Source organism: Burkholderiales bacterium (assembly GCA_035518095.1).
Lineage (GTDB): Bacteria > Pseudomonadota > Gammaproteobacteria > Burkholderiales > JAHFRG01 > JAHFRG01.
Window position 1 is genome coordinate 1 of sequence record DATIXX010000016.1, and the last position, 52,728, is coordinate 52,728.

Genomic DNA, 52,728 nt, shown 5'->3' on the forward strand with positions numbered 1-52,728 from the left:
GCGCGGCGGAATTGCAATTGACGGAAGAAATGTGCATGGTAATTGCCGCCCAGGCCTGCTTGTTGATTCTCAATCTGGGCCTTGATTACTACCGGGACTGGGTCGAAGTCATCGTTTACCCCGGCGACTTTATGCCGCGGCACGAATACACGGATGAAGACGGCGTAGTGCATGTCGAGCGCGAACCGATGCAGGGAGAAGCCTGGCTGCAAGGCCCGGTGATTTTATCCTGGGAAGCCGTGCAGTCAGGCGCGGAAGATGGCGTCAACGTGGTGCTCCACGAATTTGCGCACAAGCTCGATATGCTGAATGGCGACACCGACGGATTCCCTCCTTTGCATGAAGACATGAGCCGCGAAGCCTGGATGCTGGATTTCTCTAAGGCCTACCGGGATTTCTGTGCCCGGATTGAAAGGGGAGAGCGCACTGCGATCGATCCTTACGCTGCGGAAAGCCCGGCGGAATTCTTTGCGGTATTGAGCGAAGTTTTCTTTGAAACTCCCCAAGTACTCAAGCGCATTTACGCTGATGTATACTTTCAGCTCAGCCGGTTTTACCGTCAGGACCCTGCGCTGCGAATGATGCACTGATCTCGTGGTGTATTGTTTCAAGTGAGCCCGTAAGTACTACCCGCCTTTGCCCGCAATATACAGAGCGCAAATTCAGCTAGTTCTTTTGGTGGCGCCAGAAGGGGGTGTATCCGCTTCGAATCCGGTCAGCTCTTCCGGCGTGTTGATATTGCTGAAAGCTTCCTCCTGATCGTCAAAGGCGACTTCCGCGACCTCAAGCGTGGCGTACCAAGCGTCTATTTTGCGCCCGCCGGATGCGAGGAACTCATTCAGATGCGCGAGCACCGCACGCCGGCACAGGCAAAACACAGGATGCGGTTGCGCAAACGTTTTGGCTACCGCCAACTGAGCTTTCTCCGCAGCAAGTCCCGCATAGAGTCGCTCTACCAGGTCACGTGGCAAAAACGGCGAATCGCACGGGACTGTAGCAACAAGTCCATGCCGGGCCTCAGCAAGTGCGCGGTGTAATCCGGCAAGGGGACCGGCAAAACCGCCGATTTCGTCCGGAATGACGCGGTAACCGAAGCGCGCGTAATGCTTGAGATTCTGGTTGGCATTAATCAGAACTTCATTTACTTGCGGGCTAAAGCGCTCTAACACCCACTCGATAAATGGCTTGCCTTGCAGCAAAGTTAATCCCTTGTCCACTCCGCCCATGCGCCGGCCCTGGCCGCCCGCGAGTATCACGCCAGTGATTTTTTCCATGAACGAACTCAGGTGAGTGAGGCTTGCCTGGATTTGATGAAACGCGACTCGCCGGTGAACAGCAAATAATGCTTGCCTGCGGCGCGGCCAATCATGGTGAGACCGATTTGTTTCGCGATTTCATAGCCCATCTGGGTAAGCCCGGAGCGGGACACCAGGAAAGGGATTTCCATCTGTGCGCATTTAATCACCATCTCCGAAGTAAGGCGCCCGGTGGTATAGAAAATCTTGTCGCGGCCCTCGATGCGGTCCAGCCACATTTGGCCGGCAATCGCATCAACCGCATTGTGTCGCCCCACGTCTTCGACAAACATCAGAATCTCGCTGCCTTTGCACAGCGCGCAGCCGTGCACAGCGCCAGCGGTTTTGTAGACCGTGTCATGCCGGCGCACGTTGTCCATCAATGCATAAAAGGTTTCCTCGCCCAGGAAAACATCTGTGGGTAAATTGAGTTTATCGATTTCATCCATCAATTCGCCGAACACCGTGCCCTGGCCGCAGCCGGTCGTGACTGTGCGTTTTTCCATGCGCCCGTCGAGGTCCTGAATGCCATGCCTTGTGATTATAGCGACTGCTTCGGTTTCCCAATCCACCTGTACCGACTTGATCTCGTCAATATTGTTCACCAGTCGCTGATTACGCAGGTAACCAATAGCGAGCGCTTCCGGCGCCGCACCCAGAGTCATGAGGGTTACGATTTCCCGCTTGTCCACATATAAAGTGAGTGGATGTTCGCCGGCGATCTGCGTATTCGACCATTCGCCATGTTCGTTCATCGAGCGCACGGCAAATGTGAGCGGGCGGCTTGCGTGGGTGATTTTCGGACGATAAGGGGTACCCATACCGGATCCTTAGAAAGTGATTACAAGATATAACCATAAGTAGAGATGAAAGAAAATACACTGAATACCCATAATTTGACAGTGGCTTTTTGTTGTATCTTTTTTCACCCCGGCGCAGAATCATGGTTGAATGGGGGGAAGGCGATGAAGCATCCTAGCATGTCGGTAGCCGTAATCATGGAGCGCCTGGTTTTGGATAATGAGTGGTGTACTGAGAAGTGGGAAGCGATAGGAATTGTTCCCGACCTCAGCGGCGGGAATAAACAGTGGTGTGTCATATTTGAAGATGCGCGTCAGAAGCACATATTATTCCCGGGTTTCGATGTGACCCTTCATAGGGACGAGGCGGAGGGCTATTATTTAAACTTGAGTTCCCCCCAACCCAAAGTTTTTGTCTCGTGGCGTTCCCAGGAAGATTTGGCCGTGCCCTACATCGTCACCGTAAGCTATAACGAAGCGGCACGCTGGATGGATTCTAATGAGCAAGTCGACGGCGTACCGATGCCGTCGGACATTGCCGATTGGCTGAGTGATTACGTGAACCGAAACTACAAGCCAGAACCCAAAAAACGGCAGCGCCCGCAATCTTTTGTGTCACCTGCGCGCAGGATCGACAAAACCACCGGCTGAGTCATGCAACGCAAGGAATCCTTTCTAAGCAGATGGTCCCGTCTCAAAAAACAGGCGGAAAATCTCGTCAAGACCGAGTCGGCGAAGCCTTTGGCCAATGAGCCAAAACTACCGGCTGTTGAACAACTCAATATGGAATCGGATTACACCGCTTTCTTTCATCCGAAAGTGGAAGAAAAGCTGCGTCGCGAAGCGCTGCGCAAACTATTCAGCGACCCGCACTTCAACGTAATGGATGGTCTTGACGTATATATAGACGATTACGGCAAGCCCGACCCAATCCCTGCAGAAATGCTGGCACGACTGATGGAATCGAATCCGTTGCATTTTCCTCCCGCCAAGGAGCAGTCTGCAGATAAATCACAAGCGCAAAAGAGCCCGGAAGCATTGCCGCAACAGCAGCCTCAAACCATTGCGGAGCCCAAACTGGATAGCGTCAAAACCAAACAGCAAACTGTCGCCATGCCGGAAAAACATATCGCAAAAGCAGATCCGGAGTAGCTTAATGGCGGCGCAGCATAACTGCATCATGATTTTTATACCGAAAGCGTTGATCGAAATCTAATATCTGGCTTATGGCTATAGATAGCAAAAACATATTGGTGTGCAACTGCAACAAGACAATGCCGCTGGATGCTAAGCGGCTAACGCGCGCCTTGCAGCTCAAAACACCGGTAATGATTCACCACGAACTGTGTCGTCATCAGGTATCGGTATTTGAGTCGAGCCTCAAGCAGGGCGGTGAAGTGCTGGTCGCCTGTACGCAGGAGGTGCGGCTGTTCGAGGAGGTCGCCGGGCAGACTGATCCCAACGCCGAGGTCGCTTTTGTCAATATCCGCGAACAGGCGGGCTGGTCGGCTGAAGCCGATAAAGCCACGCCGAAAATCGCCGCGCTGCTTGCCGCGGCGGCGCTTCCCGAGCCTGAGCCGGTACCCAGCGTCAGCTACAAATCCGCAGGGCAACTGCTGATCATTGGTCCGGCATCAGCTGCATTGGAGTGGGCGGAACAGCTTACCGAGCAGATGGATGTGAGCGTGCTCTTGACCGACGTCAAAGGCGCGAATGAATTGCCGACACAACGGCGTTACCCTGTGTTATCGGGGAAAATTGTTAGCGTGAAAGGTTATCTGGGCGCTTTTGAGGTCTTGTGGAACCAGGTTAACCCGATTGACCTGGAAACCTGTACTCGCTGCAACGCGTGTATTGAGGTTTGTCCCGAGCAGGCGATTGACTACAGCTACCAGATTGACCTCGATAAATGCAAGGCGCACCGCAAATGCGTGGCCGCGTGTGGCGATATCAAGGCCATTGATTTTGAGCGGCGCGATACTGAGCGTTCCGAACATTATGATTTGATTCTCGACCTATCCGATAAGCCTCTGCTGAACATGCATCAGCCGCCGCAGGGGTATTTCGCTCCGGGCCATGATTCTCTGGCGCTGGCTCGCGCAGTCAATCAGCTGGCGCAGATGACCGGCGAATTCGAAAAGCCCAAATTTTTTACCTACAAAGAATCCATTTGCGCTCACAGCCGCTCGGAAATTACCGGATGCTCGAGATGCATAGATATCTGCTCGACCCGCGCTATTTCCCCGGATGGCGACCACGTTAAAGTAGAACCGCATTTGTGCATGGGTTGTGGCGCCTGCGCCAGCGTTTGTCCCTCGGGAGCGATGGGCTACGCCTATCCGCGAGTGGCCGATCTCGGCGCACGCGTCAAAACCCTGCTGCAAACCTATCTCAGTGCAGGTGGCGAGGATCCCTGTTTGCTCCTGCATAACTCCAGCGACGGAAGGCAACTGGTTGCCAGTCTCGGCCGCCGCGGCAAAGGCCTGCCGGCTAATGTCATTCCGCTCGAGACTTTCCACATTGCCTCGCTGGGCATGGATGTAATGCTTGGTGCGATTGCGCTTGGTGCGTCAAACCTGCTGGTGCTCGCTACCGGCAGAGAAGCTCAAGATTACTTGGTTTCATTGCGCGCCCAAATGGGCTTCGCCGAAGAAATCCTGCAAGGGCTGGGTTATAAGGGGAGCCATTTCCGACTTAGTGAAGCGCAGGATTTGGCTGCCCTTGAAAAGGCGGTCTGGGGGATCGAACCCGCCCAACCGGTCAAGCCCGCGAGTTTCAATCTGTTTAACGAAAAGCGCGCCACGCTTGATTTTGCTTTTGACCATTTCGCTAAGAATGCCCCCACTCTCGTAGATGAAATCCAGCTGTCGCCGGGGGCTCCTTACGGAAAAATAGACGTTAATAAAGATACATGTACTCTGTGCATGGCTTGTGTCGGCGCCTGTCCTGAAAACGCCCTGCTGGATGCCAAGGAATTGCCACAGCTTAAGTTCATCGAGCGCAATTGTGTGCAGTGCGGCATATGCGAAAAAACCTGCCCTGAAAAGGCCATTAGCCTTACCCCCAGATTGTTATTGACTAAGGAAGCGCTGAGTCCGAGAATAGCTAACGAGGCCGAGATTTTCGCCTGCATCCGCTGTGGTAAGCCTTTTGCGACCAAGCAGATGATAAATAACATGCTGGGCAAACTCGGTACTCATTCAATGTTCAGCGGAAGCAACGCTCTTACGCGGCTGCAGATGTGCGCGGATTGCCGTGTCGTTGACATGATGAAAAACAAAGACGAATTGACCATTTTTGATGTGAGGAACCGATGAGCGCAGCAGTCGCTCAGGTCAAGCGTAATCCCTCTCCCGTAGCCCAGGAAGACTTGGCACGCGCGCACATGTATGCGCTGATTGCACGCCTGTTGTATTCCCCTGATGGACAATTGCTGCGAGCCATAGCCACTGCTGACGAAATTATTGCGGAAACGGCGCCTTTGACTGAAGCGTGGCATGCGCTCGCTTCCACTGCGCAGGCCTGTAATGCAGAAGCGGTGGAAGAGGAGTACGAGAAACTGTTTATCGGAGTTGGGCGGCCCGAAGTAATGCTTTTCGGCTCATATTACCTTGCAGGCTTTATGATGGAAAAACCACTCGCCTTGTTGCGCGATGATCTGGCAAAGCTGGGACTTGCGCGCCATGAATCAGTGAATGAGCCTGAAGACCATCTTTCCGCGCTGTGCGATGTGATGCGTTATTTGATTACAGGCGATGAAGAACGATATCCGGCGAGCCTGGAACAGCAAAAGCAATTTTTCGCCCGCCATATCCAAACCTGGCACGAGCGTTTTTGCAATGCCGTGATTGGGTCCGAATCGGCAAATTTCTATCGGCATGTAGCACAATTTATAAGGGCTTTTTTCAACATTGAGGTCGAATCTTTCGAAATGTTATAGGCGGCGGCAGCAACAACTTTATTTAGCAAGGAGACAAAAATGGCAAAGACCAAGAGCAGATTGAGCAGGAGAAACTTCCTGCTTGCGGTTGGCGCAGGAGGCGCCGGCGTAGCGGCAGCCATGGTTGCCAAGAGCGTGCCTCAGACGAAATCCAATGCTGAGACGGTGGATCAAACCAAGAGCAATGGCTATCGTGTCTCCGAGCACATTCACAATTACTATCGAACAACTAAAGTCTGATACAGGAGAATTAAAATGCTGCTTACCAGAAAATCCAGCGCGGTTGCAGAAATGCCCAGCCGCCTAAGCCGCAGCTTGTCAGGCGCGATCGGCAAAACGATGGACAGGCGGACATTCCTCAAACGGTCCGGTCTCACTGTGGGCGCTGGCGCATTTGCCAGCCAGTTGCCGTTCAACATGATTGGCAAAGCCGGCGCAGCAGCCGAAACCCAGGGTACCGGTAATATCCAGGTCAAGCGTTCGGTCTGTACGCACTGTTCAGTAGGCTGTGCAATTGATGCGGTTGTGCAAAATGGAGTGTGGATTCGCCAGGAGCCGGTTTTCGATTCACCGCTCAATCTCGGCGCGCACTGCGCCAAAGGTGCTTCGGTACGCGAACACGGCCACGGCGAGTACCGCCTTAAATACCCCATGAAGCTGGAAGGAGGGAAATGGAAGAAAATTAGCTGGGATCAGGCAATAAACGAAGTCGGGGACAAAATTCTGCAAATTAAAAAGGAAAGCGGTCCGGATGCCACTTATTGGATCGGTTCCTCGAAGCACAGCAATGAGCAGTCTTATCTGCTGTGCAAGTATGTTCGGCTGTTCGGCACCAACAACACCGATCACCAAGCGCGTATCTGCCACTCTACTACCGTTGCGGGTGTCGCCAACACCTGGGGTTACGGCGCGATGACCAATTCCTATAATGACGAGAGCAACTCCAAGTGCATTTTATTTCTCGGCAGCAATGCCTGTGAGGCACATCCGGTTTCGATGCTTCACACCCTGCACGCCAAGGAAACCGGCGCCAAGGTCATCGTCGTAGACCCGCGCTTTACCCGTACCGCTGCTAAGGCGAATTACTTTGTCCGCCATCGCTCGGGCAGCGACGTAGCCTTTATTTATGGGATGCTTTACCACATCTTCGGCAACGGCTGGGAAGACAAGCAGTACATTCACGACCGCGTTTATGGCATGGAAAAAGTTCGCGAGGAAGTGATGAAATGGACTCCTGACAAAGTTCAGGATGTCACAGGAGTCCCACAGGAGCAGGTATACAAGGTTGCTGAAATGATGGCCAAAAATAAGCCAAGTACGATCGTTTGGGCGATGGGGCAGACACAGCACACCACCGGCAATGCCGTGGTACGCGCAAGCTGCATTCTGCAGTTGGCTCTGGGCAATGTCGGCGTCTCGGGTGGAGGCACCAATATTTACCGCGGCCATGACAACGTTCAAGGAGCAACCGACCTCGGTCCCAACCCGGATTCTCTGCCGGCCTACTACGGCCTGGCGCCGGGTTCGTTCAAACACTGGTGCCGCGTCTGGAATGTGGATTACGAGTGGCTGCGCAAACAGTACGTAAATGACGGGATGATGGGCAAACCGGGCATTACTGTGTCACGGTGGATTGATGGCGTCTTGGAGAAAAATGAGAACATCGATCAAGACCCTAACATCCGCGCAGTAATTTACTGGGGCCATGCGCCAAACAGCCAGACCCGAGGCGCGGATATGGTTGAGGCGATGAAGAAGCTTGATCTTTTGGTGGTCATCGATCCTTATCCTTCTGCCACAGCATCGATGGCGGCGATGGTGAGAAAAGACGGCGTTTATCTCCTGCCTGCGGCAACTCAGTTTGAGACCACAGGCTCGGTAACCGCGTCAAACCGCTCCGTTCAATGGCGCGAGAAAGTCATTGAGCCGCTTTTCGAGTCCAAGCCCGACGAGACCATTATGTATCTGTTCGCGAAGAAATTCGGCTTCGCAGACCAGTTGTTGGGCAAGAAGGATGGCAAGCAGAACATTCGCGTAGAGAAGGACCAGCCAAACATCGAGGACATCACTCGCGAATTCAACCGCGGCGCATGGACCATTGGTTACACCGGCCAGTCGCCTGAGCGTATGCAGGCACATATGCGAAATATGCAGGTGTTCGATGTGAAAACTCTTCGCGCCAAAGGCGGCAAAGACGCCAAGACCGGTTATGTGCTGGACGGTGATTACTTTGGCATGCCTTGGCCGTGTTACGGTAATGCGGCGTTAAAACATCCGGGGACGCCTAATCTTTACGATACCTCGAAAAATGTGATGGACGGCGGCGGCAACTTCCGTGCTAACTTTGGTGTCGAGAGGGATGGAGTCAGTCTGTTGGCTGAAGACGGTTCGCACTCCAAAGGCTCGGAAATCACTACCGGCTATCCCGAATTCGATCATGTATTCCTGAAGAAACTTGGCTGGTGGGATGATCTGACTGACGAGGAGAAAAAAGAGGCGGAAGGCAAAAACTGGAAGACCGACCTGTCAGGAGGCATCCAGCGCGTCGTCATGAAGCATGGCTGCCATCCGTTCGGGAACGCCAAGGCGCGCGCCTTGGTGTGGAACTTCCCGGATCCAGTGCCGCAGCATCGGGAGCCTTTGTATTCGCCCCGGCCGGATTTGGTGGAAAAATATCCGACTCACGACGACAAGAAGGCCTTTTGGCGTCTGCCGACACTGTTCAAAACGATACAGCAAGCCAATAAGGATATCTCAAAGCAATTTCCGCTGATAATGACCAGCGGTCGCATGGTGGAGTACGAAGGCGGCGGAGAGGAAACCCGCTCCAACCCGTGGCTCGCCGAACTGCAGCAGGAAATGTATGTGGAGATCAGTACCAAGGACGCCAACGATCGCGGCATCCGCAACAATGAGTATGTGTGGGTCGAATCACCGACCAAGGCGCGGCTGAAGGTTAAATCCTGGGTGACTGAGCGCGTGGCTTCGGGAACGGTGTTCCTGCCGTTCCACTTCTCGGGATGGTGGATGGGCCAGGACATGCTCGAATATTATCCTGAAGGCGCGCATCCCATAGTACGCGGCGAGGCGATTAATACTGCGACCACTTACGGATATGATGCTGTGACCATGATGCAGGAAAGCAAGACCACCCTGTGTCAGATTACTAAAGCATGATGCAAACCGTCATACACATATAAGGAGCAGACAAATGGCTAGAATGAAATTTCTGTGTGATGCGGAGCGCTGCATTGTATGCAACGGCTGCGTGACGGCGTGCAAGAATGAAAACGAGGTGCCTTGGGGCGTGAACCGGCGCCGGGTAGTTACCGTAAACCAGGGGGTACCGGGTGAAAAAGCAATTTCCGTTGCGTGCATGCATTGTTCTGACGCGCCATGCATGGCAGTTTGCCCAGTGGATTGCTTCTACAAGACTGATGAAGGCATAGTGCTCCACGACAAGGATTTGTGCATCGGCTGCGGCTACTGTTTCTATGCGTGTCCGTTTGGCGCTCCGCAGTTCCCGCAGGATGGCGCGTTCGGGCTGCGCGGCAAAATGGACAAGTGCACTTACTGCGCCGGTGGGCCGGAGCCAGATTTCTCCGAAGCCGAGTTCAAGAAATACGGCCGCAACCGCATTGCTGAAGGCAAACTCCCACTTTGTGCGGAGATGTGCTCGACCAAAGCACTGCTTGCAGGTGATGCGGACGTGATTTCGGATATCTACAGGGCCCGGGTAACGACGCGCGGTACGGGCGCTGAAGTCTGGGGCTGGGGCACCGCTTACGGCAGACCCGAAAAAGCTCCGACACAAGCTCCTGAAGGAAAATAAAACATGAAGACGACCATATTGGCAATGTTAATCGGCGTGCTTGCCATGGGCTTGTCAGCTTGTGGCGAAAGACCAGCCGTGATCTACAAGCAGGGCAAGTATCAAGGGAAGCCCGATACCCAACCTTGGAATAATGCGTACTTCAAGGGCGATCGGACGGCTTGGGAAAATGCTCTGAAAGCGCGCGCCGAGCTCGAAAACGAATACCGAAGGATGAATACCGGAGACCAATTATGAAGTCAGTGCATGTTGCAGACTTCCTGTGCATGTATGTTTTTGCAGCGATGTTTATGCTCTCGGGTATAGCGTGGGCGGCTGAACCGGTGCAGATAAATGAAGGGCAGGTCGCTGCCGCGAACAAGGGTACTGAAGCCCAGCGGGAAGTGACACAACCGTATAACAACGCACCCGTCTGGCGCCAAGTGCGCTCCGGTCAGGAGAACTATACAAATATAAAAGGAATTGAAACGGGTGTGCTGGTTCAATCGGCGGGCGAAACCTGGCGTGCTTTCCACAACGGTCCGGTTACTTTCTACAGCGGCATTTTCTTGATTGCTGTACCGCTGCTGATCTTACTTTTTTACCGCATATACGGGCCGCTAAAACTCCATGACAAACCCACAGGAAGAATAATACTGCGCTTCAGTGATTGGGAGCGCGTAGTACATTGGTCCACCGCCATCAGTTTTGTGATATTGGCCATCACGGGCATCATTATTTTATTCGGTAAGCACATTCTTCTGCCGATTTTCGGTTACACTTTGTTTTCCTGGCTTGCCATTCTTTCGAAAAATCTGCATAACTTCGTCGGACCGTTGTTCATTTTCTGCGTAGCGGCGACCTTCGTGACTTTCCTCAAAGACAATTTTTGGAAAGTGCATGATTTGCTGTGGTTCAAGAAGTTAGGAGGCATGCTTAGTAAAGAGCATGTTCCTTCGGATCGCTTTAATGCCGGAGAAAAATCCTGGTTCTGGGGCGGCGTTTTTCTGCTGAGCATAATCGTTGCTGTGACCGGCCTAATACTCGATTTCCCTAACTTTGATCAGGGGCGTTCCATCATGCAGCAGGCGAACGTGATCCATGCGATCGCCGCAGTCTTGTTTGTTGCCGCCTCGCTTGGGCATATCTATATGGGCACAATAGGAGTGGAGGGAGCCTATGAGTCTATGCGCAATGGAACGGTGGACGAAACCTGGGCGAAGGAACATCACGAACTCTGGTACAACGACATCAAATCGGGCAAGATTGCCCAAAGGCCGCTAAACACAGCGGGCACCGCGCAGGCGAGACCGTAGATATTATATCGGGGGATAGGATGAAAAAGCTTGCTAATGCAGTTATGAGCGGATTGGTGCTGGCGATTTTCGCTTCAGGTTTGGCATACGCCAAACTGCCGCCGCCTACCGAAGCGCAAAAAATGGCAGCTGAACAGAAAAAAGAGCAGGCCACAGCGGCCGCCAAAAAAGAGGCGGAAACGCTAGCCAAGGTCGAGGATAGGATTGCAGCGAATTACATCAAAGAAATGAAAGCGAAGGGGATTACTGTAAATCCTACTATACCTCCCTCCACACCAGCAGCAGCAACGGAAAAACACAAAAAATAAATCGTGGTGGCCGATTTAAGCCCGGCTGGTGCCGGGCTTTTTATTTGGTTCCTATACTAGGCCTTCGAGCACCTGCACATCCACCACGCTGCCGGGCGCTACATTGCCCTGTGAATCTTGCAGGATTATGAAGCAATTTGCTTCGGACATGGAACGCAAAATTCCAGAGCCTTGTGCCCCGGTAACGCGCACACTCCAATTGCCGTTGGCGTCTTTGCTCAATATGCCACGCTGGAATTCGGTTCGCCCCGGAGCTTTCTTCAGCGCGCTGAGGCACGGCGCCTTAAGTACCGGGACGGCAATATTCTCGTTGCGTCCCATCAGTACCCAGAGGGCGTCGCGAACGAATTGATAAAAAGTCACCATCACTGATACCGGATTTCCGGGCAATCCAAAAAAATGACTTTTGCCCATTTTACCGTACGCAAGCGGCCGCCCCGGTTTCATGGCAATTTTCCAGAACACCACTTCGCCGAGCCGGCTGAGCAGCTCTTTGATGTAATCGGCTTCTCCAACAGACACACCACCGCTGGTAATCACTACATCCGCCGTCGTAGCCGCTTCCATGAGCGCCTGCTCCAGGCTGGCCGGATCGTCTTTTACCACGCCCATGTCCAGTACTTCCGCTCCCAAGCTCACCAACATGCCGTAAAGGGTATAGCGGTTACTGTCGTAGATCTGGCCTTCTTCCAACGGGCTACCAATTGAGCGCAGTTCATCACCCGTGGAAAAGAATGCTACACGCAGCCTTCGGCGTACTTCGACCTCCGCAATACCCAGTGAAGCAATCAAACCAAGTTCGGCAGGGCGAACACGTTTTCCAGACTTGAGCACCACTTGGCCGATGGCGAGGTCTTCGCCGGCCTGGCGTACATTCTGGCCCTGTTTGTGCGCTCCGTAGACGCAAATATTTTGGCCGTCAGGGTTCGTTTGCTCCTGCATGATGACGGTGTCGGTTCCATTTGGAAGCACCGCGCCGGTCATAATGCGTACGCATTGTTTGTCGCTGACTTGGCCAACAAAGGGTTTTCCGGCGAGCGCAGTTCCTACCAGGCGCAAAGTAGTATCGCCTTGCGTGTGCAGGTCTTTGAAGCGCACCGCATAACCGTCCATTGCGGAATTGACATGGGCCGGCACGTTGATGCGCGAGCTGATATCTTCTGCCAACACGCGTCCAAGCGCGGCGCGGATATTCACTTTTTCTATCCCGGAAATCGGAGTGAGATAAGCCTGGATGAATTCTCGCGCCTTGGCAACGGGCATGGAATCCGGATCATAATCATCCGCGCAACTCAATTCACGCAGCGATTTGCTGGTCATGTAATAAGCTCGCTTGATCGGTTTGCTTCGGGTTCAACAGTGCGGAAATTGCGTGCTTCACGAATGCGCGGAATGGAAGGATCGTGAGTTTATCCCCCCGTAATTGACATAAAGCGCACGATTTTGGGTGTGGGAAGATAGACATTGAAGTCATGGCCTTTAGGTTTGATGCCCATTGCCTCGACGATACTTTCGCGCAGAGGTGCATCATCCTCCGGATGGGCGCGAAGTACCGGCAGTAAAGACACTGCATCATTTTGTCCCAAACACGGGTAAAGTTCCCCGGTACAGGTTATGCGTATACGATTACACGATTCGCAAAAGTTATGCGAATGCGGGGAGATAAAGCCGACCTTGGTCTTGCTGTTCGGAATGCGCCAGTAGCGCGCAGGTCCGCCGGTGGTTTCCGCTGAACTCACCAAATCAAAATGTGCTTGCAACAAGGGAAGCGCCTCGTCCTGACTAAAATAGGTGTTCGCTCGCACGTGATCCACTTCTCCTAAAGGCATTTCCTCGATAAACGAGATATCGAGCCCCTGATCAAGCGCGAACTGCACCAAATCCACCAGTTCGTCATCGTTGACCCCGCGCAGCATCACGCAATTAAGCTTGATACCCGCAAAACCGGCCGCTTGCGCGGCCTGAATCCCGCGCAAAACCCTGGACAGTTCACCAACCCGAGTCAGGTCCTTAAAGCGTTCGGGCCTTAGGGTATCGAGGCTGATATTGACGCGTTTAACGCCCGCTGCGCGGATTTCTTTGGCCATTTTTTCGAGCTGCGAGCCGTTCGTGGTCAAAACCAGCTCTTTCAGGCCTCCCAATCCTCCAAGTTGCTGAAGTAACCACAGTACATTTTTGCGTACTAAAGGCTCACCCCCGGTGATCCTTATTTTGGTAACCCCAAGCCCAATAAAAGTACGAGCCAAGCGCAAGCACTCCTCCAAAGATAATATTTGTTCGCGGGGCAGAAATGTCATCTCTTCGGCCATGCAGTAGCTGCATCGAAAATCACAGCGATCGGTGACCGAGAGCCGGATGTAACTTATGGCGCGACCGTATTTGTCAACTAATTGCGCAGAGGAGGATGGCATCGGAATGGGACTCGAAATAATAATTAATTCTAAGCGATATCCTTCCTCGGTGCCACACCAAAATCGCGAACCGGCCGAGGTCTAAACAACGCTTCGAATGCCGACATTAAACCCCTCGATGCTTATGGTTTATGGTGATTTATTGCTTTAATTATGCATTATATGATACTGATTATTAATGAAGTGTATAGTGCATTTTCAGCTTAATCACAGTCGTCGACCTGCTCATAAGGAATTTATTTGGCTTCGTAAACAGGCGCGGGCCCATTATGCAGCCGATTTTAAAGATGCTAGGATGCTAATTGAAAGATCATAGGCTTCATGTTTTTCGAAACCTCACCAGAGATCAGAGATACCAATGCAGAAATCATTGCTAATAAACCCCGACAAATGCACAGGCTGCCTGCAGTGTGAAATGGCCTGTTCCTTCGAACACTTCGGGATGATCAATCCCTCGAAGTCTGTAATCAAAGTTTTTGATTTCCATCATGAGGGCAGGAAAGTACCGTACACCTGCACTCAGTGCGATGAAGCGTGGTGTCTGCACGCATGTCCCGTGGAAGCGATAAAGGTCGATACAAATACGGGCGCGAAAGTCGTATTTGACGCAGTATGCGTGGGGTGCAAGGTGTGCACTATTGCCTGTCCGTTTGGAACCGTGAATTACAACCATGACACGGGCAAGGTCATGAAATGCGACTTGTGCGGAGGTGACCCCGCGTGCGCGCAGGCCTGCCCCACCGGTGCGATTACCTACGTGGATTCTGACTGGACCGGCTTGGAAAGAATGCGTCAGTGGGCGGCAAAAACCGACTCACGCCCAGAAGCGCAAGCCTAACGTTGAGGAGAAATGGACTATGGCATGGCAAAAGCAAGTTCTACGGGTAAACCTGAGCGCGGGTACTTGCAAGGCTGAACCGCTCAATATGAAGTGGGCGCAGGATTATCTGGGCCAGCGAGGTTTGGCCACAAAATATCTAGTCGAAGAAATCAATCCCAGGGTGGACCCGTTATCTGCCGACAACAAAATGATTTATGCCACCGGCCCGTTGACCGGAACCATGGCTTCCACCGGCGCTCGCTATTCAGTGATTACCAAAGGACCGCTTACCGGGGCCATCGCCTGTTCCAACTCGGGCGGCTATTTCGGTGCGGAACTCAAGATGGCCGGCTGGGACATGATCATTTTCGAAGGCAAATCGCCCAAGCCGGTCTACTTGCTTATCCAAGATGAAAAAGCCGAATTGTTGCCTGCAGAAAATTTCATTTGGGGCAAATCGGTATGGGACACCGAAGAACTCATCAAGAAAAGACATCAGGACCCGCTGATTCGCGTTTCATCCATCGGTCGCGCAGGAGAAAATAAGGTTCTTTTCGCTGCGATTGTGAATGACCTGCACCGCGCGGCCGGGCGCTCCGGGGTAGGCGCAGTGATGGGATCGAAAAACCTCAAAGCAGTTGCTGTGCGTGGCACCAAGGGCGTGACTGTCGCCAATCCGAAAGAGTTCATGAAAGCGACGCGGGCCGCAAAGAAGGTATTGGCTGATAACGCGGTGACAGGACAAGGTTTGCCGAAATTCGGAACTCAGGTGTTGATGAATGTCATCAACGAAATTGGCGCCTCACCGACTCGCAACCATCGCGATGTGCAGTTTGAAGGCGCGGCCAAAATATCCGCTGAGGCGATGCATGAGAAGCGTCCAACCGACGGCAAAGCAAATCTGGTAACCAACCAGGCTTGTTTCGGTTGCACCATCGCTTGCGGGCGCATCTCGAAGATCGACGAGACTCACTGGACGGTGAAGAATAAGCCTGAATACTGGGGCGCATCAGGAGGGCTGGAATACGAAGCAGCTTGGGCTTTGGGCAACGACAACGGTGTTGACGACTTGGAAGCGCTGACCTACGCCAACTTCATCTGTAATGAGGACGGTATGGATCCAATTACTTTCGGTGCCACTGTGGCTGCCGCAATGGAGTTGTACGAAATGGGCGTGATTACCGAAAAAGATACCGGCATTAAAGCGCCGTTCGGCTCCGCCGAAGCGTTGTGCAGGTTCACCGAGTGGACTGCACTTGGGGAAGGCTTCGGAAAAATTCTGGGTCTCGGTTCCAAACGTATGTGCGAAAAATATGGCCACCCTGAACTCTCGATGACGGTGAAAGGACAGGAGTTCCCGGCTTATGATTCTCGCGGCATCCAGGGCATTGGTTTGGCTTACGCCACTTCCAACCGAGGTGCGTGCCACCTGCGTGGCTACACTGTGGCTTCCGAAGTGATGGGTATCCCGGTTAAGACCGATCCGCTTACTACCGAGGGCAAGGCAGGACTCGTGAAGGCTTTTCAGGACGCAACGGCTGTAGTGGATTCTACCGGACTTTGCGTATTTACCACGTTCGCTTGGACCTTGAATGACATTCAGCCGCAGGTTCAGGCGGCATGCGAAGGCGACTGGTCCTTGGAGAAGTTAAATCTGATGGGCGAACGCATCTGGAACATGGAGCGGGATTTCAACAACGCTGCCGGATTTACTGCCAAAGACGACACGCTGCCGAAACGGCTGCTGACTGAAGCTGCCAAGACCGGACCCGCTAAAGGCAAGGTAAATGAACTTGGTAAGATGCTGCCGGAATACTACAAAGTGCGCGGCTGGACGCCGGAGGGTATCCCAACCAAAGAAACGAGGCAAAGATTGGGGCTGTAGGTTTCGCAGCACGAAAGGCAACGCAAAGGGGGAAAATGAAATTTATTTTCCCCCTTAATTTGGAGGACAGAATTGACATGAACTACGTGATTATAGGCAATGGACCTGCCGGAGTCATTGCCGCCGAAACCCTGCGCAAATGCGATCCTCACGGCGGAATTACTCTCATCGGGGACGAGCCGGAGCCACCGTACTCACGCATGGCGATACCCTATTTACTTATTGGTGATATCCAGGAAGCCGGAACCTATCTACGCAAAGGCGCGAATCATTTCAAGAACCTCAAAATTGAACTGCTCGTCGCAAGAGCGGAGAAAGTTGACAGCAAAAATAAGAAAGTATTTTTGAACAACGGGAAAACCGTCAGTTACGGCAAGCTGCTGATCGCCAGTGGTTCCAGGCCGATTTCTCCGCCGATTAACGGCATAAACCTACCCGGAATTTATCCCTGCTGGACACTGGAGGACTCGCGCCACATCATGAAGCTTGCCAAAAAGGGCGCTCGCGTGTTGCAAATGGGAGCGGGCTTTATCGGCTGTATCATTCTGGAGGCGTTGGCGTCACGCGGCGTTGAGCTTACTGTGGTGGAAATGGGGAACCGCATGGTGCCGCGCATGATGACTGAAGCGGCTGGCGGGCTCATCAAGAAATGGTGCGAAAAAAAGGGGGTCAAAGTATTTACCTCCACCAAAGTCGAGTCGATCGAGAAATCCACCGATCGCATCAACCCGCTTAAAGTCAATTTGAGCAATGGTAAATCAATGGTTGTGGGCTTGGTGATCAGCGCAACCGGTGTGCGTCCCAACATCGAATTCCTAAAAGACAGCGGGGTCGTCACGGAGACCGGAATCAAGGTAGACGAAACGATGCAAACCAGTGTGCCAGGCGTTTACGCAGCGGGAGACGTGGCACAGGCTAAGGAGTTTTATACAGGCGCACAGCTAGTAAATGCGATTCAGCCAAATGCGGCAGATCAGGCGCGTATCGCCGCGCTCAACATGGCTGGCAAGGACGCAGCGTCGCAAGGTGCGATGGCGATCAACGTACTCAATACGTTGGGATTGATTTCATCCTCCTTTGGGCAATGGATGGGCGTAGCGGGAGGGGAGCATGCAGAGCTGCTTGACGCAGAGAACTATCGCTATCTGCACTTGGAATTCAAGGACGATATTCTCGTTGGCGCGACCAGCCTGGGGCTCACTCAGCATGTTGGAGTAATCCGCGGCTTGATTCAGGGAAAAATACGCCTGGAGCAATGGAAGGATCGTTTGCTTAAGGATCCTACGCGTATCATGGATGCGTATCTGGCCCGCACCCAAGGAACAAATTTCAAATTGGCTGCATGAAAATCAAATTCAAGTTGTTTGCCAATCTTGCAGATTTCTTGCCGCAACCTTCCAAAACGAATTCCGTGGAACTTGAAGTTGCAGCAGGTTCTACTATCCAGTCGGTTATTGAACAGTTCCGGCTTCCTAGCCAGTTAGTGCATCTGGTGCTGGTGAACGGACTTTATGTTTATCCGACCGCCCGCGTTAGCACGAAACTAAAAGAGGGCGACGTCCTGGCCATTTGGCCGCCTATCGCCGGCGGCTGACATGAAGCGCGAATTGAGCCTGAGGCGTGAAATGACTATTAGTCACGCCGATTTTCTGCGCACCCTGCCTTCCGCCTTGAAGAATAAGGAATACGCAGTAAACGGGGACGAAATACGGGTGGAATCGGAAGACCGACGGCTGCAGATTATATTATCTCCCGAGTCGTCGCGTAATTTGGGTTCGGTGTCATTGCCCGTGACCCGGGTAGAATTTATTTTTTCAGGTTATTCGGAGCACCGGGTACAGCGGTTTATGGAGCGTTTCGATATGGTTTACCGGCGGGGCGGAGGATAAGCTCTCAAGATCGATTTTGATTGCAGTTCCTCGAAGGCAAGCTAACTGGGGTCGGTCTTTAATCGGGGGAAAACCTTTGTAAGCGGCGTAATTTCACCCGCATGTGCCGCATCGTACCCGGGCAGGCCGGAGATCATGTTCTTAAACTCGCTGCTTTGTATCGCCGAAATTAGCCCTTTGAACGCGGGTAAATGTATTCTGTTTTGCCGGGTGATCAGAAAATAACGCTCGCTCGCAATCGGTACGAAATCCAGCTCGAATTGCCTGGCGACAGCTTCTATACCCACCCCTGCGTCGGCTTTGCCGCTCGCAACAGTCGCGGCTACCGCAGCATGCGTAAATTCTTCGTGGTGTATTCCTTGAATCTTATTCTTCTCGACTCCGGCCTCGTCTAACAGCATATCCAGGAGCAAACGTGTTCCTGAGCCCTGTTGACGATTAACAAAGCGCACACCTTGTTTGGCGAGGTCACTGATAGCGTAAATTTTTTTCGGGTTCCCGGTTGCCAGGATCAGTCCCTGCTGACGGGTAACAAATTCCACGAGTTTCTGACTCCGCGGTTTAAGCCATTTGCGATAGCGCAGCAGCACATTTTTACTGCCGATGGATTCGGGGATATGAAATCCCGCTACATCACACTGCGAGCGCGCCAATGATGCAAGACAATCAAGGCTGCCGCGGAATTGCAGCTCGATACGCGGGCCGTTTACGCGTTGGTTAAGCATCTCGCGTAATTCAGCCAACGCAAGGTCATGGCTCGCATGAACTCGGAGCACTGGCCGCCCGTCTACAAGTGTGTCATTCAGTTCCAACTCCAGCTCGGAAGCTAGGTTCTCAAGCTGCGGACCCAAACGGGCTCGTACTTTCTGGTCGGCCCAAAGCAATTTTTCCCCAAATGACGTGAGACGCGCGCCCCGTCCACGTTCCAAAACGGCAACAGGTTGACCCAGCAGTTCGGACCATTTACCGATGAGATTCCAAAGGTGCCGGTAAGATAAGCCTATGATGGGCGCCGCTTTATTGAGCGAACCGGTGCGGTGTATTGCCTCGAGCAGGCTAAAAATCTGCTGTCCGGTTGCTCCTTCGGAAGCATTTCCGATTGACCACTGACAATCCAACTTGACCTGAATCATTTATGAATGATAATTCATATTTGATTATCAAACAATAACTCCTAATATGTTAACGGTAATTTGCAATCAAATATGTAATTGCTCGCCAGACTAAATTAAAAAAATGCTCACGGGATTGCGATTTTTAGCTGCAATTGTCTTGCGAGTCGGAACTCCCGGTTAGCCTGGCGCGCTACGCATCTTTACGGCAGGTCATTGGTCTGCCATGGCCGAGCTAACGGAAACTTATACGGCCAAAGGAGGGGCATGATTTGAGCTAATTTACGGATCTTTGGGTGCCTTAAGGAAGCAATTCGAAAGCAATAATATTCCGGTTTGTGGGCTTTTCTATCCCTCGAGCACACCGGACCTATTACCGTCCGGGAATTCTGCGGAGGGCCTCAGTGTTTGCCGAGAACTCCCTATTTCTCAAGGCCGGATCCGGAACCCGCTTGGATCAGCAAAACATAATCGAACTTATCCTTGACCCAAAAATTCGCTTGGGCGCATCAGCGCCTAAAATCGAAACTGCGTGTGACCACACCCGGTATTTGCTTATGGCAATTGACACCAAGCGGCTTGATGCTTTCAAAATTCAATCGGAACCGGCGATTCAGCTAATGGAAATTGACGTCGACACAAAGCAAAAAACGCTCCCCCAGGCTATGATCTTCGAGCAAAAAAGTTGACGTTTTTATGTCGTGTTGCACCAACGCCGAAGCGATGGCAAAAGCGGTTGACAATTTGAGCTGGTCGCGTTCTTTAAATGCCGCGAATAAAAGAGGAACCTCGGCCATAAGCGTCGCGTTTACCGCAGAAGAAACTGCATCTCGCGAAATACGGTTTTAATAACTTGCCAATCAACTCATAAGAAAGGAGAGCAAAATGGAACGTATTCTTAAGGCGCTGACACTAGGCTTGCTTTGGCTATCACTTGCCGGCACTACCTACGCGGCAAAGGATATTCGGCTCGCGACAACCACCAGTACGGAAAATTCCGGGCTGCTTAAGTTTCTGCTCCCCAAATTCGAGGCTCAATACGGAGCCAAAGTGCGCGTCATTGCGGTGGGAACTGGAAACGCCCTCAAGCTCGGCGAAAACGGCGACGTGGACGTGGTAATGGTGCATGCCCGTCCTTCGGAAGATAAATTCGTTGCCGCGGGCTACGGCGTGAACCGCAGAGACATCATGTATAACGATTTCATCATCGTTGGGCCGGCCAACGACCCCGCTAAAATTGCAGGCACGAAAGATGCGGTAGCAGCGTTTAAGAAAATCGCCGAAACCCGATCTGAATTTATTTCTCGCGGTGATGATTCGGGTACCAACAAAAAAGAAAAGATTTTCTGGGAGGAAGCGGGAATCACGCCTAAGGGCGACTGGTACATTTCCGCAGGCCAAGGTATGGGGGCCGTGCTCACGATGGCCGGGGAGCGGCAGGCCTATACGCTCACCGACCGGGCAACGTATTCCACGTTTCGTGCTAAGACGGGACTAACAGCGCTGGTCGAAGGTGATCCAAAACTCTTTAACCCGTATGGCGTGATCGCGGTCAATCCCAAGAGATATCCGGACGTCAACTACTTGGGCGCGATGGCCTTCATCGCATGGCTGACTTCGCCGGAAGGCCAAAAGGAAATCGGTAGTTACACATTAAACGGCCTCCAACTTTTTCATCCGGATGCAAACAGCCAACCTGACAAAGAGTGTCAGTAACGAATTTGCTGCGAAGCTCAAACCGGATAGTCAGTGTGCATTTGGAAGGAGGGGCAGTTCTCTTGGTTTGGGTGGACAGGGCCGGTTTTATGCACATGATATGATTCAACCTCCGTTCGATAAACCTTAACCAGGAGGCAAACGTGAAAATCAGTGCACGCAATTCGCTTAAGGGCAGAGTGACCAAATTAGTGAAAGGTCCGGTCAGTACCGAAATAAGTGTTCTGGTCGCGCCAGACATCGAAATTGTTTCTTCGCTAACCACGGCTTCGGCGAAGAGGTTGCAATTGAAAAAGGGGTCCAAGGTATACGCCATCATCAAAGCCAGTAGCGTCATGATTGCGACGGATTGAAACCGCGTTAGTCCAGCTAAGAATGGATCTACTGGAGCCCACTCGCGAGGCATTTTACTTGCTGTTTACCGGCGACGCGGAGTTGTGGCGCATCATCTCTATCTCGTTGCGGGTTTCCTTGACAGCCATGCTCGTTGTATCCCCGGTTGCAATCGCGGCGGGTTTTATTCTTGCCACTGTTCCGTTTACAGGCCGGCGGACGCTGGTCATTTTGATCCAAGGGCTGTTGTCTTCACCGACCGTGGTCGTGGGCTTATTGTTGTATCTCTTACTTTCACGGCAGGGTCCGTTTGGCGAATGGCATTTGCTGTTCACGCAAAAAGCAATGATGATTGGCCAAGCCATCATCGCCTTGCCAGTATTAGTGGCATTCACATTGTCGGCGGTGCAGGGAGCCGACCCGCGCGCGCATGAAACCGCGTTAAGCCTTGGCGCGGGCACCGCGCGCGCGGCGCTGACCACCCTTCTTGAAGTGCGTTTTGGCGTCATGGCTGCCGTTTTCAACGCCTTCGGCCGAGTGTTTTCGGAAATCGGCTGTTCATTGATGGTTGGGGGCAATATAGCGGGGCTCACCCGCAATATCCCGACTGCGATTGCTCTTGAAACCAGCAAAGGCGGGTTTGCCGAGGGCATTGCCTTGGGATTTGTTTTGCTGGCGACGGCTTTTGGAGTGAATTACGCTTTAGCATTTCTGCAAGGGGAGGGCGGTCTCAAATGAGCGCGCCCTTGCTGCTCGTGGAAGGCGTGTTGAAAAGCTACGGCCCAAGATTGATTCTGGATATCGATAAACTGGAGTTGTACGCAGGAGAAAGTTATGTAATAACCGGCGACAATGGGGTAGGCAAAAGTACCTTGCTGAGAATCCTCTGCGGCTTGGAGAAGGCGCAGGTCAGAACATATGAGTTCGAAGGCAAATCGGTATCGATAGAAAATTTCCCGCCGGAACTGCGGCGCGAAATTATTTACGTGCACCAGCAGCCGTACCTATTTAAAACCAGTATTGACGGCAATATTGCCTACGGCCTTAAAGCCCGCGGAATTCCGAGGCTACAGCGCGAGGCGCTGGTAAAGGAGGCCATGGAATGGGCGGGCGTAGCCAATCTTGATCATGTGCCCCCGCAAAAACTTTCCGGCGGCGAAAAACAGCGCATTGCGCTGGCACGGGCCAAAGTGCTGAACCCGAAACTTTTTTTATTGGACGAACCGACTGCAAATCTGGATGCCGAAGCGCGGCGCCAGACCGTACAGCTAATTCAGCGAATGTGTCTGGATAACAATTGCGTCTTGATCGCGTGCCACGATTACGAACTGATTAATCTTCCGCGCATGCGCCGCATGACCTTGTCGGATTGCCGTCTTGCTCTGCAAGCCGCAACGGAACCGAGAAGGCGGACTGTCTAGGGCAAAATAAGCATTTGTTTCGAAACCGTTTGTGTCCGGATTCGGTTTGAGCAAAATATCTAACCATGTTTAAATGAGCGCATGCAACAGATCTACGAGTTCTGGGCAAGCGCAAGGTAAACTTGTGCCGTTTAAGGCGTCCAAACTGTGTTTATGATGAAAATTTTTGGGTTTGCAGGATACTCGGGCAGCGGCAAGACCACCCTCATAGAGCAATTGGTTCCGCAGTTCGTGATGCACGGCCTCAAAGTGTCGTTGATAAAACATGCTCACCATGACTTCGACATTGACCGTCCGGGAAAGGATTCGTACCGGCACCGGGAAGCAGGCTGCAGCGAGGTATTGATCACGTCTAGCCAGCGGTGGGTGCTTATGCACGAGTTGCGCGGAGAACTGGAGCAGAGCTTGCGGCACCAATTAAATCGGTTAGCGCCATGTGATCTGGTCCTGATAGAGGGATTTAAGAAAGAGCCTATTCCCAAAATGGAAATCCACCGCGCGGCGATGGGCCAGCCTTTGCTGTACCCTGATGACCCCTATATCATAGCCATTGCCTCTGATAAGCAGATTGAGGCCAGGGTGCCGCTGCTGGACCTGAATGACTCGCAGCAGATTTCAGACTTTATTTTGCGGCATCTACAGCTAAAATGACTGGAGAAAGATTTCGGCACGTGTATGGTGAATTTGGTGTATTTTGCCCGCTTGCGCGAGGCGCTTGGGGTCAATTCAGAGAAAGTGGAGCTGCCACAAGGCGTGCATGACGTGGCAAGCCTCACGCAATGGTTGCGCAGCCGCGGAAGCGTTTGGGATAATGAACTTGCGCCCGGGAAGAAGCTGCGCGTGGCCGTAAATCTGGAAATCGCCGAATTGGCGACGCGTGTTGCCGATGGCGATGAAGTAGCCTTCTTTCCGCCGGTAACCGGAGGTTAAATGGCGGTACGCATCCAGACCGAAGACTTCGATATTGCCGCGGAAGTGCTGAATTTGCGAGGTGGCAATGCAAAAATCGGCGCGATCGCGTGTTTCATTGGTTTAGTTCGGGACATTAATGACGATGCTACGGTTGCCGAAATGACTTTGGAACATTACCCCGCAATGACCCAAAAGGCGCTCAGCGGCATCGTTGAGGAAGCGAACCAACGCTGGGAACTCATCGATGTTTCAGTAGTGCATCGAGTGGGTACCCTGAAGCCTACCGATCAAATCGTTCTGGTGTTGGTGGCAAGCGCCCACCGCAGTGCGGCTTTCTCTGCCTGTGAATTCATCGTGGATTATTTGAAAACTCGAGCGCCTTTCTGGAAAAAAGAGCAGACCGATAAAGGCACACGTTGGGTCGAGGCGCGCGATAGCGATGACGATGCCGCACAGCGATGGCATTGATATGCGCAGACGTTCCAAGCAGAACCTGATCAAGTTCAATATGCGAGACAACTCCAGCGTTATGCGGCTGGGTTCCCCGACGCGGCTCCGTGCCGGCCCGACGCCGCACTGAATTTTCAATCTTCATACGGAGAACTAATGAAAGGCACGTACCTAAAGCTTTATGTGCCCGAATTCGAAAAGCACCCAAATGGCGAAGCTTTACACCTGTGGTTAATGAACAGCGCGAAAACCTTGGGCATTCAGGGCGGGACCGCCAGCCGTGCGGTTTCTGGCTTTGGCAGGCACGGCGACATCAGCGTGGACAATGTTTTCGGCGAATCGCCCATGGAGATGGTGTTCATGACAAGCGAGGAACTGGCCGACAAGTTCCTCGACCTTATCAAAATGGAGAAAATTCCACTTTTTTATATCAAAACGCCCGCCGAATATGGCTGGCTCGGAGAATTGAAAAAGACCAGTTAGTAGGGATCCAGCGAACTTCTGTTATTTTCGGCGTCGCTAGCAGGACGTCGCAGGCTTTCAAATTCACCAATTATCGATCGGCTGGTTCAATAAATTTCTCGCCGCTTCGGTGACTTCGGTTGCAGTCAAGCCGACCGGCCCGACTCCGACCTCAACCAGTTTGTCCGCTGCTGCGCCGTGCAAGAAAACTGCAAGCAGCATCGCGTCGCTCCCGCTCAAGCCTTGTGCGATTAGCGCCACAATAATTCCCGTGAGCACATCGCCCATCCCCGCGCTGGCCATGCCTGGATTGCCAGTGGAATTAATGTACCAGTTTCCATTGGGCAGCGCGCAAATGCTGCCTGCGCCTTTCAGCACAACATGGCAGCGAAAACGCTGCGCAATTTCCAGCGCTGCAGACAAACGATCGCGCTGGATTTGTTCCGTATTGCTCTTGAGCAAACGTCCCGCTTCTGCGGGGTGGGGCGTGAGTATGGTTGGTGCAGAGCGTTTCTTCAATAATTGCTGTAAGCGTCCTATGGAACCAATCAGATTCAGCGCATCCGCGTCCAGCACCAGTGGCAAATGGGTATCGAGCGCGGCGGCGATAAACCGTTGCGCGTCACTTGACTGCCCCAACCCCGGTCCGACCGCTATGCAATTTAGGTGATCAAGCTCAAGCAATTTGTTTGGCATGCGCAGCATGAGCTCAGGCTGTACTGGATCAACCAGAGGCGCATCTGCGGCGAGGAGAGCGACATATGTCCTGCCGGCACCCAGCTTCAGCGCCGCACGGCCTGCTAGCAGGGCGGCGCCCACCATTCCCGCCGCGCCGCCAATGATTCCCGCGTTGCCGAACATTCCTTTGTGACTGCTTGCAACACGCGGCCTGAGTCGCGGACGGTTTGCTGACGAAAGCAACCATCCTTTTGGAGGCAAGATAGCCGCAGCGTCAATATCGAGGTTGCGCAGGTAAACCTTGCCGCAACAGTCGACCCCGTGACCCGTGAGCAATCCAGGTTTCAGGGCGATAAAGGTGATTGTATGAGTTGCGCGCACCGCAGACCCAAGTTTGCAGCCGGTTTCGGCGTCAAGGCCGCTCGGTACATCCAACGAAAGCACCGGGACTTGGAACTGGTTGATCTGATCGACTAATTGCGCGTAGCGTCCTTCAAGCGGGCGCTTAAGCCCGATGCCGAACAAGCCGTCTACCACCAGATCCCATTGACCTGCCGGAATCTTGCTGATCAAATCGCCGCCTGCCTGTCGCCAAAGGCGTAAAGCGCGCCCGGCGTCGCGCGGCAATTTTTTTGCATCCCCGGTAAAAACCACGTCAACTTTGAACCACCACTGCTTGAGATGACGAGCAAGAACGAGGGCATCACCCCCGTTATTGCCAGGACCCGCAACCACCAAAATCCGGGTGCCAGACGCACCCAAGAGTTCGCGCGCCAGCTCCGCGCTGGCGAGGCCCGCGGCCTCCATCAGGCGTTGCACTGGTAAAAACTTAGCTTCGATTTTCCTGATTTCACGGGTCAGGAAAATCGGCTTCGATGTCGTCGCGTCCTCAATCACAGTGACGATAGTTTAGCCGTAAAGCGCTTGCGTGGTTAGGGTATAATTTAACTTTTGGGAGTCGCTCTGCAACGGATGCCCCAAATCCTCAAGCTGCGCGGGCGCAACGCCCTGTCCGATTTCCGCCTCAATAAACTGCTTTCGGCCCTGAAAAAATCCATACCTTCTATTGCCGCAGTGCAGGCGGAATTTTGGCATTTTGTGGCACCGTCGAGAAATTTAGCGGATCGCGAAGTTGCAATCTTGAAAAGGATTCTAACGTACGGCCCGGCTAACAAGGCAGACAAGACCCAGGGCGAAGTTTTATTGGTAGTACCGCGAATCGGCACAGTTTCCCCCTGGTCATCCAAGGCCACGGACATAGCCAGACATTGCGGACTGGAAGTCGTGGAACGAATCGAGCGCGGGATCGCTTTTTATTTCGAGAAACGCGAGAAGCTCTCAGCCGGCGAGAGGAATTTGCTGCTGCCGCTGATCCACGACCGAATGACTGAATCGGTGCTGGCGTCACTCGATGACGCGGATAAATTGTTTCTGCATTTTGCACCGGAACCCATGCAACCGGTGGATATTCTAAATCGCGGCGCAGCTGCACTTATACGCGCCAATCAGGAAATGGGGCTTGCCCTTTCGGAGGAGGAAATAGCGTATTTGCTCGAAAATTTTAGACGCCTCGGGCGCAACCCAACCGACGTCGAACTTATGATGTTCGCTCAGGTAAATTCCGAGCACTGCCGACACAAGATTTTCAATGCTGATTGGGTGATTGACGGAGTTAAACAACCGCTTTCGCTTTTCGCCATGATTAAAAACACGCATAAACAGCATCCTCAGGGCACGCTCGTGGCCTACGCCGACAACGCTGCAGTGATAGAAGGCGCGCGCATCGAGCGTTTTTTCCCCGCTCATAGCATGCCGGAATATGCTTATTCAGAAAAGTTGGCACACATTCTGATGAAAGTGGAAACGCATAATCACCCCACTGCAATCGCGCCCTTTCCCGGCGCCGCCACGGGATCGGGTGGTGAAATCCGAGATGAGGGCGCGACCGGCCGCGGTGCAAAGCCTAAGGCCGGATTGACCGGTTTTTCGGTTTCTAACCTGAATATTCCTGGCTTTCGGCAACCATGGGAGATTCTTGCTGGCACTACGGATGGCCAGTACGGCTCGGCTCCACGCATTGCTTCCGCACTGCAAATTATGGTGGATGCGCCGATAGGCGCGGCCTCGTTTAATAATGAATTTGGTCGACCGAATCTATGCGGTTACTTCCGTACCTACGAAGAACTGGTGGCAAACGCGATGCGAGGCTACCACAAACCTATAATGATCGCCGGTGGTGTGGGCAATATCGCAAGCGAGCAAGTAGTGAAATGCAAAGCTGATAATAGCTCGTCGCTGATTCAATTGGGCGGGCCGGGCATGCTAATCGGTCTGGGAGGTGGCGCTGCTTCCAGCATGGATTCGGGTTCCAATGTTGAGAGCCTGGATTTTGCGTCTGTGCAGCGCGGCAATGCGGAAATGCAGCGTCGCGCGCAGGAAGTGATAGACCGATGCTGGGCGTTGGGTGAAAGCAATCCAATCATTTCAATACACGACGTGGGTGCTGGCGGACTGTCCAACGCGCTTCCGGAACTCGTGCACAACGCGAGCTGTGGCGGCCGCATCAAATTGCGGGAAATCCCCAGCGAAGAGCCGGGTATGTCCCCTATGCAATTGTGGTGCAACGAGGCGCAGGAGCGCTATGTGCTGGCGGTCAACACCGACAAGTTTGCCATGTTCGCAAAAATATGCGAACGGGAGCGTTGCCCGTATGCGGTGATCGGTGAAGCGACCCGCGAGCTTCGGCTGCGGATTGAAGACGCCGTGTTCAATAATCTGCCTGTGGATTTGACGCTGGACGTATTGCTCGGCAGGTCCCCAAAGATAACTCGGCACGCTTCGCGCGTTGCTAATCCGTTACAGCTACTCTCGCTGAACGATATCGATTTACGGGAAGCGGTGAATCGTGTGCTGCGCTTGCCAGCGGTGGCGGACAAAACCTTTTTGATCAGTATCGGCGATCGCACTGTAGGCGGATTGAGCGCGCGCGACCAGATGGTCGGGCCGTGGCAAATTCCAGTGGCCGATGTCGCAGTGACCTTAATGGGCTACAAAACAGTGCGCGGCGAGGCCTTTGCCATGGGTGAACGCACACCCCTGGCGTTGATCGATCCCAAGGCGTCAGCACGCATGGCCTTGGGGGAGTCGCTCACTAATATCGCGGCGGCGCAGATTGCCGACCTTGGCGATGTGAAGCTGTCGTGCAACTGGATGGCGGCGGCGGGACATCCTGGAGAAGACGCGGCATTGTTTGAGGCGGTCAAGTCGCTAGCGATGGAGCTGTGTCCGCCACTGGGAGTAAGCATTCCGGTGGGCAAGGATTCGCTGTCAATGAAAACTGTCTGGGAGGACAACGGCGAAAAAAAAGAGGTCGTTGCCCCGCTGTCTCTGATCGTGTCGGCTTTCGCTCCGGTGTCGGACGCAACCAAAACGCTGACCCCGCAATTGCGCACCGATTGCGGTAAAACCGAACTTATTCTAATAGATCTTGGAAATGGCAGGAACCGATTGGGCGGCTCAGCGCTGGCCCAAGTCTACAAGCAGCTTGGAAATGACGCACCCAACGCGGATGATCCATGGCCGCTCAAGGCTTTTTTCGGCGCCGTGCAAACGCTGAACCGGGAAGGCAGGCTCCTTGCCTATCACGACAGATCTGACGGCGGCCTGTTTGTTACGCTTTGCGAAATGGCTTTTGCCGGGCATGTTGGCATTACACTGAATCTCGACGATCTTTGTCACGACCGGCTTAGCAACGACGTGGAAGGGCAGGAGCGGCGACCCGAAGCGTTATTTCCCGCCCGATACCGGGAAAGCATCCTGCGGGTGCTATTTAGTGAGGAACTGGGCGCGGTAGTACAGGTGCGGGCTGCAGATCGCAACGCCGTTTTACGCGCCCTGTCTCAAGCAGGTCTATCTGCGCACCTCCTCGGAGGCCTGAACGATAGTGATGAACTGCGCCTGGTGCGCGACGCGAAAGTGATTTTTTCCGAAACCCGGACCAGGCTACAGCGCATGTGGTCTGAAACCACTTATCACCTGCAGCGGATACGCGATAATCCGGAAGCCGCGCAGCAAGAATATGACCGCGTACTCGACGTCGCAGATCCTGGACTGCATGCGGTGCTTACTTTCGATTTGCGACATGATGTCGCTGCACCGTACATAGCCTCCGGCAAACGGCCGCGCATCGCTATTTTGCGTGAGCAAGGAGTGAACGGTCAGGTTGAAATGGCGGCCGCATTTGACCGTGCGGGGTTTTTGGCGGTCGACGTACACATGAGCGATATCATCGAAGGACGCGTCGCACTCACGGATTTCAAGGGATTCGCCGCGTGCGGCGGATTTTCCTACGGCGACGTTTTGGGCGCAGGAGAAGGATGGGCCAAGTCCATCTTGTTCAATTCCCGCGCCCGGGATGAGTTCTCTGCATTTTTTCAGCGCGCTGATAGTTTTGCCTTGGGAGTGTGCAACGGTTGCCAGATGATGAGCAACTTGCGCGAACTGATCCCCGGTTCCCAACATTGGCCGCGCTTTGTGCGCAATCGTTCGGAACAGTTTGAAGCACGATTGGTGATGGTTCGGGTCGAGAGCAGCCCATCGCTGTTTTTCTCGGAGATGGAGGGAAGCCGCATGCCGATTGCAGTGGCTCACGGCGAGGGATACGCTGAATTTGAAAACACGGGACAATTGCAGTCCGCGCTACCTCTGGTCGCCCTGCGCTTCGTGGACAATCGCGGGAATCCGACGGAAATTTACCCTTATAATGCCAATGGCTCGCCGGCCGGAATCACAGGACTCACTACTCATGACGGTCGATTTACCATACTTATGCCACACCCGGAACGGGCATTTCGCGCCGCGCAGTATTCGTGGCATCCGCGGGATTGGGGTGAAGACGCGCCGTGGCTGCGTGTCTTCAGAAACGCGCGCAAATGGGTGGGTTAGGGAAGTTGCTTCAAGATCATTCGATTTTGGCTTTAGCGCGCAGGTCGGCTAAAAACTTGTTGAATTGTTGCTGCTCATACTGCTGTTGTAGTTTAGCTTTCACGTCTTCATACTGCGGCACCTTGACGGGGCGGGTGTCCTCGAGCTTTATCACGTGCCAGCCGAACTGGGTTTCCACCGGCGTTTGCGTGTACTGGCCTTTCTTGAGCGTGAGCAGCGCATCACCAAAAGGCTTTACATAATTCGAAGGCAGGTTCCAGCCTAAATCTCCGCCTTTACTGCTGCTGCCCGGGTCCTTGGATTTTTCCGCCGCGAGCTTCTCGAATTTTGAGCCTTTTTTTAGTTGCGCAATGACCGCTTTCGCGTCCGACTCCTTATCCAGCAGTATGTGGCGCGCGTGGTATTCCTGTTTGTTGTCTAATTCCGCTTTGATCTTATCGTATTGTGTTCTCAGATCAGCATCGCTTACCGGATGGGTTCTTATATAATCCTGCAAGTACGCCTGCAACAGGAAATTCTCCCGCACGAAATCTGCTTGCGCGGCAACGGCCGGATTTTTATTAAAACCATCCTTGACCATCTCCTGATACAGTACTTCACGCGTAATTAAATCGTCGCGCAGTTTTTCCCGCAGTTCAGGGGTGTCCTTTTCGCCCCGTGCCATGTTCTCCTTTAACAGCACATCGAGCTGGGATTGCGGAATTGGTGTGCCATTGACCGTAGCGACAACGCCCGGTTTTTGAGGCGCAGCCTTGGAAGTTTCCTGAGCGTAGCAGGCCGTATATGTCAGCAAGCCAATAACTGCCGAAACCAAAAGTCCTGAAGGTCTGAAACTCATTTCAAAATCCTTTATAAAAAGACGGGTTAAAATTCTTCCGGGGTGTAGGCCCTGATGCTAATCGCATGAATTTCCTTGTGCATCATCCCGGATAACGCGGCGTACACCATGCGATGACGCGCGACGCTTGATTTCCCCTTAAATTTTTGGGAAACGATGGTGATTTGATAATGTCCACCCGTTTTGGCACCTTCGTGCCCAATATGTTCCCTGCTCTCATCCACGATTTCCAGGTTTTCGGCCCCGAGCGCGGCAAGCTCTTGTCTTATCCTGTCTGTTGTGCACATGCTTTTTTCCGGGACACAGTATATATGGAAAGTCATCTAATCACTATGTCGGGAGTACTTTTTTAAAAGGTTTGACAGAAATTTTGGCGTAAACACCGCCGGTAACATAGGGGTCAATGTCCACCCAGGCCTGGGCAGACTCCAATGAGGAAAATTCCGCGACGATTAAACTGCCGCTGAAACCGGCGGGTCCGGGGTCAGGACTGTCGATCGCGGGGAGCGGCCCGGCGAGGACAAGCCGGCCGGCCCGCTGCAGTTCAGTCAGCCTGCCGACATGGGCGGGACGAGCAGCCCGTCTTCTTGCTAGACTGCCGGGTAAATCTTCACCGACAATGGCGTATAACATTACTCGGGCTCCTTATCTTCCATATATTTCGCGAGCATTAAGCCCTGGAGCAGTACAAATACCAGCAGCAAACCGACGCTCCCGAAAAGCTTGAAATTCACCCAGTTTTCAGTGGAAAAGTGGAACGCAACATAGAGATTGGCGCCGCCCATGAATGCCAGGAAAAACACCCAGCTTAAATTCAATTTGCGCCACACGGCGTCCGGTAAGGAAATCTGGGTTTGCATCATAGCGCGCATTAAATTTCTACCGACGATAACATCCGCGCAAAACAGCACCAGCCCAGACAGCCAGTACAGAACCGTTGGCTTCCACTTGACGAAGGTTTCATCGTGCAACAGCAGCGTAGCACCTCCGAATACTACGATTATCGCCAGCGATGCCCACAACATCGGATCCACCTTTCCGTGTCTCGTCCACATCCAGCCAACCTGGCCAAAAGTCGCGGCAATCGCAACCGCGGTGGCGACATAGATCCCCTGGAATTTGAAAGCAGCGAAAAACAAAAGAACTGGAAAAAGGTCGAAAAGTAACTTCACCGGTCATTTAGCACAGAGTGGGGGCACAATTATGACGCTTCGACCGGGCGTTGTCTAATAGCGCACAATGTGCGAATGGCAGTAACTTGTTACCCTGAAAGCTTATTTTTTCTCGAGCTTCAAAGCTGCAGAATTGATGCAGTAACGCTGCCCGGTAGGCTGCGGTCCATCGGGAAACACATGGCCAAGATGCGCGTCGCAGGCGCCGCACAGCACTTCGGTGCGGCGCATGAAAAGCCTGTTGTCTTTTTCGGTTCTAATGTTCTCGGATTGCAACGGGGCCCAAAAGCTCGGCCAGCCGGTACCGGAGTCGAACTTGGTGCTGGAGCTGAATAATTCCATGCCGCAACAAGCGCAGCGGTACACGCCGTTTTCCTTGCAGTTCCAATATTCCCCGGTAAATGCCATCTCAGTTCCTTTTTTACGGCATATTTCGAATTGTTCCGGAGTGAGCTGCTGTTTCCATTCCTGTTCGGATTTGTTTACCTTCGTTTTCATTTCCTTGCCTCTCGAGTGCCAAGCGATGCGGCGACGCCGCACCCACGGTTAATTTAGCATGAGGACTACTTCAAGCGAATAATATCTGCGCGGCGATCATAATGCGGGTTGGACTGGCCCGCTGCAAAGTTTTTCTAACCAATGCCGATTCCTTGCAACGCCCTTTAAACCAATCGCATTATAGTGCCGCGACGAGTTGGCGCAGCACGTACGGCAGAATCCCGCCATGCCGGTAATAGTCGACCTCGACAGGCGTGTCAATGCGTAGCAGCAACTGTATTTCCTGCTTGCTGCCGTCCTTACGCTTAATCACCAGCCTCACATCCTGCTGCGGCCGGATGTCCGTCTCAATCCCGAGGATATCGAACTCTTCGTCTCCTTTGATGCCCAGAGATTGCACGCTGTCATTGTCTTTAAACTGGCAGGGCAGCACGCCCATACCGACCAAGTTGGAGCGGTGAATGCGTTCGAAGCTCCGGGTTATGACTGCTTTGACCCCGAGCAGTTGAGTGCCTTTGGCGGCCCAGTCGCGCGACGACCCGCTGCCATATTCCTCGCCGCCGAATACCACGGTTGGAGTTCCCTGTACGATGTATTTCATCGCGGCGTCGTAAATACTCATCTGTTCGCCCGACGGTTGCAGTAACGTAACGCCGCCTTCTATGCGAGTGCCGTCAGCGTTTGGCGGAATTATCAGGTTTTTAATGCGCACGTTGGCGAAAGTGCCCCGCATCATGACTTCGTGATTGCCGCGGCGCGCGCCGTAACTGTTAAAGTCGGCCTTGACGACGCCGTTTGCAATAAGATACTTGCCGGCAGGTGACGTTTCTTTTATCGAACCGGCGGGGCTGATGTGGTCCGTGGTTACGGAATCGCCAAAAATGCCGAGCGCTCTTGCGCCAATAATATTCCCGATTAAGCCAGGCCGCATGCCGAACCCGGCAAAAAACGGCGGTTCAGCGATATAAGTAGATTTTGGCCAATCGTATACTTGTCCGCTGGCTGAAGGCACGCTGTTCCAAAGTTCATGGTCGGCGGAAAGGTTGCTGTAAAGACGTCGGAAAGTTTCCGGGTCGATCGCGTATCTCATCGCCGCATGAACCTCATTACTGCTTGGCCAGATATCCCTAAGGTAAACGGGTTTTCCGTCCTTGCCGATTGCAAGCGGCTCGCTTTCCAGATTTACCAGCACCGTGCCAGCAATGGCGAAAGCCACCACCAGAGGCGGGCTCATCAGAAAGTTAGCCTTGATGTTGGCGTGGATCCGGGCCTCGAAATTGCGATTGCCGGAAAGTACGGCGGCGCAGATAAGGTCCTCTTTAATTATGGTCTCTTCCAGGCGCGGATCCAAAGGTCCCGCGTTACCGATACAAGTGGTGCAACCGTAGGCAGCAAGCGAAAAGCCGAGCTGTTCCAGATAGGATAGCAAACCCGCTTTTTGAAGATAATCGGTCACCACTCGAGAACCGGGCGCGAGCGAGGTCTTGACGTGTTTCTTAACGGAAAGGCCTCTTTCTACCGCCTTTCTTGCCAGCAAGCCGGCAGCAAGCAGGACACCCGGGTTAGAAGTGTTGGTGCAGGAAGTAATCGCGGCAATCAGCACATCACCGTTACCTATATTGACCTTATTACCAGGCGCCGGTGCGGCAACGGAGTAAACCGCATCGGGAGTTGGGTGGTCATCCTGCATTTCCACTTCACTGGCGGAAAGCGCCACGCCTTTTTGGCTGCCGCCGCCCATTAACAGTCCTTGCGATTCGGCGCGTGCCATGCCAAAGTTCGTCGCAAAACGCTGTTGCAATTCCTCCGCAGGTTTAGCATAACCATTCTCGGATATGGGTTTGGAGAAGAGTTCGGTAAACGTCTTCTTGAGATTGCCGAGCTCGATGCGGTCCTGCGGGCGCTTGGGTCCCGCGACAGAAGGCTTGATTGAAGCAAGGTCAAGCTCGATAACTTTGCTGTAGTCGATTTGGCCGGCTTGGGGAATTCCGAACAGCCCTTGGGCCTTGAAATAGGATCGAAATGAATCTATTTCCTGCGTAGTACGGCCGGAATTCCGGAAGTATTCAATCGTGGCGTCGTCCACCGGGAAGAAACCCATCGTGGCGCCGTATTCCGGCGCCATATTTGATATTGTGGCGCGGTCGGGCACGGTGAGCGACGCTGCGCCATCACCGAAGAACTCGACGAATTTTCCGACTACTTTCTCCTTGCGCAACATTTCGGTGATGGTAAGGACGAGATCTGTTGCCGTGACCCCTTCTCGCAGCTTGTTAGTGAGGCTTACGCCAACCACGTCCGGAGTGAGAAAATAGACCGGTTGCCCCAGCATCCCGGCTTCCGCTTCAATGCCACCCACACCCCAGCCAACCACGCCAATACCGTTAATCATTGTAGTATGCGAATCGGTGCCGACTAATGTATCCGGATAGTGCACATCGCTTTTCTGGTGTACCCCATGCGCGAGATGCTCGAGATTGACTTGGTGCACGATACCGATTCCCGGCGGGATAACTTTAAACGTGTTAAATGCCTGCATGCCCCACTTCAGAAACGTGTAGCGCTCGGCATTGCGCCGGAACTCGAGTTTCATGTTCAGGTCCAGCGCATTCCGGGTGCCGTAATAGTCAACCTGCACTGAGTGATCCACGACCAGATCTACAGGCACCAGCGGCTCGATAACTTTGGGATTCTTGCCCAATTTGTTCGCTGTGCTGCGCATTGCGGCCAGGTCGGCGAGTAGCGGCACACCCGTAAAATCCTGCAATATGATGCGGGCAACGATGAACGGTATTTCGTCCACTCGCGGTGCATTGGGCTGCCAGCTGGCAAGTTGCTTTACATGCTCTTCGGTGATTTTTTTGCCGTCATAATTGCGCAGGACCGATTCCAGCACGATTCGGATCGAAACCGGCAGGCGCGATATTTTGCCGAAAGAGATTTTTTGCAGGGCGGGCAGGGAATAGAATTTCCCTGCTTTACCCGACTCCATTTTAAATTGCTGAAGAGTGTCAAACAGATTATGCATGCGTAGCACTAAGTAACGAATAAATCCAAAAATTCATTTGCTGGAGTGGCTTCCAGCTTTTTCTGATCCAGACATAGATCAAGAATTGCCATCTGCTGTTTGACCGGGAAGCGGCGCGCAAGATTGGTTTTGAATTTGCCGATTAACAGTGGCATGGCTTCAGCGCGACGGACGCGGTGCCCGATCGGGTATTCTATCGACTCGCTCTCAGGCTTGCTGCCGTCCTTAAAGTAAACTCGCACGCCGTTGGCAATAGAGCGTTTTTTGGGATTCAAATAATCTTTACTGTACTGCTTCTTTTCCACGCATTTCATCTTTTCGCGCAGCCGGTCGATTCGTGGGTCTTTAGCGATATTGTCTTCGTAATGCTGTGCGGTTAAGGTCCCAAATATTAAGCTTATGGCGGTCACGTATTGGATGCAGTGATCGCGGTCTGCCGGGTTGTGCAACGGGCCTTTCTTGTCAATGATGCGCATTGCCGACTCGTGAGTCGTGATGACAATTTTTTCGACTTTGTCGAGGCGGGTCTTGATTCTGGGGTGAAGTTTCAATGCACATTCCGCGGCGGTCTGGGCGTGAAATTCAGCGGGAAAGGAAACCTTGAACAGCACATTTTCCATGACGTACGTACGATAAGGGCGTTTTATCTTGAATTTTTTGCCATTGAACAGCACGTCGTAGAAACCCCATCTCTTAGCGGTCAGCGCCGACGGATAGCCCATTTCACCCGCTAGAGTCATGAGCGCGAGCCGCACGGCCCGGCTGGTGGCGTCGCCTGCAGCCCAGGATTTGCGCGACCCGGTATTGGGTGCTTGTCGGTAAGTACGCAGCGGCTGGCCGTCGACCCAGGCTTGCGAAACAGCGTCGATGATGGCGCTACGGGTGCCGCCCAGTATCTTGGTGACCACCGCAGCGGACGCTACTTTGACCAGCACCACATGATCCAGCCCTACGCGATTGAAACTGTTTTCCAAAGCCAGCACCCCTTGTATTTCGTGCGCCTTAATCATTGCGGTGAGCACATCCCGCATGAGCACAGGTTCGCGTCCTTGCGCCAGGTTAGAGCGGGAAATCCAGTCGCTTGAAGCGAGGATTCCGCCAAGGTTGTCGGAAGGATGTCCCCATTCGGCGGCGAGCCACGTATCGTTGAAATCGAGCCAGCGGATCATGCAACCGATATTGAATGCCGCCATGACCGGGTCGAGCTGATAGGAGGTGCCCGGAACTCTGGCGCCGTTGGGCACGATGGTGCCTGGAACAATGTTCCCCATGAGCTTGGTACACGCAGGGTAGCAAAGTGCTTCCAGTCCACAACCAAGAGTGTCCATTAGACAGACGCGGGCAGTATTATAGGCTTCGTTACTTTTGATTTCGTATGCGGACACGTAGTCGGCGATATCTACGAGAACTTTATCAGGTTTAGGGCGAATATTGGCAACCGGCGCAGACATCGATCCCCCTATTTGCGCTGCTCGATGGGAACAAACTTCCGGTTTTCAGGACCGATGTAATTGGCGCTGGGGCGAATGATTTTACCGTCCGCACGCTGTTCGATCACGTGCGCCGACCAGCCGCCGGTGCGCGATATCACGAACAGCGGAGTAAACATCTCGCTAGGCACGCCCAGCTTTTGATAGCTGACCGCGGAATACCAGTCCAAATTGGAAAACATCTTCTTCTCATTCCACATCACCTTTTCAATTCGCTCGGCGATGTTAAACAGAGTCATATCGCCCGCATTCGTGGATAATCTGCGAGCCACATTTTTGATGATCTCATTGCGCGGGTCGCTGATCGTATAAACCGGATGGCCGAAGCCGGTGATTATTTCCTTATGCGCAAGGCGCTGCTTGATATCGGTTTCTGCTTGGTCGGCATTTTTGTATCGACTTTGAATTTTAAACGCGACTTCATTAGCACCGCCGTGCTTGGGGCCTCTGAGCGCGCCAATCGCGCCGGTAATTGCTGAATACATGTCTGAACCGGTGCCAGCGATCACGCGGGCAGCGAACGTAGAGGCATTCAACTCGTGTTCCGCATACAGGATAAGAGAAGTTTGCATTGCCCTCTCCTGCAGTGACGACGGTCTGGTGCCATGCAAAAGATGCAAGAAGTGGCCTGCTATCGACTCATCGTCAGAATCGGTTTTGATCCGCCGCCCTGATCGCGAGTAGTGGTACCAATAGAGCAGCATCGATGCAAAACATGCCATCAGGCGATCGGCAATATTCCGAGCGCCGGCCGGATTGAGATCTTCGTTCTCCGGCAGAATAGTGCCCAGCGCCGAGCAGCCGGTGCGCAATACATCCATCGGATGCGCCGAAGCGGGCAGGCATTCGAGCGCTCTTTCCAGCTCTGCGGGCAAAGCGCGCAACGATTTCAGTTTCTTTTGATAAGCATCGAGTTCGGCCCGCGACGGAAGTTTTTCATGCACCAACAAAAAGGCAATCTCCTCAAAGGTCGCTGTGTCGGCGAACTCCAGAATGTCATAGCCGCGGTAATGCAAATCGTTACCGGCGCGGCCCACAGTGCAAATGGCGGTATTGCCGGCAGTGATGCCCGAGAGCACGACTGATTTTTTTGTCTTGGTTTCGGATGCTGGTTGATCGCTCATGAATCGCCTAAGGCAAAACAGGTGTAACTATCTTCGTCAACGCGTGGCACAACGGATAATTGAGGGTGTGGATGGGCGCTCGCATGATCAGAATCGATTCTTAAATTCGGCGCAGCGGGCCGAGTCTTCGGTTTCCTAGCTGAGCAGGTGCTTTACAGCGTCGCGTTCTTCTTGGAGTTCTTTTAGCGTTGCGGCCATTTTTTCGCGGGAATAGGCATCGATCTCCAGATTCATGACAATCTGATATTTGCCGCTCGAACACGTAGCTGGGAAGCCATAAACGATATTTTCAGGGATGCCGTAGCTGCCGTCGGAGGGGACGCCCATGGTTACCCATTTGCCATGGGTGCCCGATATCCAGTCGCGGACATGGGCAATGGCTGCATTGGCTGCAGATGCGGCAGAAGACAGACCACGCGCCTCGATAACGGCGGTGCCACGCTTGGCCACCGTGGGAATGAACGTTTCACGGTTCCACTTTTCGTCGTTGATGATCGATTTCACGCTTTGGCCGTTAATTGTGGCGAATCGGTAATCAGGGTACATGGTAGGAGAGTGGTTGCCCCACACCACTATTTTTTCTATGGAATCCACCGGTTTGCCGGTTTTGGCCGCAAGTTGCGAGAGCGCACGATTGTGATCGAGGCGCAGCATTGCGCTAAAACATTCGCGCTTCAGATCCGGTGCGCTCGCCATTGCAATGTAAGCATTGGTATTGGCTGGATTGCCCACCACCAGCACTTTCACGTCGCGGTTCGCTGCTTGATTGAGCGCCTCTCCTTGAACGGTGAAAATTGCCGCATTAGCATTCAGCAGATCCTTTCTTTCCATTCCCTTGGTGCGGGGGCGTGCGCCGACAAGAAGCGCGACGTCGGCGTCCTTAAAAGCGACATTGGGGTCATCGGCAAAAATAATTCCCTGCACGAGCGGAAAAGCGCAATCCTCAAGTTCCATTACCACGCCCTTAAGCGCGGATTGCATTTGCGTGATTTCCAGTAATTGAAAAACGACCGGCTGGTCGAGGCCCAGCATTTCCCCGCTTGCTATTCTGAACAGCAGACTATAGCCGATTTGTCCGGCAGCGCCGGTAACTGCAACGCGGGCAGGTTTTTTCATTTGGGCTCCGGGCTCTAAAGAATTACAAACAAGACGTCAAATCCGGCTGATTAGAGAAGATATTCCTGTTCATTTTTCCACGCGAGGTGAGTTCCTGGTGAGCCGGCCCGAAGTGAATGAATGGTAAAGAATAATCCGGGCTCGTGTCAATCAATTCTTATATCTTATAAAAGATACATAACATCGTGGACGAAACGATGTTTTTGTGCTAAAAAAGCTCATGAATAACGACGCCATTACTTCTCCGGCTTTCCATCCGCTTTACCAGCAGATTAAAATTTTGATTACCCAAAGTTTGATTTCCGGCGAATGGCGTCCGGGTGACGCGATTCCCAGCGAAACTGAACTCGCTTCGCGTTACCACGTCAGTCAAGGGACGGTCCGCAAAGCTGTTTCGGAGTTGGCCGATGAGAACCTGCTGATCCGTCACCAGGGCAAGGGAACTTTTGTGGCTTCGCATACCGAGGAGCGTCGCCAGTTTCATTTTGTGCGAGTCACCTCGGACAAGGGTGGAATTATCTACCCGGAAGGCGAGCTTTTGGAATGCCGTCGCGGTAAAGCGGACAACAGCATCTCAAAGCTCCTAGAAATAAATAATGGGGCTTCGCTGGTAATCATCAAACGCTTGCTCAACGTTGCCGCCAAGCCGGTGATGCTGGAGGAGATCCGTCTTCCTGCCGCGCTGTTCAAGCGCCTCAACGCCGAAGTCATTAACCGACATGCCTGCAAGATGTACAGCATGTTCGAGTCCGAATTTGGCATTCGTATCACACAGGTGGTGGAGCAAATCAAGGCTGTCGCCGCCAACGGCGAGGCACCGAAGCTGTTGAAACTCAGCCCGGGCGCGCCACTCCTTTGCATCGAACGATTGGCCTATACCTTTGGCGATAAGCCGGTCGAGTGGCGCAAAAGCCTGTGTAACACTAAAGAGCACTATTACATGAACACAATCGTATAACTGATTGTTATATATGTCATATAAATATGTAAAAAAGCCTCCCAAGTATCTTAACTTATTAAAAATTCGGCTGCCTCTGCCGGGCTTCGTGTCTATCCTGCATCGCTTAAGCGGTGCAGTGCTGTTTTTGTTTATTCCTTTTTTGTTATGGCCATTGCAGGCAAGTCTCGCTTCTGCCGAGAGTTATGCGAGTGTCAATGCGACTTTGAGCGGCCCTCTGGTGAAACTTGTTGTAGTCGGTTTGATATGGGCCTTCCTGCATCACTTCTTTGCCGGCATCCGTTATTTGGCGCTGGACATGCATCTGGGCGTTGAGCTTGGGGCCGCGCGTGCAAGCGGCACGGCGGTGCTGATCGCAAGCATTGCGTTAACGATTTTGATCGGGGTGCGACTATGGTAGAGCAGTCCGGAGTTAGCACGCATCATGGCTTTCGTGATTGGCTGTTGCAAAGGGTGAGCGCGGTGATAATGGTGACGTATACCCTGCTGGTTATCGCCATACTTGTTTTCCAGTCCCCACTGCAATACTCGGAGTGGAAAGAGCTGTTTAGCCATCAATGGATGCGTTTCGCGAGCTTTATATTCCTGCTAAGCCTGTTCATTCATGCTTGGATTGGCATGCATGACATCCTGATAGATTATGTCCATTGGATAGGCATCAGGCTTGGATTGCAGGCAGCTGTAATTTTTGTCCTCGCAGTTTACACCGTTTGGTCATTTCAAATTTTATGGGCCGCGTAAATGGCGCTCGCAAAAAGGACCTTTGATGCGGTTATCGTCGGAGGTGGCGGTTCGGGCCTGCGCGCCGCCTTGCAGCTTTCAGAAGCTGGCCTAAAGTGCGCGGTGCTGTCAAAAGTCTTCCCGACACGTTCCCATACGGTAGCGGCGCAAGGAGGTATTGGGGCGTCGCTGGGCAACATGGGAGAAGACAACTGGTTATGGCATATGTACGACACAGTCAAAGGCTCGGATTATCTTGGCGACCAGGACGCCATTGAATTCATGTGCCGCATGGCGCCAACCGTAGTTTATGAGCTCGAGCACTTCGGCATGCCCTTTGACCGTAATGAAGACGGCACCATTTATCAGCGTCCATTCGGGGGACACTCGAAAAATTTTGGCGAACGGCCGGTGCAAAGAATTTGCTGCGCAGCGGACCGAACCGGACACGCCATGCTACATACGCTTTACCAGCGCAATATGAAAGCGCAGACCCAGTTTTTTGTAGAGTGGATGGCGCTTGATCTGCTCCGGGATCAAGAAGGACACGTGCTCGGCGTCACTGCCCTGGAAATGGAAACCGGCCAAGTAATGATCCTGCAAGCACGCGCAACGTTGTTTGCCACGGGAGGGGCGGGTCGTGTTTACGCGGCGAGCACCAATGCTTTCATCAATACCGGCGATGGCTTGGGCATGGCAGCGCGCGCGGGCATCCCTCTGGAAGATATGGAATTCTGGCAATTCCATCCCACTGGAGTGGCCGGCGCCGGCGTTTTAATTACCGAAGCCGTACGCGGCGAGGGCGGATACCTGCTTAATAAAAACGGTGAGCGCTTCATGGAGCATTATGCGCCGAACATGAAGGACCTGGCCTCACGCGACGTAGTATCGCGTGCCGTAGCGACCGAAATCAAGGAGGGCCGGGGCGCCGGCGAAGACGGGGATTACATACTGTTGAAGCTCGATCATCTCGGCAAAGATGTAATTGAAAAACGCCTTCCGGGCATACGTGAAATCGCCAGGAAATTTGCCAATGTCGACCCGGTTAAAGAACCCATTCCGGTGGTGCCGACCTGCCATTACCAGATGGGCGGAATTCCCACTAATTATCACGGGCAAGTGGTGGTGCCGGAAGGCGAGAATCCTGAAGTGCCCGTACCCGGGTTCTATGCTGCAGGTGAGTGCGCGTGCTGCTCAATCCATGGCGCCAATCGACTTGGGGCAAATTCTCTCACCGATTTGCTCGTGTTTGGTAAAACAGCCGGTGACCACATGGTGAAATTCTTGAAGGAAAATTCCGGTCATAAGAACCTGCCAAAAGATGCCGGTGAAATGAGTATGGCTCGCCTGGATCGCCTGGATCGCCAGAAAAACGGAGAAACTGTGCACGCGGTTGCGGCAGATATGCGCAAAACCATGCAGGCGCATTGCGGCGTGTTTCGTTTTCCGGAAATGCTAGAGGAGGGCGTAAAGAAGATCAGTGAGATCGCGGAACGGGCGAAACGCACCGAAATCAAGGACAAAAGCAGGGTATTTAACACCGCGCGCATTGAAGCACTGGAGCTGGATAATCTGATTGACGTTGCGTTAGCGACCCTAGTTTCGGCCCAAGCGCGCAAGGAATCGCGCGGCGCGCATGATCGTGCCGATTTTCATAAACGGGACGACGGCAATTGGTTGAAGCACACCCTTTTTTACACGAACGGACGTCGCCTCGCTTACAAACCGGTTCATATGAAACCGTTGACAGTCGAAACATTTAAACCCAAACCGCGCGTCTATTAGGGACCAACATGCGATTTTCGATTTTTCGTTACGACCCGGATAAAGATGCAAGGCCCTACGTGCGGGACTACGAAATTGCGCTCGAAGCAACCGACCGGATGCTGCTCGACGCGCTGGAGCGAATCAAAACAATCGACGATTCGCTGAGTCTGCGCCGCTCCTGCCGCGAAGGCGTGTGCGGTTCGGACGCCATGAACATCAACGGCAAAAACGGGCTTGCCTGCATTACAAAGCTGGACGAGCTGAAAGAACCGGTGCAATTGCGGCCGCTTCCAGGATTGCCGGTAATCCGTGACCTAATTGTGGATTTAACCCAGTTCTTCACGCAATATCATTCAGTCAGGCCGTATCTCATTAATAACGACCCTGCGCCCGAAAAGGAGCGTTTGCAGTCGCCGCAGGAGCGGGAGGAACTGAACGGACTATATGAGTGTATACTTTGTGCCTGCTGCAGCACTTCCTGCCCGTCCTTCTGGTGGAATCCGGACAAGTTCGTCGGGCCGGCGGGACTCTTGCAGGCGTACCGATTCATCGCCGACAGTCGTGACCACGCGACCCGGGAACGACTGGACGATCTGAAAGACCCCTTTCGGTTGTTCCGCTGCCATACAATCATGAATTGTGTGGATTCGTGCCCCAAAGGATTAAACCCCACCCGGGCGATTGTTAAAATTAAGGAATTGATGCTTAAACAGGTTTTATGAATGAGATGAATAGACTGCGCTGGAACTGCCGACGCGGCATGCTGGAACTGGACTTGGTCTTGACGGGATTTCTGGAAAAGCAATACCCGCTGCTTACCAAACGGCAGGCCAAGATGTTCAAGGAATTGCTGAATTATCCGGATGCTGAGTTATGGGACATGATCTTGGCCAGAACCGAACCGGCGGAAAATGCCATGAAAGCTGTGTTGCAACTTATTCGCGCTAGCTGATAACGCCCGAATTGCGTAACGTGATGGCTATTAACGCAACCTGAAAAATCCTCGGAGAAATTCATGGACAAGCAACGTAAGGCGATTCTTTCCTTCACCGGTGGCGGGGAACCGGTCGAATTACCGGTGCTTCCCGGTTCGATAGGCCCGGAGGTTATCGATATTCGCGAACTGTACGCAAAGACGGGGATGTTTACCTATGACCCGGGATTTGTTTCGACGGCGTCCTGCATTTCATCGATTACTTACATCGACGGAGATAAGGGCGTACTGCTCTACCGCGGCTACCCGATCGAGCAGCTGGCACAGGAATGTGACTTCCTCGAAGTATGTTACCTGCTGCTTAATGGCGAACTGCCCAACGCAGCCCAGAAGAAGCATTTCGACGATCGAATCAAAGAACATACCATGGTGCACGAGCAGCTCGCGCGCTTTTACACCGGATTCCGTCGCGACGCACATCCCATGGCAGTGATGGTGGGGGTCGTGGGGGCACTCTCGGCGTTTTATCACGAGGCAATGGACTACAGCGACGCGGTGCATCGCGAAGTTTCCGCCCACCGGCTGATCGCCAAGGTCCCGACCATCATAGCCATGTGCTACAAGTACAACATCGGCCAGCCGTTCATGTATCCGCGCAATGCCCTCAACTACGTGGAAAATTTCTTCCACATGATGTTTTCTACGCCTGCCGGAGAAAACAAGATTAATCCGGTGCTGGTGCGTGCGCTTGACCGCATCCTGATTTTGCACGCCGACCACGAGCAGAATGCCTCGACGTCCACCGTGCGCCTCGCAGGTTCATCCGGGGCCAATCCGTTCGCATGTATATCCGCTGGAATTGCCTGCCTGTGGGGACCGGCGCACGGCGGCGCCAACGAAGCCTGTCTCAATATGCTGGAACATATCGGCGATACTTCGCGCATCCCGGAATTCATTAAGCGCGCAAAGGACAAGAACGACAATTTCAAGTTGGTAGGCTTTGGCCACCGCGTGTACAAGAATTACGACCCGCGCGCCAAGCTCATGCGCGAGACATGCCATGATGTTTTGAACGAACTGGGTTTGCAGAATGACCGGCTGTTTAAGCTGGCGCTCGAGCTCGAACGTATTGCCCTTCAGGACGATTATTTTATCAGTAAGAAGCTTTACCCCAATGTGGATTACTATTCGGGCATCGTGCAGCGCGCGTTAGGCATTCCGGTCAGTATGTTCACCGCGATCTTCGCCATGGCGCGTACCGTGGGCTGGTTCGCGCAATGGAAGGAGATGATCAGCGACCCCGAATACCGGATCGGGCGGCCGCGTCAGCTCTATAACGGCGCGTTAAAACGTGATGTCGTGCCGATTAAGCACCGCAAATAGGCGAGGTTTAACATGATGCAGAAATTGCTGAGCAATTCCTATCTTTACGGCGCCAACGCCCCGTTTATCGAAGAGCTGTACGAAGCGTACTTACGAAACCCGAATTCGGTTGGCACCGCCTGGCGCGAATATTTTGACCAGGTCAAAGGAACGGCTGAAGAGGTGTCTCACAGCTTGATCCGCCAGAACTTTGTCGAATTGACCAAACGTCACGGCAATGGCCATGCCACAATTACAGCCGCAACGGACATCGCTGCCGCGGTAAAAAAACAGGTTTCAGTACTTCAATTAATTAATGCCTATCGCTTTCTCGGGGCACGCCATGCAGATCTTGATCCTTTGAAGCGTCAGGAAAAACCGTACGTGCAGGAGCTGGATCCGGCGCATTACGGATTGACCGATGCCGATATGGACACGCTGTTCAATACCGGCTCGCTGGTGGGACCCGACCAGCTGACGCTGCGCGAAATTCTCAAGGCGGTCAAGCAAACCTATTGCGGGAGCGTTGGCGCGGAATATATGTATATCACCGACGTCCAGCAAAAGCGCTGGATACAGAACCGACTGGAAGGAGCACGTGCCAAACCCAACTTCGTCCCAGACTACAAGCGTTACATTCTGGAGCGACTGACCGCGGCCGAAATTCTGGAGAAGTATCTGCACACGCGTTATGTGGGGCAAAAGCGCTTTTCCCTTGAGGGGGGCGACAGTTTGATTCCGCTGCTCGATTTTCTGGTCCAGCATGCAGGCAAACTGGGTGTACAGGAAACAGTGATCGGCATGGCGCACCGCGGGCGGCTCAACGTTCTGGTCAACACGCTGGGCAAAATACCCAAAGACCTGTTTCTCGAATTTGAAGGCAAACACTCCGCCGAATTGCCGGCCGGCGATGTCAAATATCATCAGGGTTTCTCGTCCGACATCATGACAGCGGGCGGTCCCATGCACCTGACCCTGGCATTCAACCCGTCTCATCTTGAAATCGTCAATCCGGTTGTGGAGGGATCGGTGCGAGCGCGCCAGCATCGGCGCAAAGATCGGGAAGGCAAGCAGGTGCTGCCGATACTTTTGCATGGCGATGCCGCGTTCGCCGGTCAAGGCGTAATCATGGAGACGTTGAACCTTTCGCAAACCCGGGGCTACGGCACCGGTGGCACGATACATGTTATCGTCAACAATCAAATCGGCTTTACTACGTCCGATCCGCGCGATACGCGTTCCACGCTGTATTGCACCGACGTTTCAAAAATGGTCGAGGCGCCGGTTTTTCATGTCAACGCGGACGACCCCGAGGCGCTTTTGTTTGCCGGTGAAATAGCACTGGATTTTCGCATGCAGTTTAAAAAGGATGTGGTCATCGATATGGTTTGCTTCCGGCGTCTTGGGCACAATGAGCAGGACGAGCCGCTGGTGACCCAGCCGCTGATGTACAAAAAAATTGCCAAACACCCCGGCACGCGCAAAGTTTACGCAGACAAGCTACAGGCGGAAGGCGTGATCAAGCCGAACCAGGCCGATGAGATGATCAACAGCTATCGCAGTTCGTTGGATGCCGGGGAGCAGACAAATAAATCCGTTCTTTCCAATTACAAGCCGGTGCATACGGTTAATTGGGCGCCGTTCAAAGGTACCAAGTGGACCGATCCCACGCCGACTAATGTGCCACTGGAAAGATTGCGGCAGCTTGCAACCAGGCTTACAAGCGTTCCGTCTAATTTCAAGCTGCATTCGCGGGTTGAAAAAATTATAGCGGAGCGCAGGCTCATGGGCGAGGGAAAACTACCGCTGGATTGGGGTATGGCGGAGACCTTGGCTTACGCCAGCTTGCTTGAGCAGGGTTATCCGGTGCGGCTTTCCGGCCAGGACTCCGGACGCGGAACATTTTTTCATCGGCATGCCGTGCTGCATGACCAGAACCGGGAGCGCTGGGATGATGGCACGTACATTCCCTTACAGCATATATCGGACGCGCAGTCAGACTTTTTGGCGATTGATTCTCTGCTGTCGGAAGAAGCCGTCTTGGGGTTCGAATACGGTTACGCTACAGCTGAGCCTAACGAACTCGTGATCTGGGAGGCGCAGTTCGGCGATTTTGCCAATGGAGCGCAAGTGGTAATTGACCAGTTCATCGCTTCCGGCGAAGTGAAGTGGGGTCGCATCTGCGGTCTGGTGATGTTTCTGCCGCATAGTTACGAAGGGCAGGGCCCGGAACATTCTTCCGCGAGGCTCGAGCGCTACATGCAACTTTGCGCAGACTACAATATGCAGATCTGCATGCCGACAACGCCGGCGCAGATGTTCCACATGCTGCGCCGGCAGATGCTGCGCCCGCTGCGCAAGCCGTTGATCGTAATGACCCCCAAGAGTTTGTTGCGACACAAGGAATCGGTCTCTACGCTGGAAGAACTGGCGCAAGGCGGTTTCCAGCCCATCATTGCGGATGTCGAGAAACCTGATCCGGGCAAAGTCAGACGCATCGTTTTCTGCAGTGGCAAGGTCTATTACGAACTGACGGCCTACCGGCGCGAACATAGCATCAAGGACATCGCTGTGATTCGCATCGAACAGCTTTATCCATTTCCTCATCACGAATTTAAGACCGAAATCGACCGCTATCCGTACACCAAAGAAATTATCTGGGCGCAGGAAGAACCGGGCAATCAAGGCGCCTGGCACCGAATACAGCACTATCTCTTGCGCCATATGCGCGCGGACCAGAAGCTTTCCTATGCGCTGCGGCCTTCATCGGCGACACCCGCGGCGGGTTATCTGTCTTTGCACAATCGCCAGCAGAAAGAATTGGTGGCCGCGGCATTCCGAGAAAAACTGGCTGTAGACAACGGCAGAGCGCAGCATTGATTTAACCGCCCGTTAACAATACGTTTACTGCTAGCGCCCACAACAAAAATTGGAGTGATGATGTTGGTAGAGGTAAAAGTTCCGGTCTTGTCCGAATCTGTTGCTGAAGCGACCTTGTTGTCGTGGCACAAAAAGCAGGGTGAATTTGTGCACAGGGATGAAAACCTGATAGACATCGAGACCGACAAGGTGATTCTGGAACTCCCGGCGCCCAGTTCCGGGGTGCTCGCTAAGATAATCAAGAATGAAGGGGCAACAGTGGCGAGCAACGAAGTCATTGCCACCATTGATTCCAGTGCCAAGCCGAGCGTCGCGGCGGAACCGCAGGCGGAAGCCCAGCCGCAAGCGGAGACGACAAAGGAACCGCTATTGATGCCGGCGGCCCGGAAACGGGTTGCGGACAACAAGCTCGACGCAACCCGAATCACCGGTACCGGACGCGGCGGACGGATTACCAAGGCTGACGTAATCTCGCACCAGGAAGCCCTGCAACAAGCCGCGCCAAATATACCGGAACACGGTCCGGTCAATTTGCCAGGTGTGCCCGGAGATCGTGTTGATCAACGTGTGCCGATGACACGGCTGCGCGCGCGCATCGCCGAGCGTTTGCTGGAATCGCAGCACGCGGCCGCGATTTTGACCACTTTCAACGAAGTCAATATGCAGCCGGTAGTTGAACTGCGTAACCGCTACAAAGAGAAATTCGAAAAGGAGCATGGCATTAAGCTGGGTTTCATGTCATTTTTCGTCAAGGCGGCGGTTGCAGCCCTTAAAAAATTTCCGATTGTCAACGCATCGATAGACGGAAATGATATTGTTTACCACGGCTATTTTGATATCGGTATCGCCGTGAGCTCTCCGCGAGGCCTGGTCGTGCCTATCGTTCGCAATGCGGATCAGCTCTCGCTCGCTGAAATCGAAAAACAGATCAGCGAGTTCGGCGCCCGGGCTCAGGAAGGAAAGCTCAGCATCGAAGAACTGACCGGCGGTACGTTCTCGATCTCTAACGGAGGCATATTCGGCTCGATGCTCTCGACGCCAATCATCAATCCGCCGCAAAGTGCGATCCTCGGAATTCATGCGACCAAGGAACGGCCTGTGGTGGAAAGTGGCCAGATTGTGATAAGACCCATGAATTATCTGGCGCTGTCCTATGACCACCGGATCATCGATGGGCGCGAGGCGGTACTATCCCTGGTAGCGATTAAGGAAGCGCTTGAGGATCCGGCCCGTTTACTTTTAGAGGTTTGACGTCTACTGTTGAGTCTTAACGCGGGATCGATGTTGGGTGTATTTCACGCCGTTGGTTCTCTGCGTTCTGAGCGGAATGAATAATGGCCAGATCATTCGACGTGGCGATCATCGGCGCTGGGCCTGGCGGATATGTCGCCGCAATTCGCTGCGGGCAGCTCGGTCTCAACACTGTTTGTATCGACGATTGGAAAAATGAAAAAGGCAAGCCCAGTCTTGGTGGAACCTGCCTGAACGTCGGTTGTATCCCGTCCAAAGCCTTGCTTGAATCTTCTGAAAACTACCAGCGCGCGCGGCACAAGTTTTTTGAACACGGAGTGAACGTTCATGGTGTTGACATCGATGTGGGCGTGATGCAGGCACGCAAAAACAAAATCGTAGAAAGTTTCACGGGCGGCATTGATCTGCTGTTCAAGAAAAACAAAGTCATATCAATGCATGGCAAAGGCCGCTTTGTTTCAGCGAATGAAACATATCGAATTGAAATATCGGATGACGGCAAGTCTGAAAACGTGGAAGCCAGGCATGTAATCGTTGCGACCGGCTCATTACCAAGGCAGCTACCCGGCGCTCCGCTGGACCGGAAATTGGTCGTGGATAGTGTAGGTGCACTCGCGTTTACCGAAGTGCCAAGGCGCCTCGGCGTGATAGGCGCAGGCGTGATCGGCTTGGAATTGGGCAGCGTGTGGCGGCGTTTGGGGTCAGAGGTCACCCTACTTGAAGCGTTGCCGGATTTTTTACCGGTGGCGGACGAGCAAGTCGCCAAGGAAGCGCAGAAGATCTTTACCAAACAGGGTTTAGACATTCGCACAGGCGCTACCGTTACTTTGGCAAAAGCCGGTAAAAAACGGGTTACGGTTGAATACGAAGACAACAAGGGCGCTCAACAAGCGCTTGAATGCGACAAATTAATAGTCGCCATCGGCAGGTTTCCAAATACCGCCGCACTGGGTGCCGAAACCGTGGGACTGAGATTGGATAGCCGGGGCTATATAGAAGTGGACGCCTGTTGCCGCAGCAATTTGCCGAATGTGTTTGCGATCGGCGATGTGGTGCGCGGACCGATGCTCGCTCACAAGGCATCGGAGGAGGGCGTGATGGCCGCCGAAATTATTGCGGGTCAGGCGGGCCAAGTCAATCTCGAAGCGATTCCCTGGGTCATTTATACTTCTCCAGAAATCGCCTGGGTGGGCGAGACCGAGCAGCAACTGAAGAACGCCGGAGTCGCATATCACGCAGGCCAGTTTCCTTTTTTGGCAAACGGGCGTGCACGCAGCTTGGGGGAAACCTCGGGCTTCGTGAAAATCCTGGCAGACGCTAAGACGGACCGCATCGTGGGTGTGCACATCATCGGGCCGTACGCTTCGGAAATGATTGCGGAAGCGGTTGTCGCGCTTGAATTTTCAGCAAGCAGCGAAGACATTGCGCGCATCGTGCATGCCCATCCTTCGCTTTCCGAAGTGTTTCACGAAGCCGCACTGGGTGTAACTAAGCGCGCGCTGCACATCTAGTCCGCGGTTCCGCATCCCCAATTCGATATTCAATTCATGCACAACGATTAATGGGATTTTTCCATGCAAAATTTCAAGGCCTACAGGATTTTCTCCGAGGACGGCACGGTAGCAGGTCGTCTCGTCCAGACCAACTTAGACGAATTGGATGCGGGCGAGGTTGTACTCAAGGCGGCCTATTCAAGTGTCAATTACAAGGACGCTTTGGCGGCAACCGGTACCGGAAAAGTTATTCGCCGCTTTCCCTGCATCGGCGGAATAGACGTGTCAGGCACGGTGGTATCCTCGGCTAATCCGCGGTTTAACAAAGGTGATGAGGTCATCGTCACCAGTTACGATATGGGTGTGTCGCACGACGGAGGCTATGCAGAATATGTACGTGTGCCGGCCACTTGGGCGGTACCGCTGCCAAAAGGCCTAAGTTTGTTCGACGCAATGGCGATCGGCACAGCCGGGTACACTGCTGCCTTGGCGATTCACATTATGGAGCAGAACGATCTTAAGCCCGCCAACGGCAATGTCGTGGTTACGGGCGCTACCGGCGGAGTGGCAAGTATCGGAATCGATATCCTAGCTAAGCTCGGCTATCGAGTGGTTGCCATTACCGGCAAGGATGGAGAGCACGATTATCTAAAGAAGCTCGGCGCAGCCGAAGTGCAATCGCGTAACAAGCTGCAAATGGGCACACGCCCATTGGAAAAGCCGCTGTGGGCGGGCGCACTCGATTCCATCGGGGGCGAGCAGTTGGCATGGCTCATTCGCACCATGCAGCCAAACGGCGTTGTCGGCAGTTTTGGCAACGCCGGCGGCGTGGAACTGCATACTACCGTTCTGCCATTTATTCTGCGCGGAATACGCTTACTGGGTGTGGATTCGGCGTATACGGCGATGCCGCTTCGCCGCGCCGTCTGGACTCGGTTGGCAGGGGATTTACGCCCCAGGCATCTTGCAGAAATTGCCCAAACGGTCACGCTGGATCAACTGCCCCCGGTATTCGAAAAAATGCTCAAAGCGCAAGCCCGCGGCCGGACGGTTGTAAAAATATAATAATGCATATATATCAATTATTAATAGTGATGTGTTAAACTCACTTCTAGAAATGTATTTTCCCGTCAAGTGGCGAAGCGGCTAATATTCCAGGAGGTGGCAAATGCAACAAACCTACCAACAGTTCTATCGACGTTCAATTGACGACCCCAATTCATTTTGGAGCGAGCAATCCAGGCTCATCGACTGGCATAAACCTTTCAGCGCCGTCCTGGATTACAGCCGACCGCCGTTTGCAAAATGGTTTGTCGGCGGGCTGACCAATCTTTGCTATAACGCGGTAGACCGTCACGTGGCTGGACGCGGGAACCAGAACGCGCTGGTGTGGATTTCGACTGAGCTTAACCAGGAAAAAACGTATAGCTTCAGCGAGATGCAGAAGGAGGTCGAGCGCGCGGCAAGCATGATGCAGTCGCTCGGGGTTAAAAAAGGCGACCGCGTGATTATTTATATGCCGATGGTGCCGGAAGCAGCATTTGTCATGTTGGCCTGCGCGCGCATCGGAGCAATTCATTCTGTGGTATTCGGT

At 53.2% G+C, this 52,728-nt stretch carries 52 protein-coding genes; 37 read left to right on the forward strand and 15 right to left on the reverse strand.

Features of this window, described 5'->3' with window-relative positions; genetic code table 11:
- On the forward strand, positions 1-590 hold a 590-nt coding region (locus VLV32_03300), incomplete at its 5' end, for a M90 family metallopeptidase (GenBank protein ID HUL40918.1).
- Between the two features lie 72 nt (positions 591-662).
- Here the strand turns inward: VLV32_03300 and mobA are convergent.
- Both mobA and VLV32_03310 read right to left on the reverse strand, forming a co-directional pair.
- Positions 663-1,274, reverse strand: coding sequence for a molybdenum cofactor guanylyltransferase MobA (gene mobA, locus VLV32_03305; GenBank protein ID HUL40919.1), 612 nt, complete (start codon positions 1,272-1,274; stop codon positions 663-665).
- Between the two features lie 8 nt (positions 1,275-1,282).
- The gene (locus VLV32_03310; GenBank protein HUL40920.1) at positions 1,283-2,116 is read right to left on the reverse strand and encodes a formate dehydrogenase accessory sulfurtransferase FdhD; all 834 of its coding nucleotides are present in this window, start codon (positions 2,114-2,116) and stop codon (positions 1,283-1,285) included.
- A gap of 45 nt (positions 2,117-2,161) precedes the next feature.
- On the opposite strand from VLV32_03310, the gene VLV32_03315 reads away from it, so the two are divergent.
- From VLV32_03315 to VLV32_03360, 10 genes are all read left to right on the forward strand, one after another.
- A complete protein-coding gene (locus VLV32_03315) occupies positions 2,162-2,746 on the forward strand; it encodes a DUF3305 domain-containing protein (protein ID HUL40921.1) in 585 nt (194 codons plus the stop codon).
- A gap of 3 nt (positions 2,747-2,749) precedes the next feature.
- On the forward strand, positions 2,750-3,247 hold the full coding sequence (locus VLV32_03320) for a DUF3306 domain-containing protein (protein ID HUL40922.1): 498 nt from the start codon (positions 2,750-2,752) through the stop codon (positions 3,245-3,247).
- Between the two features lie 74 nt (positions 3,248-3,321).
- A complete protein-coding gene (locus VLV32_03325) occupies positions 3,322-5,412 on the forward strand; it encodes a 4Fe-4S binding protein (protein ID HUL40923.1) in 2,091 nt (696 codons plus the stop codon).
- Positions 5,409-6,035 carry a molecular chaperone TorD family protein gene (locus VLV32_03330; GenBank protein HUL40924.1) on the forward strand — a complete coding sequence of 209 codons (627 nt, stop codon included), beginning with the start codon at positions 5,409-5,411 and terminating at the stop codon, positions 6,033-6,035. Before VLV32_03325 ends, VLV32_03330 begins: the two co-directional genes overlap by 4 nt.
- Positions 6,036-6,074: 39 nt before the next feature.
- On the forward strand, positions 6,075-6,275 hold the full coding sequence (locus tag VLV32_03335; protein HUL40925.1) for a twin-arginine translocation signal domain-containing protein: 201 nt from the start codon (positions 6,075-6,077) through the stop codon (positions 6,273-6,275).
- Positions 6,276-6,290: 15 nt separating this feature from the next.
- Positions 6,291-9,212: a formate dehydrogenase subunit alpha gene (locus tag VLV32_03340; GenBank protein ID HUL40926.1), complete on the forward strand. Its 2,922-nt coding sequence runs from the start codon at positions 6,291-6,293 to the stop codon at positions 9,210-9,212.
- 34 nt (positions 9,213-9,246) lie between these two features.
- The gene (fdh3B, locus tag VLV32_03345) at positions 9,247-9,867 is read left to right on the forward strand and encodes a formate dehydrogenase FDH3 subunit beta (protein ID HUL40927.1); all 621 of its coding nucleotides are present in this window, start codon (positions 9,247-9,249) and stop codon (positions 9,865-9,867) included.
- 3 nt (positions 9,868-9,870) lie between these two features.
- Positions 9,871-10,104: a hypothetical protein gene (locus VLV32_03350; GenBank protein ID HUL40928.1), complete on the forward strand. Its 234-nt coding sequence runs from the start codon at positions 9,871-9,873 to the stop codon at positions 10,102-10,104.
- Complete coding sequence (locus VLV32_03355; GenBank protein ID HUL40929.1) at positions 10,101-11,162, forward strand: formate dehydrogenase subunit gamma; 1,062 nt, start codon at positions 10,101-10,103, stop codon at positions 11,160-11,162. The genes VLV32_03350 and VLV32_03355 overlap by 4 nt, the downstream gene beginning before the upstream one ends.
- Before the next feature lie 20 nt (positions 11,163-11,182).
- Positions 11,183-11,470, forward strand: a complete 288-nt coding sequence (locus VLV32_03360; protein HUL40930.1) for a hypothetical protein — start codon at positions 11,183-11,185, stop codon at positions 11,468-11,470.
- 51 nt (positions 11,471-11,521) lie between these two features.
- On the opposite strand, the gene glp is transcribed toward VLV32_03360, so the two are convergent.
- Together glp and moaA are read right to left on the reverse strand one after the other, a co-directional pair.
- Positions 11,522-12,790, reverse strand: a complete 1,269-nt coding sequence (gene glp, locus VLV32_03365) for a gephyrin-like molybdotransferase Glp (protein HUL40931.1) — start codon at positions 12,788-12,790, stop codon at positions 11,522-11,524.
- Positions 12,791-12,879: 89 nt separating this feature from the next.
- Entirely contained in the window at positions 12,880-13,881 is a 1,002-nt protein-coding gene (gene moaA / locus VLV32_03370; protein ID HUL40932.1) for a GTP 3',8-cyclase MoaA, read from the reverse strand.
- Positions 13,882-14,239: 358 nt separating this feature from the next.
- On the opposite strand from moaA, the gene VLV32_03375 reads away from it, so the two are divergent.
- From VLV32_03375 to VLV32_03395, 5 genes are all read left to right on the forward strand, one after another.
- Positions 14,240-14,719, forward strand: a complete 480-nt coding sequence (locus VLV32_03375) for a 4Fe-4S dicluster domain-containing protein (protein ID HUL40933.1) — start codon at positions 14,240-14,242, stop codon at positions 14,717-14,719.
- 19 nt (positions 14,720-14,738) lie between these two features.
- Positions 14,739-16,586, forward strand: a complete 1,848-nt coding sequence (locus VLV32_03380; GenBank protein HUL40934.1) for an aldehyde ferredoxin oxidoreductase family protein — start codon at positions 14,739-14,741, stop codon at positions 16,584-16,586.
- 77 nt (positions 16,587-16,663) lie between these two features.
- Positions 16,664-17,932 (forward strand): FAD-dependent oxidoreductase, encoded by a 1,269-nt coding sequence (locus VLV32_03385; GenBank protein HUL40935.1) that lies wholly within the window; start codon positions 16,664-16,666, stop codon positions 17,930-17,932.
- Positions 17,929-18,180 (forward strand): MoaD/ThiS family protein, encoded by a 252-nt coding sequence (locus VLV32_03390; GenBank protein HUL40936.1) that lies wholly within the window; start codon positions 17,929-17,931, stop codon positions 18,178-18,180. Before VLV32_03385 ends, VLV32_03390 begins: the two co-directional genes overlap by 4 nt.
- 31 nt (positions 18,181-18,211) lie before the next feature.
- Positions 18,212-18,475, forward strand: coding sequence for a hypothetical protein (locus VLV32_03395; protein ID HUL40937.1), 264 nt, complete (start codon positions 18,212-18,214; stop codon positions 18,473-18,475).
- Between the two features lie 41 nt (positions 18,476-18,516).
- Here VLV32_03395 and VLV32_03400 read toward each other — a convergent pair whose 3' ends face one another.
- Positions 18,517-19,608 carry a substrate-binding domain-containing protein gene (locus VLV32_03400; protein ID HUL40938.1) on the reverse strand — a complete coding sequence of 364 codons (1,092 nt, stop codon included), beginning with the start codon at positions 19,606-19,608 and terminating at the stop codon, positions 18,517-18,519.
- Positions 19,609-20,472: 864 nt separating this feature from the next.
- Here VLV32_03400 and VLV32_03405 point away from each other — a divergent pair.
- From VLV32_03405 to VLV32_03440, 8 genes are all read left to right on the forward strand, one after another.
- Positions 20,473-21,303, forward strand: a complete 831-nt coding sequence (locus tag VLV32_03405; GenBank protein HUL40939.1) for a substrate-binding domain-containing protein — start codon at positions 20,473-20,475, stop codon at positions 21,301-21,303.
- Between the two features lie 143 nt (positions 21,304-21,446).
- Complete coding sequence (locus VLV32_03410; GenBank protein ID HUL40940.1) at positions 21,447-21,656, forward strand: TOBE domain-containing protein; 210 nt, start codon at positions 21,447-21,449, stop codon at positions 21,654-21,656.
- A gap of 22 nt (positions 21,657-21,678) precedes the next feature.
- Entirely contained in the window at positions 21,679-22,374 is a 696-nt protein-coding gene (locus tag VLV32_03415; GenBank protein ID HUL40941.1) for an ABC transporter permease, read from the forward strand.
- A complete protein-coding gene (locus VLV32_03420; GenBank protein HUL40942.1) occupies positions 22,371-23,057 on the forward strand; it encodes an ABC transporter ATP-binding protein in 687 nt (228 codons plus the stop codon). Before VLV32_03415 ends, VLV32_03420 begins: the two co-directional genes overlap by 4 nt.
- A 153-nt stretch (positions 23,058-23,210) precedes the next feature.
- Positions 23,211-23,708 (forward strand): molybdopterin-guanine dinucleotide biosynthesis protein B, encoded by a 498-nt coding sequence (gene mobB, locus VLV32_03425; protein ID HUL40943.1) that lies wholly within the window; start codon positions 23,211-23,213, stop codon positions 23,706-23,708.
- 24 nt (positions 23,709-23,732) lie between these two features.
- The gene (gene moaD, locus VLV32_03430) at positions 23,733-23,987 is read left to right on the forward strand and encodes a molybdopterin converting factor subunit 1 (GenBank protein HUL40944.1); all 255 of its coding nucleotides are present in this window, start codon (positions 23,733-23,735) and stop codon (positions 23,985-23,987) included.
- Entirely contained in the window at positions 23,988-24,437 is a 450-nt protein-coding gene (gene moaE / locus VLV32_03435) for a molybdopterin synthase catalytic subunit MoaE (protein HUL40945.1), read from the forward strand.
- A 138-nt stretch (positions 24,438-24,575) separates the two neighbouring features.
- A complete protein-coding gene (locus VLV32_03440) occupies positions 24,576-24,902 on the forward strand; it encodes a DUF190 domain-containing protein (protein HUL40946.1) in 327 nt (108 codons plus the stop codon).
- Between the two features lie 63 nt (positions 24,903-24,965).
- On the opposite strand, the gene VLV32_03445 is transcribed toward VLV32_03440, so the two are convergent.
- Entirely contained in the window at positions 24,966-26,456 is a 1,491-nt protein-coding gene (locus tag VLV32_03445) for an NAD(P)H-hydrate dehydratase (GenBank protein HUL40947.1), read from the reverse strand.
- Positions 26,457-26,531: 75 nt separating this feature from the next.
- Here VLV32_03445 and purL point away from each other — a divergent pair, with 75 nt between their 5' ends.
- Positions 26,532-30,503 (forward strand): phosphoribosylformylglycinamidine synthase, encoded by a 3,972-nt coding sequence (purL, locus tag VLV32_03450; protein HUL40948.1) that lies wholly within the window; start codon positions 26,532-26,534, stop codon positions 30,501-30,503.
- A gap of 16 nt (positions 30,504-30,519) precedes the next feature.
- Here purL and VLV32_03455 read toward each other — a convergent pair whose 3' ends face one another.
- The 9 genes from VLV32_03455 to VLV32_03495 all read right to left on the reverse strand — a co-directional run bounded on the left by VLV32_03455 (position 30,520) and on the right by VLV32_03495 (position 39,769).
- Positions 30,520-31,341, reverse strand: a complete 822-nt coding sequence (locus VLV32_03455; protein HUL40949.1) for a peptidylprolyl isomerase — start codon at positions 31,339-31,341, stop codon at positions 30,520-30,522.
- Positions 31,342-31,367: 26 nt separating this feature from the next.
- Complete coding sequence (locus VLV32_03460; GenBank protein HUL40950.1) at positions 31,368-31,628, reverse strand: BolA family protein; 261 nt, start codon at positions 31,626-31,628, stop codon at positions 31,368-31,370.
- A 43-nt stretch (positions 31,629-31,671) separates the two neighbouring features.
- The gene (locus tag VLV32_03465) at positions 31,672-31,974 is read right to left on the reverse strand and encodes a YciI family protein (GenBank protein HUL40951.1); all 303 of its coding nucleotides are present in this window, start codon (positions 31,972-31,974) and stop codon (positions 31,672-31,674) included.
- Positions 31,974-32,513 (reverse strand): septation protein A, encoded by a 540-nt coding sequence (locus tag VLV32_03470; GenBank protein ID HUL40952.1) that lies wholly within the window; start codon positions 32,511-32,513, stop codon positions 31,974-31,976. The genes VLV32_03465 and VLV32_03470 overlap by 1 nt, the downstream gene beginning before the upstream one ends.
- A 102-nt stretch (positions 32,514-32,615) precedes the next feature.
- Entirely contained in the window at positions 32,616-33,011 is a 396-nt protein-coding gene (msrB, locus tag VLV32_03475) for a peptide-methionine (R)-S-oxide reductase MsrB (protein HUL40953.1), read from the reverse strand.
- Between the two features lie 178 nt (positions 33,012-33,189).
- Complete coding sequence (locus VLV32_03480; protein HUL40954.1) at positions 33,190-36,039, reverse strand: aconitate hydratase; 2,850 nt, start codon at positions 36,037-36,039, stop codon at positions 33,190-33,192.
- An 8-nt stretch (positions 36,040-36,047) separates the two neighbouring features.
- A complete protein-coding gene (locus VLV32_03485) occupies positions 36,048-37,490 on the reverse strand; it encodes a bifunctional 2-methylcitrate dehydratase/aconitate hydratase (protein ID HUL40955.1) in 1,443 nt (480 codons plus the stop codon).
- A gap of 8 nt (positions 37,491-37,498) precedes the next feature.
- A complete protein-coding gene (gene prpC / locus VLV32_03490) occupies positions 37,499-38,653 on the reverse strand; it encodes a 2-methylcitrate synthase (GenBank protein HUL40956.1) in 1,155 nt (384 codons plus the stop codon).
- A gap of 135 nt (positions 38,654-38,788) precedes the next feature.
- Positions 38,789-39,769 carry a malate dehydrogenase gene (locus tag VLV32_03495; GenBank protein ID HUL40957.1) on the reverse strand — a complete coding sequence of 327 codons (981 nt, stop codon included), beginning with the start codon at positions 39,767-39,769 and terminating at the stop codon, positions 38,789-38,791.
- A 220-nt stretch (positions 39,770-39,989) separates the two neighbouring features.
- Here VLV32_03495 and VLV32_03500 point away from each other — a divergent pair, with 220 nt between their 5' ends.
- From VLV32_03500 to VLV32_03555, 12 genes are all read left to right on the forward strand, one after another.
- The gene (locus VLV32_03500; GenBank protein ID HUL40958.1) at positions 39,990-40,727 is read left to right on the forward strand and encodes a GntR family transcriptional regulator; all 738 of its coding nucleotides are present in this window, start codon (positions 39,990-39,992) and stop codon (positions 40,725-40,727) included.
- 13 nt (positions 40,728-40,740) lie between these two features.
- On the forward strand, positions 40,741-41,127 hold the full coding sequence (sdhC, locus tag VLV32_03505) for a succinate dehydrogenase, cytochrome b556 subunit (GenBank protein HUL40959.1): 387 nt from the start codon (positions 40,741-40,743) through the stop codon (positions 41,125-41,127).
- A complete protein-coding gene (gene sdhD, locus VLV32_03510; protein HUL40960.1) occupies positions 41,121-41,468 on the forward strand; it encodes a succinate dehydrogenase, hydrophobic membrane anchor protein in 348 nt (115 codons plus the stop codon). The genes sdhC and sdhD overlap by 7 nt, the downstream gene beginning before the upstream one ends.
- Positions 41,469-43,232 carry a succinate dehydrogenase flavoprotein subunit gene (sdhA, locus tag VLV32_03515; protein HUL40961.1) on the forward strand — a complete coding sequence of 588 codons (1,764 nt, stop codon included), beginning with the start codon at positions 41,469-41,471 and terminating at the stop codon, positions 43,230-43,232. It abuts the gene before it with no gap.
- Positions 43,233-43,240: 8 nt separating this feature from the next.
- Entirely contained in the window at positions 43,241-43,936 is a 696-nt protein-coding gene (locus tag VLV32_03520) for a succinate dehydrogenase iron-sulfur subunit (GenBank protein HUL40962.1), read from the forward strand.
- Positions 43,933-44,166, forward strand: a complete 234-nt coding sequence (locus tag VLV32_03525; protein ID HUL40963.1) for a succinate dehydrogenase assembly factor 2 — start codon at positions 43,933-43,935, stop codon at positions 44,164-44,166. Before VLV32_03520 ends, VLV32_03525 begins: the two co-directional genes overlap by 4 nt.
- 63 nt (positions 44,167-44,229) lie before the next feature.
- Complete coding sequence (gltA, locus tag VLV32_03530) at positions 44,230-45,531, forward strand: citrate synthase (protein ID HUL40964.1); 1,302 nt, start codon at positions 44,230-44,232, stop codon at positions 45,529-45,531.
- A 12-nt stretch (positions 45,532-45,543) separates the two neighbouring features.
- Positions 45,544-48,390 carry a 2-oxoglutarate dehydrogenase E1 component gene (locus VLV32_03535; GenBank protein ID HUL40965.1) on the forward strand — a complete coding sequence of 949 codons (2,847 nt, stop codon included), beginning with the start codon at positions 45,544-45,546 and terminating at the stop codon, positions 48,388-48,390.
- A 57-nt stretch (positions 48,391-48,447) separates the two neighbouring features.
- Complete coding sequence (gene odhB, locus VLV32_03540; GenBank protein HUL40966.1) at positions 48,448-49,641, forward strand: 2-oxoglutarate dehydrogenase complex dihydrolipoyllysine-residue succinyltransferase; 1,194 nt, start codon at positions 48,448-48,450, stop codon at positions 49,639-49,641.
- 83 nt (positions 49,642-49,724) lie between these two features.
- The gene (gene lpdA / locus VLV32_03545) at positions 49,725-51,152 is read left to right on the forward strand and encodes a dihydrolipoyl dehydrogenase (protein HUL40967.1); all 1,428 of its coding nucleotides are present in this window, start codon (positions 49,725-49,727) and stop codon (positions 51,150-51,152) included.
- Between the two features lie 63 nt (positions 51,153-51,215).
- Positions 51,216-52,199, forward strand: coding sequence for an oxidoreductase (locus tag VLV32_03550; GenBank protein ID HUL40968.1), 984 nt, complete (start codon positions 51,216-51,218; stop codon positions 52,197-52,199).
- Between the two features lie 103 nt (positions 52,200-52,302).
- Positions 52,303-52,728, forward strand: a 426-nt coding sequence (locus VLV32_03555) for an acetyl-coenzyme A synthetase N-terminal domain-containing protein (protein ID HUL40969.1), incomplete at its 3' end; no start/stop codon positions are given.

Coding starts and splice junctions, on each gene's coding strand:
- VLV32_03500 (HUL40958.1), top strand. CDS start 39,990: ATGAATAACGACGCCATTACTTCTCCGGCTTTCCATCCGCTTTACCAG.
- VLV32_03390 (HUL40936.1), top strand. CDS start 17,929: ATGAAAATCAAATTCAAGTTGTTTGCCAATCTTGCAGATTTCTTGCCG.
- gltA (HUL40964.1), top strand. CDS start 44,230: ATGGACAAGCAACGTAAGGCGATTCTTTCCTTCACCGGTGGCGGGGAA.
- VLV32_03360 (HUL40930.1), top strand. CDS start 11,183: ATGAAAAAGCTTGCTAATGCAGTTATGAGCGGATTGGTGCTGGCGATT.
- lpdA (HUL40967.1), top strand. CDS start 49,725: ATGGCCAGATCATTCGACGTGGCGATCATCGGCGCTGGGCCTGGCGGA.
- VLV32_03395 (HUL40937.1), top strand. CDS start 18,212: ATGACTATTAGTCACGCCGATTTTCTGCGCACCCTGCCTTCCGCCTTG.
- msrB (HUL40953.1), bottom strand. CDS start 33,011: ATGAAAACGAAGGTAAACAAATCCGAACAGGAATGGAAACAGCAGCTC.
- mobA (HUL40919.1), bottom strand. CDS start 1,274: ATGGAAAAAATCACTGGCGTGATACTCGCGGGCGGCCAGGGCCGGCGC.
- VLV32_03380 (HUL40934.1), top strand. CDS start 14,739: ATGGCATGGCAAAAGCAAGTTCTACGGGTAAACCTGAGCGCGGGTACT.
- VLV32_03485 (HUL40955.1), bottom strand. CDS start 37,490: ATGTCTGCGCCGGTTGCCAATATTCGCCCTAAACCTGATAAAGTTCTC.
- VLV32_03310 (HUL40920.1), bottom strand. CDS start 2,116: ATGGGTACCCCTTATCGTCCGAAAATCACCCACGCAAGCCGCCCGCTC.
- moaE (HUL40945.1), top strand. CDS start 23,988: ATGGCGGTACGCATCCAGACCGAAGACTTCGATATTGCCGCGGAAGTG.
- VLV32_03400 (HUL40938.1), bottom strand. CDS start 19,608: ATGATTCAGGTCAAGTTGGATTGTCAGTGGTCAATCGGAAATGCTTCC.
- sdhD (HUL40960.1), top strand. CDS start 41,121: ATGGTAGAGCAGTCCGGAGTTAGCACGCATCATGGCTTTCGTGATTGG.
- VLV32_03315 (HUL40921.1), top strand. CDS start 2,162: ATGAAAGAAAATACACTGAATACCCATAATTTGACAGTGGCTTTTTGT.
- VLV32_03320 (HUL40922.1), top strand. CDS start 2,750: ATGCAACGCAAGGAATCCTTTCTAAGCAGATGGTCCCGTCTCAAAAAA.
- VLV32_03525 (HUL40963.1), top strand. CDS start 43,933: ATGAATGAGATGAATAGACTGCGCTGGAACTGCCGACGCGGCATGCTG.
- VLV32_03385 (HUL40935.1), top strand. CDS start 16,664: ATGAACTACGTGATTATAGGCAATGGACCTGCCGGAGTCATTGCCGCC.
- VLV32_03340 (HUL40926.1), top strand. CDS start 6,291: ATGCTGCTTACCAGAAAATCCAGCGCGGTTGCAGAAATGCCCAGCCGC.
- VLV32_03405 (HUL40939.1), top strand. CDS start 20,473: ATGGAACGTATTCTTAAGGCGCTGACACTAGGCTTGCTTTGGCTATCA.
- VLV32_03440 (HUL40946.1), top strand. CDS start 24,576: ATGAAAGGCACGTACCTAAAGCTTTATGTGCCCGAATTCGAAAAGCAC.
- prpC (HUL40956.1), bottom strand. CDS start 38,653: ATGAGCGATCAACCAGCATCCGAAACCAAGACAAAAAAATCAGTCGTG.
- VLV32_03350 (HUL40928.1), top strand. CDS start 9,871: ATGAAGACGACCATATTGGCAATGTTAATCGGCGTGCTTGCCATGGGC.
- odhB (HUL40966.1), top strand. CDS start 48,448: ATGATGTTGGTAGAGGTAAAAGTTCCGGTCTTGTCCGAATCTGTTGCT.
- VLV32_03495 (HUL40957.1), bottom strand. CDS start 39,769: ATGAAAAAACCTGCCCGCGTTGCAGTTACCGGCGCTGCCGGACAAATC.
- VLV32_03325 (HUL40923.1), top strand. CDS start 3,322: ATGGCTATAGATAGCAAAAACATATTGGTGTGCAACTGCAACAAGACA.
- VLV32_03520 (HUL40962.1), top strand. CDS start 43,241: ATGCGATTTTCGATTTTTCGTTACGACCCGGATAAAGATGCAAGGCCC.
- sdhC (HUL40959.1), top strand. CDS start 40,741: ATGTCATATAAATATGTAAAAAAGCCTCCCAAGTATCTTAACTTATTA.
- VLV32_03465 (HUL40951.1), bottom strand. CDS start 31,974: ATGTTATACGCCATTGTCGGTGAAGATTTACCCGGCAGTCTAGCAAGA.
- VLV32_03535 (HUL40965.1), top strand. CDS start 45,544: ATGATGCAGAAATTGCTGAGCAATTCCTATCTTTACGGCGCCAACGCC.
- glp (HUL40931.1), bottom strand. CDS start 12,790: ATGACCAGCAAATCGCTGCGTGAATTGAGTTGCGCGGATGATTATGAT.
- moaD (HUL40944.1), top strand. CDS start 23,733: ATGGTGAATTTGGTGTATTTTGCCCGCTTGCGCGAGGCGCTTGGGGTC.
- fdh3B (HUL40927.1), top strand. CDS start 9,247: ATGGCTAGAATGAAATTTCTGTGTGATGCGGAGCGCTGCATTGTATGC.
- VLV32_03335 (HUL40925.1), top strand. CDS start 6,075: ATGGCAAAGACCAAGAGCAGATTGAGCAGGAGAAACTTCCTGCTTGCG.
- VLV32_03420 (HUL40942.1), top strand. CDS start 22,371: ATGAGCGCGCCCTTGCTGCTCGTGGAAGGCGTGTTGAAAAGCTACGGC.
- VLV32_03330 (HUL40924.1), top strand. CDS start 5,409: ATGAGCGCAGCAGTCGCTCAGGTCAAGCGTAATCCCTCTCCCGTAGCC.
- VLV32_03480 (HUL40954.1), bottom strand. CDS start 36,039: ATGCATAATCTGTTTGACACTCTTCAGCAATTTAAAATGGAGTCGGGT.
- VLV32_03455 (HUL40949.1), bottom strand. CDS start 31,341: ATGAGTTTCAGACCTTCAGGACTTTTGGTTTCGGCAGTTATTGGCTTG.
- VLV32_03550 (HUL40968.1), top strand. CDS start 51,216: ATGCAAAATTTCAAGGCCTACAGGATTTTCTCCGAGGACGGCACGGTA.
- VLV32_03415 (HUL40941.1), top strand. CDS start 21,679: ATGGATCTACTGGAGCCCACTCGCGAGGCATTTTACTTGCTGTTTACC.
- moaA (HUL40932.1), bottom strand. CDS start 13,881: ATGCCATCCTCCTCTGCGCAATTAGTTGACAAATACGGTCGCGCCATA.
- VLV32_03460 (HUL40950.1), bottom strand. CDS start 31,628: ATGTGCACAACAGACAGGATAAGACAAGAGCTTGCCGCGCTCGGGGCC.
- mobB (HUL40943.1), top strand. CDS start 23,211: ATGATGAAAATTTTTGGGTTTGCAGGATACTCGGGCAGCGGCAAGACC.
- VLV32_03355 (HUL40929.1), top strand. CDS start 10,101: ATGAAGTCAGTGCATGTTGCAGACTTCCTGTGCATGTATGTTTTTGCA.
- purL (HUL40948.1), top strand. CDS start 26,532: ATGCCCCAAATCCTCAAGCTGCGCGGGCGCAACGCCCTGTCCGATTTC.
- sdhA (HUL40961.1), top strand. CDS start 41,469: ATGGCGCTCGCAAAAAGGACCTTTGATGCGGTTATCGTCGGAGGTGGC.
- VLV32_03375 (HUL40933.1), top strand. CDS start 14,240: ATGCAGAAATCATTGCTAATAAACCCCGACAAATGCACAGGCTGCCTG.